This window comes from Alginatibacterium sediminis, from assembly GCF_003610775.1.
GTDB classification, from domain to species: domain Bacteria; phylum Pseudomonadota; class Gammaproteobacteria; order Enterobacterales; family Celerinatantimonadaceae; genus Alginatibacterium; species Alginatibacterium sediminis.
In genome coordinates, this window is record NZ_RAQO01000003.1 from 1 (window position 1) to 57,671 (window position 57,671).

At 43.9% G+C, this 57,671-nt stretch carries 51 protein-coding genes; 33 read left to right on the forward strand and 18 right to left on the reverse strand.

Annotated features, from left to right (window positions below):
- The first annotated feature begins 996 nt into the window (after positions 1 to 996).
- The 9 genes from DBZ36_RS02615 to mutT all read left to right on the forward strand — a co-directional run bounded on the left by DBZ36_RS02615 (position 997) and on the right by mutT (position 7,486).
- Positions 997 to 1,380 carry a RidA family protein gene (locus tag DBZ36_RS02615; RefSeq protein ID WP_120353380.1) on the forward strand — a complete coding sequence of 128 codons (384 nt, stop codon included), beginning with the start codon at positions 997 to 999 and terminating at the stop codon, positions 1,378 to 1,380.
- Positions 1,381 to 1,391: 11 nt separating this feature from the next.
- Positions 1,392 to 1,784 (forward strand): sulfurtransferase complex subunit TusD, encoded by a 393-nt coding sequence (tusD, locus tag DBZ36_RS02620; RefSeq protein ID WP_120353381.1) that lies wholly within the window; start codon positions 1,392 to 1,394, stop codon positions 1,782 to 1,784.
- Positions 1,781 to 2,137 carry a sulfurtransferase complex subunit TusC gene (gene tusC, locus DBZ36_RS02625; RefSeq protein WP_120353382.1) on the forward strand — a complete coding sequence of 119 codons (357 nt, stop codon included), beginning with the start codon at positions 1,781 to 1,783 and terminating at the stop codon, positions 2,135 to 2,137. The genes tusD and tusC overlap by 4 nt, the downstream gene beginning before the upstream one ends.
- A 1-nt stretch (position 2,138) precedes the next feature.
- Positions 2,139 to 2,417 (forward strand): sulfurtransferase complex subunit TusB, encoded by a 279-nt coding sequence (gene tusB, locus DBZ36_RS02630; protein ID WP_120353383.1) that lies wholly within the window; start codon positions 2,139 to 2,141, stop codon positions 2,415 to 2,417.
- Positions 2,418 to 2,546: 129 nt separating this feature from the next.
- A complete protein-coding gene (rpsL, locus tag DBZ36_RS02635; protein ID WP_120353384.1) occupies positions 2,547 to 2,921 on the forward strand; it encodes a 30S ribosomal protein S12 in 375 nt (124 codons plus the stop codon).
- Between the two features lie 86 nt (positions 2,922 to 3,007).
- Complete coding sequence (rpsG, locus tag DBZ36_RS02640; protein WP_120353385.1) at positions 3,008 to 3,478, forward strand: 30S ribosomal protein S7; 471 nt, start codon at positions 3,008 to 3,010, stop codon at positions 3,476 to 3,478.
- Between the two features lie 86 nt (positions 3,479 to 3,564).
- Positions 3,565 to 5,661 carry an elongation factor G gene (gene fusA, locus DBZ36_RS02645; protein ID WP_120353386.1) on the forward strand — a complete coding sequence of 699 codons (2,097 nt, stop codon included), beginning with the start codon at positions 3,565 to 3,567 and terminating at the stop codon, positions 5,659 to 5,661.
- 51 nt (positions 5,662 to 5,712) lie between these two features.
- The gene (gene tuf, locus DBZ36_RS02650) at positions 5,713 to 6,897 is read left to right on the forward strand and encodes an elongation factor Tu (RefSeq protein WP_120353205.1); all 1,185 of its coding nucleotides are present in this window, start codon (positions 5,713 to 5,715) and stop codon (positions 6,895 to 6,897) included.
- 190 nt (positions 6,898 to 7,087) lie between these two features.
- On the forward strand, positions 7,088 to 7,486 hold the full coding sequence (gene mutT, locus DBZ36_RS02655) for an 8-oxo-dGTP diphosphatase MutT (protein ID WP_120353387.1): 399 nt from the start codon (positions 7,088 to 7,090) through the stop codon (positions 7,484 to 7,486).
- A 7-nt stretch (positions 7,487 to 7,493) separates the two neighbouring features.
- On the opposite strand, the gene yacG is transcribed toward mutT, so the two are convergent.
- The 8 genes from yacG to nadC form a co-directional block, all read right to left on the reverse strand.
- On the reverse strand, positions 7,494 to 7,679 hold the full coding sequence (gene yacG / locus DBZ36_RS02660; RefSeq protein WP_120353388.1) for a DNA gyrase inhibitor YacG: 186 nt from the start codon (positions 7,677 to 7,679) through the stop codon (positions 7,494 to 7,496).
- Between the two features lie 11 nt (positions 7,680 to 7,690).
- The gene (gene zapD / locus DBZ36_RS02665; protein ID WP_120353389.1) at positions 7,691 to 8,428 is read right to left on the reverse strand and encodes a cell division protein ZapD; all 738 of its coding nucleotides are present in this window, start codon (positions 8,426 to 8,428) and stop codon (positions 7,691 to 7,693) included.
- Positions 8,429 to 8,579: 151 nt separating this feature from the next.
- Positions 8,580 to 9,176, reverse strand: a complete 597-nt coding sequence (coaE, locus tag DBZ36_RS02670) for a dephospho-CoA kinase (protein ID WP_120353390.1) — start codon at positions 9,174 to 9,176, stop codon at positions 8,580 to 8,582.
- The gene (locus tag DBZ36_RS02675) at positions 9,177 to 10,070 is read right to left on the reverse strand and encodes a prepilin peptidase (RefSeq protein WP_120353391.1); all 894 of its coding nucleotides are present in this window, start codon (positions 10,068 to 10,070) and stop codon (positions 9,177 to 9,179) included.
- Positions 10,070 to 11,314 (reverse strand): type II secretion system F family protein, encoded by a 1,245-nt coding sequence (locus tag DBZ36_RS02680; RefSeq protein WP_120353392.1) that lies wholly within the window; start codon positions 11,312 to 11,314, stop codon positions 10,070 to 10,072. The genes DBZ36_RS02675 and DBZ36_RS02680 overlap by 1 nt, the downstream gene beginning before the upstream one ends.
- A 43-nt stretch (positions 11,315 to 11,357) precedes the next feature.
- Positions 11,358 to 13,058, reverse strand: a complete 1,701-nt coding sequence (pilB, locus tag DBZ36_RS02685) for a type IV-A pilus assembly ATPase PilB (protein WP_120353393.1) — start codon at positions 13,056 to 13,058, stop codon at positions 11,358 to 11,360.
- A gap of 6 nt (positions 13,059 to 13,064) precedes the next feature.
- Positions 13,065 to 13,508, reverse strand: a complete 444-nt coding sequence (locus DBZ36_RS02690; RefSeq protein WP_120353394.1) for a pilin — start codon at positions 13,506 to 13,508, stop codon at positions 13,065 to 13,067.
- A 403-nt stretch (positions 13,509 to 13,911) separates the two neighbouring features.
- On the reverse strand, positions 13,912 to 14,751 hold the full coding sequence (gene nadC / locus DBZ36_RS02695; protein ID WP_120353395.1) for a carboxylating nicotinate-nucleotide diphosphorylase: 840 nt from the start codon (positions 14,749 to 14,751) through the stop codon (positions 13,912 to 13,914).
- 178 nt (positions 14,752 to 14,929) lie between these two features.
- On the opposite strand from nadC, the gene ampD reads away from it, so the two are divergent.
- From ampD to DBZ36_RS02745, 10 genes are all read left to right on the forward strand, one after another.
- Positions 14,930 to 15,442, forward strand: a complete 513-nt coding sequence (gene ampD / locus DBZ36_RS02700) for a 1,6-anhydro-N-acetylmuramyl-L-alanine amidase AmpD (protein ID WP_120353468.1) — start codon at positions 14,930 to 14,932, stop codon at positions 15,440 to 15,442.
- A gap of 272 nt (positions 15,443 to 15,714) precedes the next feature.
- Complete coding sequence (pdhR, locus tag DBZ36_RS02705; RefSeq protein ID WP_120353396.1) at positions 15,715 to 16,479, forward strand: pyruvate dehydrogenase complex transcriptional repressor PdhR; 765 nt, start codon at positions 15,715 to 15,717, stop codon at positions 16,477 to 16,479.
- Between the two features lie 45 nt (positions 16,480 to 16,524).
- On the forward strand, positions 16,525 to 19,182 hold the full coding sequence (gene aceE / locus DBZ36_RS02710; RefSeq protein WP_120353397.1) for a pyruvate dehydrogenase (acetyl-transferring), homodimeric type: 2,658 nt from the start codon (positions 16,525 to 16,527) through the stop codon (positions 19,180 to 19,182).
- Between the two features lie 9 nt (positions 19,183 to 19,191).
- Positions 19,192 to 21,033, forward strand: a complete 1,842-nt coding sequence (aceF, locus tag DBZ36_RS02715) for a pyruvate dehydrogenase complex dihydrolipoyllysine-residue acetyltransferase (RefSeq protein WP_120353398.1) — start codon at positions 19,192 to 19,194, stop codon at positions 21,031 to 21,033.
- Between the two features lie 108 nt (positions 21,034 to 21,141).
- Positions 21,142 to 22,569: a dihydrolipoyl dehydrogenase gene (lpdA, locus tag DBZ36_RS02720; RefSeq protein ID WP_120353399.1), complete on the forward strand. Its 1,428-nt coding sequence runs from the start codon at positions 21,142 to 21,144 to the stop codon at positions 22,567 to 22,569.
- An 89-nt stretch (positions 22,570 to 22,658) separates the two neighbouring features.
- A complete protein-coding gene (locus tag DBZ36_RS02725) occupies positions 22,659 to 24,896 on the forward strand; it encodes a patatin-like phospholipase family protein (RefSeq protein WP_120353400.1) in 2,238 nt (745 codons plus the stop codon).
- A gap of 313 nt (positions 24,897 to 25,209) precedes the next feature.
- Positions 25,210 to 27,807, forward strand: a complete 2,598-nt coding sequence (gene acnB, locus DBZ36_RS02730; RefSeq protein WP_120353401.1) for a bifunctional aconitate hydratase 2/2-methylisocitrate dehydratase — start codon at positions 25,210 to 25,212, stop codon at positions 27,805 to 27,807.
- A gap of 252 nt (positions 27,808 to 28,059) precedes the next feature.
- A complete protein-coding gene (locus tag DBZ36_RS02735; protein WP_120353402.1) occupies positions 28,060 to 28,866 on the forward strand; it encodes a winged helix-turn-helix domain-containing protein in 807 nt (268 codons plus the stop codon).
- A 322-nt stretch (positions 28,867 to 29,188) separates the two neighbouring features.
- Complete coding sequence (locus DBZ36_RS02740; protein WP_120353403.1) at positions 29,189 to 29,527, forward strand: P-II family nitrogen regulator; 339 nt, start codon at positions 29,189 to 29,191, stop codon at positions 29,525 to 29,527.
- A 39-nt stretch (positions 29,528 to 29,566) separates the two neighbouring features.
- Positions 29,567 to 30,829 carry an ammonium transporter gene (locus tag DBZ36_RS02745; RefSeq protein WP_120353404.1) on the forward strand — a complete coding sequence of 421 codons (1,263 nt, stop codon included), beginning with the start codon at positions 29,567 to 29,569 and terminating at the stop codon, positions 30,827 to 30,829.
- 57 nt (positions 30,830 to 30,886) lie between these two features.
- On the opposite strand, the gene DBZ36_RS02750 is transcribed toward DBZ36_RS02745, so the two are convergent.
- Both DBZ36_RS02750 and DBZ36_RS02755 read right to left on the reverse strand, forming a co-directional pair.
- Positions 30,887 to 31,498 (reverse strand): SCO family protein, encoded by a 612-nt coding sequence (locus tag DBZ36_RS02750; protein ID WP_120353405.1) that lies wholly within the window; start codon positions 31,496 to 31,498, stop codon positions 30,887 to 30,889.
- Complete coding sequence (locus DBZ36_RS02755) at positions 31,495 to 31,923, reverse strand: hypothetical protein (protein ID WP_120353406.1); 429 nt, start codon at positions 31,921 to 31,923, stop codon at positions 31,495 to 31,497. The genes DBZ36_RS02750 and DBZ36_RS02755 overlap by 4 nt, the downstream gene beginning before the upstream one ends.
- 103 nt (positions 31,924 to 32,026) lie before the next feature.
- On the opposite strand from DBZ36_RS02755, the gene DBZ36_RS02760 reads away from it, so the two are divergent.
- Positions 32,027 to 33,244, forward strand: coding sequence for a M24 family metallopeptidase (locus DBZ36_RS02760; protein ID WP_120353407.1), 1,218 nt, complete (start codon positions 32,027 to 32,029; stop codon positions 33,242 to 33,244).
- 2 nt (positions 33,245 to 33,246) lie between these two features.
- The gene (locus DBZ36_RS02765; protein ID WP_120353408.1) at positions 33,247 to 33,591 is read left to right on the forward strand and encodes a 5-carboxymethyl-2-hydroxymuconate Delta-isomerase; all 345 of its coding nucleotides are present in this window, start codon (positions 33,247 to 33,249) and stop codon (positions 33,589 to 33,591) included.
- A gap of 30 nt (positions 33,592 to 33,621) precedes the next feature.
- On the opposite strand, the gene DBZ36_RS02770 is transcribed toward DBZ36_RS02765, so the two are convergent.
- The 4 genes from DBZ36_RS02770 to DBZ36_RS02785 form a co-directional block, all read right to left on the reverse strand.
- Positions 33,622 to 34,302: a MaoC family dehydratase gene (locus DBZ36_RS02770; RefSeq protein ID WP_120353409.1), complete on the reverse strand. Its 681-nt coding sequence runs from the start codon at positions 34,300 to 34,302 to the stop codon at positions 33,622 to 33,624.
- A gap of 141 nt (positions 34,303 to 34,443) precedes the next feature.
- Positions 34,444 to 35,661, reverse strand: a complete 1,218-nt coding sequence (locus tag DBZ36_RS02775; RefSeq protein WP_120353410.1) for a phosphoenolpyruvate carboxylase — start codon at positions 35,659 to 35,661, stop codon at positions 34,444 to 34,446.
- A complete protein-coding gene (locus DBZ36_RS02780; RefSeq protein ID WP_120353411.1) occupies positions 35,658 to 36,305 on the reverse strand; it encodes a hypothetical protein in 648 nt (215 codons plus the stop codon). The genes DBZ36_RS02775 and DBZ36_RS02780 overlap by 4 nt, the downstream gene beginning before the upstream one ends.
- The gene (locus tag DBZ36_RS02785) at positions 36,302 to 40,084 is read right to left on the reverse strand and encodes an ATP-binding protein (protein ID WP_120353412.1); all 3,783 of its coding nucleotides are present in this window, start codon (positions 40,082 to 40,084) and stop codon (positions 36,302 to 36,304) included. Before DBZ36_RS02785 ends, DBZ36_RS02780 begins: the two co-directional genes overlap by 4 nt.
- Positions 40,085 to 40,231: 147 nt before the next feature.
- Here DBZ36_RS02785 and DBZ36_RS02790 point away from each other — a divergent pair, with 147 nt between their 5' ends.
- Positions 40,232 to 40,864, forward strand: a complete 633-nt coding sequence (locus DBZ36_RS02790) for a super-infection exclusion protein B (protein ID WP_120353413.1) — start codon at positions 40,232 to 40,234, stop codon at positions 40,862 to 40,864.
- A gap of 25 nt (positions 40,865 to 40,889) precedes the next feature.
- Here DBZ36_RS02790 and DBZ36_RS02795 read toward each other — a convergent pair whose 3' ends face one another.
- A complete protein-coding gene (locus DBZ36_RS02795; RefSeq protein WP_120353414.1) occupies positions 40,890 to 41,351 on the reverse strand; it encodes a methylglyoxal synthase in 462 nt (153 codons plus the stop codon).
- A 162-nt stretch (positions 41,352 to 41,513) separates the two neighbouring features.
- On the opposite strand from DBZ36_RS02795, the gene DBZ36_RS02800 reads away from it, so the two are divergent.
- Complete coding sequence (locus DBZ36_RS02800; protein WP_120353415.1) at positions 41,514 to 42,143, forward strand: LysE family translocator; 630 nt, start codon at positions 41,514 to 41,516, stop codon at positions 42,141 to 42,143.
- A gap of 28 nt (positions 42,144 to 42,171) precedes the next feature.
- Positions 42,172 to 42,864 (forward strand): TIGR01621 family pseudouridine synthase, encoded by a 693-nt coding sequence (locus tag DBZ36_RS02805; RefSeq protein WP_120353416.1) that lies wholly within the window; start codon positions 42,172 to 42,174, stop codon positions 42,862 to 42,864.
- Between the two features lie 384 nt (positions 42,865 to 43,248).
- On the opposite strand, the gene DBZ36_RS02810 is transcribed toward DBZ36_RS02805, so the two are convergent.
- Positions 43,249 to 43,989 carry a sulfite exporter TauE/SafE family protein gene (locus DBZ36_RS02810; protein ID WP_120353417.1) on the reverse strand — a complete coding sequence of 247 codons (741 nt, stop codon included), beginning with the start codon at positions 43,987 to 43,989 and terminating at the stop codon, positions 43,249 to 43,251.
- A 288-nt stretch (positions 43,990 to 44,277) separates the two neighbouring features.
- On the opposite strand from DBZ36_RS02810, the gene hpfG reads away from it, so the two are divergent.
- Both hpfG and hpfH read left to right on the forward strand, forming a co-directional pair.
- Complete coding sequence (gene hpfG, locus DBZ36_RS02815) at positions 44,278 to 46,809, forward strand: (2S)-3-sulfopropanediol dehydratase (protein WP_120353418.1); 2,532 nt, start codon at positions 44,278 to 44,280, stop codon at positions 46,807 to 46,809.
- A 117-nt stretch (positions 46,810 to 46,926) separates the two neighbouring features.
- Positions 46,927 to 47,883, forward strand: a complete 957-nt coding sequence (gene hpfH, locus DBZ36_RS02820; RefSeq protein WP_120353419.1) for a (2S)-3-sulfopropanediol dehydratase activating enzyme — start codon at positions 46,927 to 46,929, stop codon at positions 47,881 to 47,883.
- A gap of 64 nt (positions 47,884 to 47,947) precedes the next feature.
- Here the strand turns inward: hpfH and DBZ36_RS02825 are convergent, their stop codons facing one another.
- Together DBZ36_RS02825 and DBZ36_RS02830 are read right to left on the reverse strand one after the other, a co-directional pair.
- Entirely contained in the window at positions 47,948 to 48,712 is a 765-nt protein-coding gene (locus DBZ36_RS02825) for a DeoR/GlpR family DNA-binding transcription regulator (protein WP_120353420.1), read from the reverse strand.
- A gap of 89 nt (positions 48,713 to 48,801) precedes the next feature.
- Positions 48,802 to 49,689: a sugar kinase gene (locus DBZ36_RS02830; RefSeq protein WP_120353421.1), complete on the reverse strand. Its 888-nt coding sequence runs from the start codon at positions 49,687 to 49,689 to the stop codon at positions 48,802 to 48,804.
- Positions 49,690 to 49,902: 213 nt separating this feature from the next.
- On the opposite strand from DBZ36_RS02830, the gene yihU reads away from it, so the two are divergent.
- The 7 genes from yihU to DBZ36_RS02865 all read left to right on the forward strand — a co-directional run bounded on the left by yihU (position 49,903) and on the right by DBZ36_RS02865 (position 57,608).
- Positions 49,903 to 50,865 (forward strand): sulfolactaldehyde 3-reductase, encoded by a 963-nt coding sequence (gene yihU / locus DBZ36_RS02835; RefSeq protein WP_120353422.1) that lies wholly within the window; start codon positions 49,903 to 49,905, stop codon positions 50,863 to 50,865.
- A gap of 72 nt (positions 50,866 to 50,937) precedes the next feature.
- Positions 50,938 to 51,978: an aldose epimerase family protein gene (locus DBZ36_RS02840; protein ID WP_120353423.1), complete on the forward strand. Its 1,041-nt coding sequence runs from the start codon at positions 50,938 to 50,940 to the stop codon at positions 51,976 to 51,978.
- Positions 51,979 to 52,141: 163 nt separating this feature from the next.
- On the forward strand, positions 52,142 to 53,392 hold the full coding sequence (locus tag DBZ36_RS02845) for an AGE family epimerase/isomerase (RefSeq protein ID WP_120353424.1): 1,251 nt from the start codon (positions 52,142 to 52,144) through the stop codon (positions 53,390 to 53,392).
- A gap of 248 nt (positions 53,393 to 53,640) precedes the next feature.
- Positions 53,641 to 54,501, forward strand: coding sequence for a class II fructose-bisphosphate aldolase (locus DBZ36_RS02850; protein WP_120353425.1), 861 nt, complete (start codon positions 53,641 to 53,643; stop codon positions 54,499 to 54,501).
- A 164-nt stretch (positions 54,502 to 54,665) separates the two neighbouring features.
- Positions 54,666 to 55,205 carry a TRAP transporter small permease gene (locus DBZ36_RS02855; protein WP_120353426.1) on the forward strand — a complete coding sequence of 180 codons (540 nt, stop codon included), beginning with the start codon at positions 54,666 to 54,668 and terminating at the stop codon, positions 55,203 to 55,205.
- Positions 55,206 to 55,215: 10 nt separating this feature from the next.
- The gene (locus DBZ36_RS02860) at positions 55,216 to 56,505 is read left to right on the forward strand and encodes a TRAP transporter large permease (protein WP_120353427.1); all 1,290 of its coding nucleotides are present in this window, start codon (positions 55,216 to 55,218) and stop codon (positions 56,503 to 56,505) included.
- Positions 56,506 to 56,558: 53 nt separating this feature from the next.
- The gene (locus DBZ36_RS02865) at positions 56,559 to 57,608 is read left to right on the forward strand and encodes a TRAP transporter substrate-binding protein (RefSeq protein WP_120353428.1); all 1,050 of its coding nucleotides are present in this window, start codon (positions 56,559 to 56,561) and stop codon (positions 57,606 to 57,608) included.
- The last annotated feature ends 63 nt before the right edge of the window (positions 57,609 to 57,671 follow it).

Sequence of the window (57,671 nt, forward strand, 5' to 3'; positions counted from 1 at the left end):
TGGTGAGATAGGAATATCAACCATAATTGAGGTTTTGTAAGCATCTGACATTAGGATAAAATATTGCTTGAGCGAGCTTAATCTTGAACCTAGGTGTCAGGGTTTAAATGAGAAGTTTGAGTAATACATTGTTAGGTGCTTACAGTAAATAATTACCGGCCAGATAGTTTCATGACCGGCTTTTTATGTGTATCCAGTGTTAGGTTATGATTCTCTACTTACCGCCAGTCTTTAATAGTTTTATTAAGCGAACTGCCTTTTCAACGAGGATTAAACCTAATATAAGTATCTCGGTATATTCACGCATTTAGTTTATCCGTTAGTGGTCTTAGTTCGATATTAGGAGTTCTCTGCACAACTGTCAATATGGCGTAACCATCTGTAAATAAAGGTTTTAATGGATTTTATGGCGTTCGCTGGCAATTCGCTGGACAGTCAGGAAACTTTGTTGGCATTTACTGGCGAAAAAATTTTGGAATATTTTCGTTAATAGGAAATGTACATTTCAAGGTGATTTTGGACGTAAGTTGCAAAACACACCTAACAAACAATTTAGGTAGATTCGCAACGCGTAGCATTTTCGGATTGATTCGACTTCAGTATTTGCGTCACAATAGTTTCAGTTCGTGGCAGTGTGCTACTACTTAATTGGGCGTTTAAATCAATTCGTTGCTACGTTGCCAAATTAGAAACACTTTTACCTCAGTGCCTGCAAAAACGTGCTTCTGGGTTATTGAGTGTTAGTTACCCAACAATTAACAAGCCGAGCTTGGATTGTATCTAAGTGTATGGTGTTGGATTCGTCAATTTTGCCTTAATTGTCTTGACCTTCTTAGGGTGTGGTTTAAGCTTTACTTGAAGCAGCTTTGCTGCGCACTTTCCACTTTCCTTTTCCTTGCTCACAGCAGTGGAATTTGTAACTATGTCTGCATTGATAAATGATGTGTTTTGGCAGTATTGGCAAGACGATGTACATACTTTAATTTCAGGATAGTTATGAGCAAACAAATCGTAAATACAGAAGCGGCTCCTGCGGCGATCGGTCCTTATACTCAGGCGACTAAAGTTGATGAGTTGATCTTCACCTCGGGTCAAATCCCTCTTGATCCTGTTTCTATGGAAGTTGTTGAAGGTGGGATCGCTGAGCAAACTAAGCAGGTGATGGATAATCTTGTGGCTGTACTAGAAGCCGGTGGTGCTGGTGCAAATACGGTTATCAAAACCACATGCTTTTTGAGCGATATGAATCACTTTTCTGCGTTTAATGAAGTCTATGCGAGTTATTTCCCTGCCAACCCGCCAGCACGTTCTTGTGTTGAGGTGGCGCGCTTACCTAAAGACGTTTTGGTTGAAGTCGAAGCGATTGCTCAAATCCTTTAGTGGAAACAGGTATGTCTAACTTAACTTACCTACTTGTGGTGAACTCAGCTGTTTATGGGCAGCAAAGTGCAGCCCATGCGCTCAAGTTTGCTCAAGCTATAACCGAGTCGGAACATACCTTAAGCGCTGTTTTTTTCTATCAAGACGGTGTGAGTAATGCCTTATCTACGCTGTTACCTGCTAGCGATGAAGTTAATTTAGTTCATCGGTGGAAAGATCTTGGCCGTCAACATGGCGTTGATCTGCTCGTTTGTAGTGCAGCGGCGGCTCGGCGTGGCCTCATTGATGAGACGGAGGCAACTTCTGCTGACTTAGTTTGCACTCAAGATGACGCCTTTATTAGTGCCGGTTTAGCTGAGCTGGCGATGCTTAGTTTGAAGGCGGATCGGGTGATTCAGTTATGAGTCAATTACTGTATGAGTTTGTCAGTTCGCCTCATCAGAGCGCTAACTCACGCGAAGGCTTAGATGCGGTACTTGCGGCTAGCGCTGTAACTGATGACATCGTGGTTGTGTTTCATCAATTAGGGCCATTGCAGCTATTAACTAATCAGGTAACGGACCAAGCCCTAGTGCGTAGTATATTGCCGACATTCAAAATGTTGGATTTGTATGATGTCGAAGCGGTGTATGTCTTAGATACCTGCTTGCAGGACTTGGGTCTTCAACAAAGCGACTTAGCAATTGAGCTTAAGGTCCTTAGTTTGAAAGATTTGACTAAGCTTCGGCGCAATGCCCATGCAATATTAAGGTTTTAGTATGCTACATATTGTAAAATCATTAGCGGCGCTACCTACATGCTTGAAACAGTGTGAGAAACAAGACCAAGTCTTGCTTATAGAAGAGGCCTGCTTCGCCTTATTGGTCGGTGAAGATGATCAAGACTCTAAAATTCTAGACTTCAATTTCTCTATTCTTCGCAGTGACCTCGAAGCGCGTGGATTAGTTGAGAAATATCAATTATATCAAAGTCATATCGTTGACTATAACGGCATGCTTGATTTAACTGCGAAGCATCACCCTTGTTTGACTTGGTAAGGCATTAATTTTTTGCTTTTCAGGTAATAACAAGGCTTGACTATCCCCCCCTCAACGCATAAAATTTCGCCTCCCCGATATTCGGGGTGATTTTTCACCTACTTACTTGTATTTCAGGAGCTATTTTAAATGGCAACTATTAATCAGTTGGTACGCAAACCTCGTGCAAACAAAGCTTCAAAAAGCAATGTTCCAGCACTAGAAGCGTGTCCACAACGTCGTGGCGTATGTACTCGTGTATATACTACCACTCCTAAGAAACCTAACTCAGCACTACGTAAAGTTGCTCGTGTTCGTTTAACTAACGGCTTCGAAGTAACATCTTACATCGGTGGTGAGGGTCATAACTTACAAGAGCACTCGGTCATTTTGATCCGTGGTGGTCGTGTTAAAGATTTACCTGGTGTTCGCTATCACACTGTTCGTGGAGCGCTTGATTGCGCGGGTGTAACTACTCGTCGTCAAGGTCGTTCTAAGTACGGCGCTAAGCGACCTAAGTCTTAACGGCACTCCGTCAGTAAGGCCAAACAGTAACTAACGAAACATAAATTTCGTTTTGGGGAAACCTGAAGCAAACCGGAGATATTAAGATGCCAAGACGTCGCGTAATCGGTCAACGTAAAATCCTGCCAGATCCTAAGTTCGGATCGGAACTTCTGGCAAAGTTCGTCAACGTAGTAATGGTTGACGGCAAAAAATCAACTTCTGAAAAGATCGTATATGGTGCACTTGACGTAGCTGCTGAAAAGTCAACTAAGTCACACCAAGAGATTTTCGAAATTGCCCTTGAAAACGTACGCCCTTCAGTCGAAGTTAAATCTCGACGTGTAGGTGGTTCTACTTACCAAGTACCTGTTGAAGTGCGTCCAGTACGCCGCAACGCTCTAGGTATGCGTTGGTTAGTAGATGCTGCGCGTAAACGTGGTGAAAAATCAATGGCTCTGCGCCTAGCTGGAGAAATCCTCGACGCGTCAGAAAACAAAGGCACTGCAGTGAAGAAACGTGAAGACGTTCACCGCATGGCTGATGCAAACAAAGCGTTTGCACATTACCGCTGGTAGAATACCCGGTAATACTGTTGCGCAATTGCTAAGGCAATTGCGCATCTTTTTCAAATCTAAGGCTTACGCTTTAGTAAGAGGATAGAATGGCCCGTACAACTCCGATTGAGCGCTACCGTAATATTGGTATCGTTGCGCATGTTGATGCTGGTAAAACAACAACGACCGAACGTGTGCTTTTTTATACCGGTCTATCTCATAAAATTGGCGAAGTTCACGACGGCGCTGCTACCATGGATTGGATGGAGCAGGAGCAAGAGCGTGGGATCACAATTACCTCAGCTGCGACGACTACATTTTGGCGCGGTATGGATGCTCAATTTGAAGAGCATCGAATCAATATTATTGACACCCCAGGACACGTCGACTTTACTATTGAAGTAGAGCGCTCTTTGCGCGTGCTTGACGGTGCGGTTGTAGTATTTTGTGCCGCGTCGGGTGTTGAACCTCAATCTGAAACTGTCTGGCGTCAAGCAGATAAATACCATGTCCCTCGTTTGGTCTTCATTAATAAAATGGATCGACAAGGCGCCGATTTTGAACGCGTGGTGGCTCAGATTGAAGATCGTTTAGGTGCGACCTGCGTACCGGTCCAATTGAATATTGGCAGCGAAGAAGAATTTTCTGGTGTGATTGACCTGATTAAAATGAAGGCCATCAACTGGAGCGAAGCAGATCAAGGTACTAGCTTCAATTATGAAGACGTTCCAGCGTCATTGCTCGAGCGAGCTAACGAGTTGCATGAACAACTTGTCGAAGCCGCTGCAGAAGCGAATGAAGAGCTTATGGACATCTATTTGGAAGAAGGTGAGCTTAGCGAAGCGCAAATCAAACTTGGGCTACGCACGCGCACTCTGGCTAATGAAATTGTACTCGCTACCTGTGGTAGTGCGTTTAAAAACAAAGGTGTGCAAGCGGTGCTTGATGCAGTTGTTGATTTCTTGCCGGCGCCAACCGATGTTTTGGCGATAACTGGTCATGATTTAGATGACAATATCGTTGAGTGTCCTGCGGACGATAGCAAGCCGTTTGCAGCATTAGCATTTAAAATTGCTACTGACCCATTTGTGGGTACGCTCACGTTTATGCGTGTCTACTCTGGTACCGTCGAAACCGGTAAAACGGTTTTTAATTCGGTAAAAGAAAAACGAGAGCGCTTAGGTCGAATGGTGCAAATGCATTCTAATGACCGAAAAGAAATTAAGGAAGTTCGTGCCGGCGATATCGCTGCTGCAATTGGTTTAAAAGATGTCACAACAGGCGATACGCTATGTGACCTAGACCATAAAGTAGTGCTAGAGCGCATGGAGTTCCCAGAACCAGTGATTCAAATCGCGGTTGAGCCACGCACCAAGGCTGACCAAGAAAGGATGGGAATCGCATTAGGTAAATTAACTGCTGAAGATCCCTCGTTCCAGGTTGAAACTGATGAAGAGTCAGGGCAAACCTTAATCTCAGGAATGGGGGAGTTGCATCTCGACATTATCGTGGATCGAATGAAACGCGAATTTAAAGTTGATTGCAACGTGGGTAAACCACAAGTAGCGTATCGAGAATCGATCCGCAAAGCAGTTGAGGTTGAAGGTAAATTCATTCGTCAGTCTGGCGGTCGCGGTCAATATGGTCATGTATGGCTCAAATTGGAACCACGAGAAGCTGGCTCGGGCTATGAGTTTGTCAATGAAATTGTGGGCGGAACTGTTCCTCGTGAATTTATTCCGGCAGTCGATAAAGGCTGTAAAGAACAAATGGATCAAGGTGTACTTGCAGGCTATCCTATGCTTGATGTTAAAGTCACATTGTTCGACGGTTCTTTCCATGATGTTGACTCCAATGAAATGGCGTTTAAAATTGCCGGTTCAATGGGCTTTAGAAAAGGTGCACTGGAGGCGGATCCGGCACTACTTGAACCAATGATGAAAGTTGAGGTGACAACACCTGATGACTTCATGGGTGATGTAGTTGGCGATCTTAACCGTCGCCGAGGGATGATTGAAGGCATGGACGATGGTCCTGGTGGTCTGAAAATTATTCGCTCCAAGGTGCCATTAGCTGAAATGTTCGGCTATGCTACTGATCTACGGTCTGCATCTCAGGGACGTGCTTCTTACTCGATGGAATTCCAAGAGTACAATGAAGCACCTAAAAATGTCGCTGGCGCAGTAATCGAAGCGAAGTATTAATTTAGTTTTAATGTCTGCTAAAAGCAGGTTTACGCAAAGAAGGTACACATTGTGTCTAAAGAAAAATTTGAACGTCTAAAACCGCATGTAAACGTAGGTACTATTGGCCACGTTGACCACGGTAAAACTACTCTTACAGCAGCAATCACTAACGTACTTGCTAAAGTTTACGGCGGTGAAGCTAAAGATTTCGCAGCAATCGATAACGCTCCAGAAGAGCGCGAGCGTGGTATTACTATTTCAACGTCTCACGTTGAATACGATACTCCTACGCGTCACTATGCACACGTTGACTGCCCAGGACACGCCGATTATGTTAAAAACATGATTACCGGTGCTGCTCAAATGGATGGCGCAATCTTGGTTGTTGCATCTACAGATGGCCCAATGCCACAAACGCGTGAGCACATCTTGCTTTCACGTCAAGTTGGTGTTCCTTACATCATCGTGTTCATGAACAAATGTGACATGGTTGATGACGAAGAACTACTTGAGCTAGTAGAAATGGAAGTTCGTGAACTTCTTTCTGAATATGAGTTCCCAGGCGATGATATCCCTGTGATCCAAGGTTCAGCACTTAAAGCGCTTGAAGGCGAAGAAGAGTGGGAAGCTAAAATCATCGAGCTTGCAGAAGCTCTTGATTCATATATCCCAGAGCCAGAGCGTGACATTGATAAGCCGTTCCTACTACCAATTGAAGATGTATTCTCAATTTCAGGTCGTGGTACTGTTGTAACTGGTCGTGTTGAGCGTGGTATTGTTAAAGTTGGTGAGTCTGTAGAAATCGTTGGTATTAAAGAAACGACTACAACGACTTGTACTGGCGTTGAAATGTTCCGCAAGCTTCTAGACGAAGGTCGTGCTGGTGAGAACTGTGGTATTCTTCTACGTGGTACTAAGCGTGAAGATGTACAACGTGGTCAAGTATTGTCAGCTCCAGGGTCAATCAACCCACATACTAAATTCGAAGCTGAAGTATACGTACTAAGCAAAGATGAAGGCGGACGTCACACGCCATTCTTCAAAGGTTACCGTCCACAGTTTTACTTCCGTACAACTGACGTAACAGGTGCTGTAGAGCTTCCTGAAGGCGTAGAAATGGTAATGCCAGGCGACAACTTGAAATTTGTTGTAGAGCTAATCTGCCCAATCGCAATGGACGAAGGTCTACGTTTCGCGATTCGTGAAGGTGGTCGTACTGTTGGTGCTGGTGTTGTAGCTAAGATTTTCGCCTAGTCGAAATGTAGTACACCCAGTCTAAAAAAAGCTCGCTAACGCGGGCTTTTTTCGTTTTAAGATCTAGGTACAAGGTACAAGGTACAAGGTACAAGGTACAAGGTACAAGGTACAAGGTACAAGGTACAAGGTACAAGGTACAAGGTACAAGGTACAAGGTACAAGGTACTAGGTACAAGGAGAGCTGGCTTTGAGTAAAATAGTTCGAGTAGCGGTAGGTGTTATTCTACGCGCTGAGGAAGTGTTGGTTGCAAAACGCCATGAAGACCAGCATCAAGGGGGCCTATGGGAGTTTCCAGGCGGGAAGATAGAGCCTCAGGAGTCAGCGAGCAAAGCTCTAGCGCGCGAACTTTTAGAGGAGGTTAACCTTGAAGTTATATCTCTAGCACAAGAGCCTTGGCTTTCGCTTAGCCATGACTATGGGGACAAACGCGTTGAGTTGATTGTTTTTATAGTCAGAGACTTTAAAGGGGAAGCTAAAGGTTTAGAGGGGCAGCCACTACGCTGGCTTAAGGTTCAAGAGTTAGAAACTTCGGATTTCCCAAAAGCAAACGCAGTGATAATTAGTGAGCTTAAAAAACTACTGTAATTAACTGCTATTCCCAGTTATCAGACTTTCCTTCATCTTCTTGGACTGGGCGGCCTTTAATCACTTTTTCTTCGTTGGCCCATTCCCCCAGGTCGATGAGACGACAACGCTCACAACAAAAAGGTCGAAATGGACTTTGTTCGCCCCAAACTACAGTTTTGCTGCAAGTAGGGCATTTCACTTCAACAGTCATAATAATTCCAGCTAAGCAATTTTACAGCAGGCTATGCTACAAGCGATATCTTCTTGCTGCAAGGGTTCTGTGGCAACAAATTTTATCGCATAGCGATGCTTGTGCCCACTTACGGTTGGGTAAGCGCAGAGGTTAGAATCGATACTAATTTGTAACAGCTCTGCATCGTCAACACTGCCTTGATAAAAACCCTTTAGAGCCAAAATTTGTACTGGATGTTTTTGCTGACGAGCCAAGCCTAGCAATAACTCAATGGCATGTTCAACCTCGTACAGAGGCTCAAGCCATTGTGAGATTTGGTAATCGCGATAAGCCCGCTCTTGATGCAACCAGTGGTGCAGCTGGGGTACATCGAAAGCAAAGCAACCGCCAGGTAAGCTAATGCGCTGCTTTACACTTGAGAGCAGTCTGTCTTCTTTAAGCATGTCAAAACGATGGGGTTTCGCTAAGTAAGCTAAGTGCCGGTTAATTTGGGCAAGCAATTGGTCTATGGTTTGGGTGTCTACTTGCGCATGCGCTTTCCATGAGTGTAACTGCTTCTTTTGCCTCTCCAAATCTTTGACTAAATCGCCTCGCCAATCACTACGTTCAAGTAGTTCAATAAGTTCGAAGTAGCTTCTAAAAAAAACATGTTGCTGAGAATGAGAGTCGAGTAACTTGGTATCGCGAATCAATCGGAAATGTGATTCTAAGCGCAGGTAGTTTCTAACTTTTTCGTTGAGAGGGTGTTCGAATACGGTCACTGACATTGTGGCGTCCTGCTGAGTCTAACATTTCTAAAGCCTTGTTATGGAGTGTAACCACCACCAAGGGATCTGTCATGACTTATACAGCATTTAGATAAATTTTACCTAATTTTCCGGGACTGACTTGTGATTGATTTGATCCTGTAAGCTAATTCTAAGATAGCGCCAAATAACGTAAATGGAGCTGTTCAATTTGGGTTTCCAAATGGGAATGGGTTTGACTGTTGTCGACAACATCATCGGCTAGTCTTAATCGTTGTTCTCTAGGCATTTGGGAGTCGATAATAGCTTTGGCTTGTTGTTCTGAACACCTATCTCGAGCCATAGTACGCTTAAGTTGAATGCTTGGATTCGTATCTATAACTAATGAGCGGCTGACATATTGTTGAAGATTGTTTTCGAACAGCAGTGGAGCAACCAGTAAGCCATAACTAGAGTTGATACCTAGAAGTTGGCTTAGCATATGTTCTCGGATTAAGGGGTGGGTAAGTTGCTCAAGCCAAGTTTTCTGTTGCGCTGAATTGAAAACAATATTGCGAAGTTTAGTACGATTTAGCGAGCCATCAATATTAAGAATACTGTCGCCAAAGTGTGTGCAAATTTGTTTCAAAGCATCACTACCTGGAGCTACAATTTGACGAGCCACAATGTCTGCATCTACGGATTGGATACCGAGCCGATTAAAAATTGCTTCGGCTTCGGACTTTCCGCTAGCAATGCCACCAGTTAATCCTACAATGAAGCTAGCCAATTAGACCAATCCTGAGACTGAAAGATACCAATCAACTATTAATCCGCCCCAAAATAAATTGATTAAAGCGGCTATAGCTAAGTATGGCCCGAATGGAATGGCTTGTTGTCCTGAAATGGATTTACGCAGCAACAGTGAAATGCCAACGATCGCACCTACGGCGGATGCTAAAAGTATAGTCAACGGTAGTGCTTGCCAACCAAACCAAGCGCCTATAACGGCGAACAACTTAAAGTCCCCGTAGCCCATGCCTTCTTTTCCAGTCAACAGTTTAAAAACCCAAAAAAGACACCATAAGCTCATATAGCCTACGGCTGCGCCCAGAACGGCATCGGTTAGCGCGACGAACTGTTGGTCAAGGTTTAGAAGTAAGCCAAGCCATAATAGTGGGAGGGTTATTTGGTCGGGAAGGTACATTGTATCGAAATCAATCAAGGCTAAGCTTAGCATAAGCCAACAGAAAAGACTGGCCCAGATCAGCTGCGAACTAAAGCCAAAATGAATATAACAGGCAAAGGCCAATATCGCGCAACCTAGTTCAACTAGAGGATATCGGATTGATATTGCAGCTTTACAAGTTCGGCATTTGCCCCGAAGTATTAACCAGCTGATAAGGGGAATATTGCACCAGGCTGGTATCAAACTTTTACATGAAGAACAACGCGAGCGCGGCACCATTAAGTTGAAGCGTTCTGGTGATTTTTGCGCTAGCTCAGGTTCAATTTCTAGAAAACTCTGGCACTCTGTGCGCCACTGGTTCTGCAGCATAATTGGAAGTCGATAAATCACAACATTCAGGAAAGAACCGATGCAAAGTGCTAAAGCAATCCAAAAAGCGAGTATGACTGTTGGGAACAGCTCCGCAAGCGTTAATAAATTAGTAGTAAAAGACATTACTTAACAATACTACCAAGTTGGAAGATTGGTAAGTACATGGCAACAACCATTCCGCCTACAAGCACTCCGAGTACCACCATTATTAAAGGTTCAATGAGTGAGGTAAGGCCATCAATGGCATCGTCCACTTCGCCCTCATAAATGGTTGCTACTTTATCTAGCATACTATCCAAGGAACCTGCTTCTTCGCCGATCATCACCATTTGAGTGACCATATCTGGGAAAATATTAACAGTTTTCATCGCCACATTCATCTGCATACCGGTGGTGACTTCGTCGCGGATTTGAATAATCGCATTGCGATACACTACGTTCCCAGAAGCCCCCGCAGCTGATCCTAGCGCTTCAATTAGTGGGATACCTGCGGCAAAAGTGGTCGATAAGGTTCTCGCAAAGCGAGCCATTGCTGCTTTATGAAGGATAGGACTTACCACGGGTAGTCTTAATACAAATCGGTCAGTTGCATCCTGTACTTTTTGGTATTTCCGATGCGCTTTGGTGAAGATAATTATAAAGGCAAGTATCCCTCCAAAAACCCAATGGTAGCTCTGTTGTAGTAGCTGGGAAATTCCAATAACAAACTGAGTGAATGCTGGCAGTTCTGCGCCAAAATCTGCGAAGATTTTCTCAAACTGCGGAATAACAAAAAGTAATAAAATGGCAGTTACAGTTAGCGCTACAATCAAAACTGTCGCTGGATAAAACATGGCTTTTTTGATCTTGGACTTTAGCGCTTCGGCCTTTTCCTTATAAGTAGCTACCCGGTCGTAAATAGTCTCTAAAGCACCACTTTGCTCGCCAGCTTCGACTAAGTCGCAATATAAATCATCAAATTGAACAGGGTACTTTCTTAAGGCCTCGGATAGCGGATTTCCTGTTTGTACATCGTCGCTGATGCTGCCAATCAACTCTCGTAGCGGCGGTTTTTCAGCGCTGCGGCTTATAATACCAAGAGTCTGAACCAGTGGTACGCCAGCTGCCAGCATGGTAGCAATCTGGCGAGATACAATGGCGATATCCATTGCCTTAATACGCTGGCTAAACTTAGCAAACATGCTTTCGCTGCGACGCTTGGCTTTTGTTACACTAATGCCTTGGCGGCGCAGTTCTGCTTTTAGCTGAGTAATACTCTCGCTTTGAAACTCACCTTTGACCTTACCGCCCTTACGGTTAATTCCGGACCACTCGTAGGTATATACTTTTTTACTGATTTTTTTAGCAGTTTTACTCGCCGTGGCCATGACTGTGGGGCTTCCTTGTCGCTGTTAAGTTTGGTAAAAGGAATTAAACGTTGGTGACGCGCTGTACTTCTGCCATCGAAATTAAACCTTCAGCGGCTTTTTGCAGTGCTGAACGACGTAGCGAACTCATACCCTCTGCAACTGCTATTTTGGCGATCTCAATAGAGTTACCATCGGCCATGATAGCTTCGGCGACTGCTTCGCTCATTGGCAGCACTTCGTAAATACCAGTACGTCCTTTGTAGCCATCAGTACACTTATTACAACCAACCGGGTCGTAAATGGTTATAGTTTTACCAAGTTGTTCTTGGTCAAAGCCTAAAGCTGGAAGATGACTATTACTAATAGTCGAGGGTTTTTTACAATGTGGACATAAGCGTCGCGCTAAGCGCTGGGCGATAATTAAGGTTACGGAAGACGCTATGTTGAATGCTGGCACACCCATGTTAAGCAAACGTGTCAGTGTTTCAGCTGCCGAATTAGTATGCAGGGTTGATAAGACTAAATGTCCGGTTTGTGCCGCTTTAATTGAAATCTCGGCTGTTTCTAAGTCGCGAATCTCACCAACCATTACCACATCGGGATCTTGTCGCAAAAAGGCGCGCAGTGCGCTGGCGAAATTAAGACCGGCCCGAGTGTTTATTTGTACTTGGTTGACACCGGGCAAGTTAATTTCAACTGGGTCTTCGGCAGTAGAAATATTAATTTCAGTCGTATTAAGAATATTCAAACCAGTATACAGCGATACTGTTTTACCAGAACCGGTAGGTCCGGTGACTAAAATCATACCTTGCGGACGAGATAGCGCGTCATTGTAAAGCTGCTTTTGCTTCTCATCGTATCCAAGAATATCGATGTTTAATGCAGCAGCTGAGCTATCCAATATACGGATAACAACTTTCTCTCCCCACATGGTCGGAAGCGTGTTAACCCGCATGTCAACGGCTTTATTGGGCCCCAGTTTTAGCTTGATACGCCCATCTTGCGGCAGACGTCGCTCGGCAATATCTAAGCGTGACATCACTTTAAGCCGCGCAGAAAAGCGGTTGGCTAAATTAACCGGAGGGCTTGCGATTTCGTGTAAGATCCCGTCAATACGAAAGCGCACACGGTAGCGATGTTCATAAGGTTCAAAATGCAGGTCAGAAGCACCGCGGCGAATCGCATCCATTAACAGTTTATTGATATAAACAACAATCGGGGCGTCGTCATCTTTTTTCTGGGTTTCGTCTAAGCGACTATCTTCTTTACCAACCTCGATGTCGGAAATATCAGTATCACTAATATCTCCGAGCTCAAGGCTGCCTTCGGCGTTTAGTAGGCTACCAATTGCCTGAGTTAGCTTACTTTCTTCAACCAGCAAGGCTTCCACATGCAAACCAAAGCTAAACCCAAAATCTTCAAGTGCTGGCGCGTTGGTTGGGTCGGCCATGGCCACGTAAAGGGTTTTAGACTGGGTGTAAACTGGCAAGCAGTGATGCTTAAGAATAAGTTTTTCGTTGAGGTATTCTTGCGGGATGGTTTGGGTGTCAACTGCATCTAAATCAAGCAGCGGGATGCCAAACTGCATTTCACAAAACTCGGCAAGCGCCAAGCTGTCTAAAATACTGTTTTCAACAATGAGAGTGGTCAGTGGAACATTTTCTTGGTGTGAGCGCTTACTGAGCTCTGTCAGTTTTTGAAGTTGCTCCGGAAAAGAAACGGCCAAGCTTTGAGCTAGACCGTTTAATATACTAGTTTGCATTATTGATTAGCAAAGGCCGTTTGTCACACAACTTCCAGAAACTGTCCATTGAACTTGAAGCTTAGAAGTTGTTAATCCAACAAGCTGGTAGGTTTCACTAGCAAGAGCATTTTTACCGGTAGCGGTGATAATGGCACCGGAGCCAGTTGCTGCAGTTACAGAAACTGAAGCGATTAGCGAGTCAGCGGTGGTATCGAAGGCACCACTAACAGAGTTTTGTGCAGTAGTGCGACACTCTGCTTCAGTACGTGTTGCTGCTTGAGTACAAACTTCAAAAGCTGTTTTAGCTGGTCCAACAGCAGCAATTACTTCAGAGAACTTTGCGCGGTTGGTATAGGTTTGATATGCAGGTAGTGCGACAGCCGCCAAAATAGCAACAATTGCAACTACGATCATGAGTTCGATTAGCGTAAAACCGCCTTGTTTGGCAGTCGAAATCTGTTTGTTCATTTGCGTTTTCCTTTCCACAGATAGTGTTTAATTAGTTTGATTGTTTACCGTCGGTAAAACTAAAATAGCAGCGTTTATAATTTGTATTCGTATAGAGTCTTAGCTCTAAATACCTGCGCTTGCCTTTTTAACCGAGATTTATTATATCTAACTTTGCTTGACTGTATACGTCAAAATAACGTAAAAACTGCTAGCTGAGCCAATCTTCTAACAAAAGTGTGCTTAAAATCAACTCTTACTTATAATAATCATTAAAAAAACAAGTGCTTAAAAAATAATACCTACAAGTCAAAATGCGTTTATTCTAGTTGAATGACTGATTTTGTAGGCAAATGTCGTACTAAAACCTATCCGCAACCCAATTTGGAGCCTAAATATAACAATAAGCTCATGCGCTTTACATCTAGTTAACAAAACGCATGGATAGATCCAAGGCTTTAAGGTTTTTGGTTAAGGCACCAACGGAGACATAGTCGACACCGGTATCCGCATATTGGCGAATGGTATCTAGGCTTACATTACCGCTAACTTCTAGTTGAGTATCACCGCGTTCAAATTCAACAGCTTGGCGCATCATAGAAATACCGAAATTATCTAGCATCACAACATCAGCCTTAGCGTCTATGGCTTGTTGTAATTCATCCAAGTTTTCAACTTCTACTTCGACCTTAACGCCGGGTTGATTTATACGAGCTTGCTCAATTGCCCCTTTAATGCCGCCACAGGCCAGAATATGATTTTCTTTGATTAGATAGGCATCATAAAGCCCAAAACGATGGTTCGCTCCTCCGCCGCAATTTACCGCATACTTGGATGCGTGGCGCAGTCCTGGAATGGTTTTACGCGTATCGAGTAATACGCATTGGGTACCCTTAAGTTTTTCTACATATTGCGCTGTTTGAGTCGCAATACCACTAAGCGTTTGTACAAAGTTAAGCGCTGTACGTTCCCCTGTTAGCAGGATTTGTGCAGGCCCACTTAACTCGCACAAGGTTTGATTGACAGCTACGCTGTCGCCATCATCGACTAACCAAGAAATAGATACGCTTTGTCCCAATTGTTTAAAGACTTCTTCAACATAAGCTTTACCACAAAAAACGGCTGATTCACGACTAATTATACGGGCTAAACTTTGGTGATCACTTGGAATAAGTTGAGCGGTAATGTCATTAGTTTGTTGGTTGCCATTGAGATCTTCAGCTAAAGCTTGGCGAACGTTGAGTTCAAGTTGAGTTGGATTCATTGGGGGCTCCTGATAATTATTGCTTGCAGTTTAACGCAACAAGGGGGCTGAAGGCTAAAAACACTTGAAAAACTTTGAGGCTAACGCACACTTAAACGATACAACATAGCGAGGTTTGGTTTTGAATCCATTTTCGATAGATGAGCAGCACCGACTAAGTTTAGATTTAGATGATGCTATCCCAGCATTATTGAGTTTTCGAGACAGCCCTCATTTTGACTTAAGACCTAATAAAATTGACATCAGTGTGGTGGTTGTCCATTGCATCAGCTTACCCGAGTCTTGTTTTAATCTTCCTTATATTGAACAGCTATTTATGGGGCAATTAGATTGCAATGCTGATCCTAGCTTTTCAGAACTGCAAGGGCTGAGAGTTTCTGCGCATCTTGTTATTAAACGAGACGGTTCTATTACTCAATATGTGCCCTTTGATAAAAGGGCTTGGCATGCGGGAGTCTCTAGCTATGAATTGCGGGACAACTGTAATGACTTTGCTATAGGCATTGAGCTTGAAGGTGACATTCATAGCAGCTTTGAAGCTGCACAATATCAAAGTTTAAATTGGGTTTGTGCGGCACTCTACGCAAAATACCCGTTGATCAGCCGTGAGAGGCTTGTTGCTCATAGCGATATTGCACCAGGTCGAAAACTTGATCCGGGACCGTTCTTTGATTGGACGAAAGTTGTCTGATTAAGGTAACAATTCCAATTGTTAAATATTTCAACTCAAACTCAAATTTAAATGGTCATACCAGTTTGCAGCTAGCGATTGATTAAGCTGTAGTCGCTACCTTATACGGCATAAAATTGATATAGGTCAATTTCCCTAGACAGCAGAAAGCAGTTTTGTTAAATTGCGTCCTGTTAAATGGTAATACCAATTTAACAGGCGTTAATTAAATAAAGCCCATTTTCGGTCTGTGTTATCAATTTCGCAGTCGAGTTTCTAAGGATTACTATTACATGAGCTATCAACCGGTTCGGCAAGCGAAATTAGCTGACGTGATAATGGTGGAGCTAGAGCGCATGATCCTAGAAGGTAGTTTGGGGCCTGGAGAACGTTTGCCAGCAGAACGCGAATTAGCTAAACAATTTGACGTGTCTAGGCCGTCTCTGCGCGAAGCAATTCAAAAGCTTGAAGCCAAAGGCCTTGTTTCTCGCCGCCAAGGTGGTGGAACATTTGTCGAGGCTGGATTGCGTGCCGGGTTAACCGACCCTCTATTTAACTTGCTTGCCAATCATGACGAAGCACAGCTAGATTTACTAGAATTTAGATTCGCTGTTGAAGGCATATCAGCCTATTACGCTGCGATTCGAGGTACCGATGCGGACATTGAAAAAGTTCAATCTTGTTATCAAGAAATTGAGTTAGCTCAAACGGACGCAAATACTGAAGCTGAAGCGCAGGCTGTACTGAAGTTTTATGAAGCGATAACCGAAGCTTCGCATAATTTAATTTTATTGCATTTGGTTCGCGGTTTAAGTGCTTTACTTAAACTTAATATTCAAAGCAATTTAGAGCTTTTATATCGCCGTAGTGGCATGGCTGAAGAACTAGCCAGTCATCGACAAGCGGTATTACAAGCCATTATCGATGGTAAAGCAGATGATGCTAGGCAATCGTCTCAGCAGCATTTAGCTTACATCGAAGCAACATTGTTAGAGATTGACCGCGAAGAGAGTCGTATTGAACGCTCGCATCGTCGTTTAAATCAACTGAGAAACTAAGGCCACAACCTTAGATTTACCCAACATTGAGATAAGGAAACAGTCATGTCAGAGACCCTCAAGCATGATTTGGACACACTAGAAACCCAAGAATGGTTAGACGCTCTTGAGTCTGTGATTCGTGAAGATGGTGTTGAGCGCGCTCAATTTCTATTGGAACAAATGCTAAAAAATGCAAAGTTTGATGGCCTAGCTCTGCCAGGTGGTTCAATCGTCAGTGATTACATCAATACTATTCCTGTTGCTGCGCAGCCTGAATACCCGGGTGATCTTAGTATTGAACGACGCATTCGGTCTATCATTCGTTGGAATGCCATCATGATCGTTTTGCGAGCCTCGAAGAAAGATCTCGAACTCGGTGGCCACATGGCTTCTTACCAAAGTTCAGCAGCATTCTACGAAGTTTGTTTTAACCATTTCTTCCGTGCTCGTAACGAAAAAGATGGTGGTGACTTGGTCTACTACCAGGGTCATATATCTCCGGGTATCTATGCTCGCGCCTTTGTTGAAGGCCGCTTGAGCGCAGACCAACTTGATGGTTTTCGTCAGGAAGTTGATGGTAAGGGGATTAGTTCATACCCGCACCCTAAATTAATGCCTGAATTCTGGCAGTTCCCAACTGTTTCTATGGGTCTGGGACCTATTTCGGCCATCTATCAAGCTCGCTTCTTAAAATATTTAACGGGTCGTGGCCTTAAAGATTGCTCTAACCAACGCGTATATGCCTTTTTAGGTGATGGCGAGATGGACGAGCCTGAATCACGTGGCGCGATTTCATTTGCCGCGCGTGAGCGCCTAGACAACCTTTGCTTCCTTATCAACTGTAATTTACAGCGCCTTGATGGTCCGGTAATGGGTAATGGCAAAATCATTCAGGAACTTGAAGGCCTATTTAAAGGCGCAGGTTGGAATGTGATTAAAGTTATTTGGGGAAGTGAGTGGGATAGCCTGCTTGATAAAGACAGCTCTGGTCGACTTCTTCAACTAATGAACGAAACAGTCGATGGTGATTACCAAACATTTAAGTCTAAGTATGGCGCCTATGTTCGCGAACACTTCTTTGGTAAATACAGCGAAACCGCTGCTTTAGTTAAAGATATGAACGACGACGAAATTTTTGCTTTGCGACGTGGTGGTCACGATCCTCAAAAAATGTACGCTGCATTTGATGCCGCACGTAAAAACACCGGTGCACCGACTGTTATTCTGGCTAAAACTGTTAAAGGTTATGGCATGGGTGAAGCGGCGCAGGGTAAAAACATTGCTCACCAAGTGAAAAAAATGGATATGACCCATGTGGCTCAATTCCGTGACCGTTTAGGTGTTGATGTGTCAGATGAAGCCTTGGCTGATCTACCCTATGTAAGCATCAAAGAAGGTACGCCAGAATATGACTACCTGCATGCTCACCGTAAAGCGCTTAAAGGCTACACGCCTCAGCGTCTACCAAACTTCACCCAAGATCTGCTTATCCCAGAATTAAGTGAATTTTCAGCGTTACTTGATGAACAAAAACGCGAAATTTCAACCACGATGGCCTATGTTCGTGCTCTAAACGTGTTGTTGAAAAATAAAAATGTAGGCAAAAATATTGTTCCGATTATTGCCGATGAAGCGCGTACCTTTGGTATGGAAGGTTTGTTCCGCCAAATTGGGATTTATAATCCACAAGGACAAACCTATACGCCACAAGACAGAGAACAGGTTTCTTACTATAAAGAAGATACCAGTGGTCAGGTATTGCAAGAAGGCATCAACGAATTAGGTGCTATGAGCTCTTGGGTTGCAGCTGCTACTAGTTATAGCACCAACGATATTCCAATGATCCCATTCTATATTTACTACTCTATGTTTGGTTTCCAGCGTGTTGGTGACATGGCATGGATGGCTGGCGATCAACAAGCGCGCGGTTTCTTACTCGGTGCAACTGCTGGGCGAACCACCTTAAACGGTGAAGGTCTACAACACGAAGATGGCCATAGTTTGGTGTTGGCAAATACAGTTCCTAACTGTATTTCTTATGACCCAAGCTTTGCTTATGAAGTGGCGGTTGTTCTGCAAGATGGTCTGCGTCGCATGTATGGCGATCAAGAGAACGTCTATTATTACATCACCTTGATGAATGAGAATTACCATCAACCAGCGATGCCTGAAGGCGTAGAAGAGGGCATTCGCAAAGGTATTTATAAATTTGCTAGCCAAGACGGCGCGAAAGGCAAAGTTCAGCTTCTAGGCTCAGGAACCATCATGCAGCAAGTGATTAAAGCTGCTGATATCCTTTGCAAAGACTTTGGCATAGGCTCTGATATCTTCAGTGTAACTTCGTTTAACGAACTTACACGTGAAGGCCAAGCCGTTGAGCGTTTGAACATGCTTAACCCTGGCAAAGAAGCGCAACAAGCTTACATTACTCAAGTATTGGGTAGTGAGCCTGTTATTGCTGCAACCGACTACATGAAAGTCTATGCAGACCAAGTGCGTGCATATATTCCAGCATCTTATAAAGTTCTAGGTACTGATGGCTTCGGTCGAAGTGATAGCCGTGAGAATTTACGTCGTCACTTTGAAGTGAATGCTCACTACATTGTTATTGCAGCTCTAACTCAGTTAGTGGAACAAGGTAGCATTGAAGTCGACGTGGTTAAGCAGGCTATCGAAACCTATGGTATTGATGCTAACAAAATCAACCCTCTTTACGCGTAAGGTAAGCTCATGACGATTCAAATTTTAGTCCCAGATATCGGCGCGGATGAGGTCGAAGTTACAGAAATTCTTGTCAATGTCGGCGATCACGTTGACGTTGAGCAGTCTTTGATTTCAGTTGAAGGCGATAAAGCGGCCATGGAAGTTCCTGCATCGCAAGCGGGCGTGGTTAAAGAAATTAAAATTCAGGTCGGCGATAAAGTTGCGACAGACTCATTAATAATGATCTTTGAAGATGCTGCTGGAGCCACTGAAACAAGCGAAGCAGCGCCCGTTGATACGCCAAGTGCGCCAGCTAAAGAAGCTGTGCGCAAAGATGTCCAAGTGCCCGACATCGGCGATGATGAAGTTGAAGTTACTGAGGTCTCTGTTTCCATTGGCGACGTGGTTGAAGAAGAACAAACCTTAATCTCTGTTGAAGGCGATAAAGCTGCAATGGAAGTTCCAGCGCCATTTGCTGGTAAAGTTGTCGATATTAAGATAGGTGTGGGCGATAAAGTTTCGACCAATACGTTAATTATGGTTTTTGAGTCAATAGAAGCTGTAGAGGCTGCGCCAGAAGCTTCAGCCAGCACTGTTGTCGAAATCAAAGAAGTTAATATTCCTGATATTGGCGATGATGAGGTTGAAGTTACCGAGGTTACGGTTTCGGTTGGCGATAGTGTCGAGCTTGAGCAAACGCTAATTTCCGTTGAAGGCGACAAGGCAGCAATGGAAGTTCCAGCTCCTTTTGCCGGCGTGGTTAAAGAACTAAAAGTGAATGCTGGTGACAAAGTTAAAACTGGCTCTCTAATCATGGTCTTTGAAGTCAGTGGTGCTCCAAGCGTTGCTGTAGCAAAACCTGCTGCAAAAGCCGAAGTAGTAACGCCAGCTAAAACTGCGAGCAAAGCTGCGCCAACCAGCGTTAGTAGCACATCTGGTTTTGTGGAAAGCAACGCTTATGTACATGCATCGCCAGTGATTCGCCGTTTAGCGCGTGAATTTGGTGTTGACCTGTCTAAAGTGAAGGGTAGCGGCCGCAAAGGACGTATCGTTAAAGAAGACGTGCAAAACTTTGTGAAACAAGCCCTGGTGCAAGTTGCTAGTGGTGCTGTTTCAGGTTCAGGCATGGATGTGGCCAAATGGCCGTCTGTTGATTTCTCCAAGTTTGGTGAAATCGAAGAAATTCCGCTATCGCGCATTCAGAAAATATCTGGACCTGCCCTGCATCGCAATTGGGTCAAGATCCCGCACGTGACTCAGTTTGACGAAGCTGATATCAGTGAACTAGAAGCGTTCCGTAAAGAACAAAATGTTATCTGCGATAAGCAAAAGCTTGGATTCAAAATTACACCTTTGGTGTTTATGATGAAAGCTGTCGCTAAAACACTACAGCAGTTGCCAAAATTCAACTCAGCTTTATCTGATGACGGTAACAGCCTGATTATGAAGAAATACATTCATATTGGTATTGCTGTTGATACGCCGAACGGTTTGGTTGTTCCAGTGGTTCGTAATGTTGACCAAAAAGGCATTTACGATTTGAGCAAAGAGCTGATGGCAATCTCAGTTAAAGCGCGTGACGGTAAGCTTACGGCTTCAGATATGCAAGGTGGCTGCTTTACCATATCAAGTTTGGGTGGTATTGGTGGTACGCAGTTCACACCAATTGTTAACGCACCTGAAGTTGCTATCCTGGGTGTTTCTCGTAGTGAGATGAAACCCAAATGGAATGGCAGTGAGTTTGTTCCGAAATTGATGTTGCCTTTGGCTATGTCATATGACCATCGTGTCATTGATGGCGCTGACGGAGCACGCTTTATCACCGTCTTAAGCGGCTTACTTGGCGATATTCGCCGATTAGTTCTTTAGTCCAATAAAGCCGCAACTTTGATTGCGGCTCTTTTTTTTTCAATCTTGAGTCAGTACACTCAAGTTGCGAAGCCTTTAGGCTTAAAATAAAAACACTAAGAGGTCATCATGAGTAAGGAAATCAAGACCCAAGTCGTGGTACTCGGCGCCGGCCCTGCAGGATATTCAGCGGCGTTTCGAGCAGCAGATTTAGGTTTGGAAACAGTGATTGTTGAACGTTATGCTAGTCTCGGTGGCGTTTGTTTAAACGTTGGTTGTATCCCGTCAAAAGCGTTACTGCATGTAGCCAAAGTTATTGAAGAAGCAAAATCACTGGCTGATCACGGCATCGTTTTTGGTGAACCACAAACCGATATCAACAAAATTCGTACTTGGAAAGAGAAGGTGGTAAGTCAACTTACCGGTGGACTCGATGGTATGGCGAAAATGCGCAAAGTAAAAGTTGTGCAAGGTTTGGCTAAGTTTAGTGGTTCGAATACCCTTACCGTTGAAGGTGATGACGGTGCGACCACAATTAATTTTGATAACGCAATTATTGCTGCGGGTTCGCGCCCAGTAAAATTGCCATTTATTCCTCACAATGATCCGCGTGTTTGGGATTCAACTGACGCGCTAGAACTTAAAGAAGTTCCGGGGAAGTTGTTAGTTCTTGGTGGTGGTATTATCGGCCTAGAAATGGGAACGGTATATAGCTCTCTTGGTAGTGAAATCGACGTTGTCGAGTTTGCCGACCAATTGGTACCAGCTGCCGATAAAGATATCGTTCGTATGTACACAAAGCATGTGAAGAAAAAATTCAACATCATGCTAGAGACCAAAGTGATTGCTGTTGAAGCCAAAAAAGATGGGCTTTATGTCAGCTACGAAGGCAAACAGGCTCCACATGAGCCGGTTCGCTATGATGCGGTCTTAGTTGCTGTTGGTCGTGTACCAAATGGTCTAAATCTTGACGCTGAAAAAGCAGGCGTGACGGTTACTGAACGTGGGTTTATCGAAGTTGATAAGCAAATGCGTACTAATGTGCCGCATATCCATGCGATTGGCGATATCGTCGGTCAACCGATGTTAGCTCACAAAGGTGTGCATGAAGGTCATGTTGCCGCTGAAGTCATTTCTGGCATGAAGCACTTCTTTGATCCGAAAGTCATTCCTTCAATTGCGTATACTGAGCCAGAGATGGCTTGGGTTGGTTTAACCGAGAAAGAAGCCAAAGCACAAGGTATTAACTACGAAGCTTCAGTATTTCCGTGGGCTGCATCAGGGCGTGCTATCGCCTCTGATTGTCCAAACGGCATGACCAAAATGATCTTTGATAAAGATACCAACCGTATCATTGGTGGTGCTATTGTGGGCACTAATGGTGGCGAACTGCTTGGTGAAATTGGCCTAGCAATCGAAATGGGTTGTGATGCAGAAGACATCGCACTCACGATTCATGCCCACCCAACTTTGCATGAATCGGTCGGCTTAGCGGCTGAGGTATACGAAGGTAGTATTACTGACCTTCCAAATGCAAAAGCTCGCAAAAAGAAGTAGCTTGAGCGAAGACTATAAAACGGATGGCGATTGCCATCCGTTTTTGTTTAAATACCAGCAACGCAAAGCAACACAAATGGAATTTTTGAATGTGGAAATTTAGGGCGTGGCTTACCACGTTGTTATTGGTTCATTCAAGCTTTGCTAGTGCTGAGCAACGACCGACTATCGGTTTGGCTCTTAGTGGTGGTGGGGCTAAAGGTGGCGCTCATATCGCGCTATTCGAATTACTAGAAGCAAACCATATTCCTGTAGATTATATTGCTGGTACCAGTATCGGTGCCTACTTTGGCGGCCTATACGCTATGGGGTATAACGCTGAAGAAGTTCGCACGATAACCGAAAACTTAGACTGGGATTCAGGCTATAGCGATTCCGTTGCTCGCGGTGAGCTGTCGTTGCACAAAAAAGCTGAAAAAGATGAATATCAGTTATCGGCAGTGCTTGGCTATGATGGTGAGGGCCTGCGCTTACCGCAAGGTGCCGTACAAGGCCAGACCATGGCTAAACTACTTCGCGAATCGACAAGTAATCTAGAAACGCTTAAAAGCTTCGATGATTTACCCATACCCTTTCGAGCTGTTGCAACGAATATGGAAACCATGCAAGCAGTGATTTTAGAGCAAGGCAACTTGGCTCGCGCAATGCAGGCTAGCATGTCAGTACCGGGTGTTCTGCGTCCAATTGCTATTGACGGCAATGTTCTGTCCGATGGCGGCGTGGTAAACAATATGCCAGTGGACGTGCTCATTGAAATGGGAGCTGACATCATCATCGCGGTTGATATCGGTGGACAATTAGCCAGCCGAGAAGAGCTCGATTCTGCATTGGGCATGATTAATCAGCTAAGTACGCAATTAACCCGTTCCGGCACCAATCGCCAAATCGCACTAATGCGCGAGCAAGACCTGCTTATCGTCCCGGATATTAGCGGGATCGGAACCACTAATTTCTCGCAAATGGGTCTTGCCGAAGAACGAGGGCTAGAAGCCGCCAAACCAGCAATTGAAGCGCTAGCTAAACGTCTAGATTCAAACTCTGAAGCAGGGCATGGAGACTTTGATGATTACCTGATTGAGAAAGGGCATCGTCAATCGCAATTACGCAAAGTTGATAGTTTTCAAGTAAAGCAAATCAACCTCGTCAATCAAACACGGCTTAGTAATTCTGTCATTTACGCAAAACTCGGAGTTAAAGAAGGCGATATGACAAGCCGGAAGCAGCTTGAGGATGGCATTCGACGGCTGTATGCGCTGGGGACCATAGAAAAAGCAGTCTATCAAATAGAGCAGACCGACGAAGGTGAATTGCTTTACATTGATGTGATAGAGAAACGTTGGGGACCTGGCTATTTTGATGCAAAAATAGGCTTACAAGAGAACTTTAAAGACTCGACGGATATCCAACTGGGGCTAGCTTTTACCCAAACTAACTTGAACGCGCTTGGTGCGCAGTGGCGTACCGAACTTGAAATTGGTTCTCGAAAGCAGTTTTTTACAGAGTACTATAGTCCGATAGACGCCAGTGCCAATCTAGCATGGAGTACTTCGATACGTTATTTGGATACTGAAAAAAACTACTTTATTGGCGATAAAGATGGCGACTACGGCAATAGTTTTATTCCAGTAAAAATGGACGAATGGACTGCCAGAGCGCAACTTCAATGGAACTTTCAACCGTGGGCAAATATCGAAGCTGGCGGCTTATACAAATACGGCGGTTTGAAGCCGGTAGGCTTTGAAGAAGACGCAAAGTATGTGCGCTTTGGCCCCTATCTTAATTACACTTATGACACTTTAGATCGCTTGATGTTCCCCCGAAAAGGCCGACGCTTTAATCTTGGGTTTTTCTATGAGAACGAACGCATTGACGGCGAAGAGCTTGATTGGATTAGCAGCGTACAGGGCTCCTGGAGTTTACCCTACAGTTTTGATCGCCACACCTTAGCTTGGAACGGAGAATTCGGAGGTGGTGATAGTGAGTTTGTGTTCGCCACCTTTGCTCAAGATCTCGGTGGTTTTTTAAATCTTTCAGGCTATCGCAAACAAGAAGTCAGCGGACGTTACAAGGCACTGACAACTCTTGTATACCGCTATCAATTATTTGGTGATGCAGCCAATCCTATTAGTTCACGTACCTACCTTGGTGCCTCAATTGAGCGCGGTGGGGTTTGGGATGAAGTGAATCAGATGAACTGGGATAGCTCCATTCTTGCTGGCAGTATATTTGTCAGCTACGACTCAACTTGGCTAGGTCCAATATCGCTTGCTTATGGTCACAACGAAGACGCGCAAAGTCTCTATTTATTTGTCGGAAATGAGCTTTAAGTCCTGAGTTAAAGCACTATAAACGTGCAAAAACTGAGCTTTTTGCGCGTTTATTTGTAATTGAATTGTTAACTTGCAAATAACGCGCTTCGTATTTAAGGAAAATGTTAATTAATATCAGTAGCTTAATCGCATTCTAGCCTAAGGTATAAAGTAACTATATTTTAATTCGAGGTTAAATTTGCTACAGTAAACGCCCCTATAAGGACCTATTGGTTAAGCGCTTGTAAACGCTTAGTCATTTCCAAATGTTGGGCCGCAAAAAAGTCTCAGATTAAATCGCGGCCTAGCACTCTATATTAAGGAGCGAGTCGTGCTAGAGAGCTACCGTAAACACGTCGAAGAGCGTGCAGCCCAAGGGATTGTTCCCACCCCCCTAAATGCTGAACAAACTGCAGCGTTGGTTGATTTAGTTAAAACGCCACCGACCGGTGAAGAAGATTTCATTCTAGATTTGTTGGTAAACCGAATCCCACCAGGCGTCGATGAAGCCGCTTATGTGAAAGCTGGTTTTTTATCTGCAATCGCGAAAGGCGAAGGAAGTTCACCCATTTTAAGCCCAGCTTATGCAACTGAACTCCTTGGCACTATGCAAGGTGGTTACAACATTACAACCTTAGTTGAGTTGCTCGAAAACGCAGAGCTTGCACCAATAGCTGTTAAAGCGTTGTCGCATACTCTACTTATGTTTGATGCTTTCTTCGATGTTGAATCTAAAGCCAAAGCCGGTAATGATTTTGCACAACAAGTGATGCAAAGTTGGGCCGATGCACAATGGTTCTTAGATAAGCCGGAAATCGCAGCTAAAACAAAACTAACCGTATTTAAAGTGACCGGTGAAACCAATACTGATGACTTAAGCCCTGCACCGGATGCTTGGTCTCGTCCTGACATCCCATTGCACGCGCTTGCGATGCTTAAAAATGCTCGCGATGGTATTGAACCCGATGAAGCCGGCGTTGTTGGCCCAATGAAGTTAGTTGAAAGTCTCAAAGAAAAAGGCAATCCATTAGTTTATGTTGGTGACGTGGTCGGTACCGGTTCATCACGAAAATCAGCAACCAACTCAGTATTGTGGCTAATGGGCGACGATATTCCGTTTGTACCAAACAAACGTGCTGGTGGTTTCTGTTTAGGTAACAACATTGCTCCGATCTTTTTTAACACTATGGAAGATGCTGGAGCTTTGCCTATTGAGCTTGATGTATCGAAGCTGCACATGGGCGATGAGATTGAGATTTATCCGCTTGAAGGTGTGGTAAGAAAAGCTGGAACTGACGAAGTCATTTCTAGCTTTGAACTAAAAACCAATGTTCTGTTAGATGAAGTTCGTGCTGGTGGCCGTATTCCTTTGATAATCGGCCGTGGTTTAACCGACCGCGCACGCGAGTCGCTAGGTTTAAGCCCATCTACTGTATTCGAGCGTCCAATTGCAGTTGAATCTAGCAACAAAGGCTTTACTCTAGCTCAAAAAATGGTTGGTAAGGCGTGTAGCGTTGAGGGCATCCGACCTGGTCAGTACTGTGAACCGAAAATGACAACTGTGGGTTCGCAAGATACAACTGGGCCTATGACTCGTGACGAGCTAAAAGACTTAGCTTGCCTAGGTTTCTCTGCTGATTTAACCATGCAGTCATTTTGTCACACGGCGGCTTATCCTAAGCCGGTGGATGTAACAACACACCATACTTTGCCAGATTTTATTATGAATCGCGGTGGTATTTCACTGCGCCCAGGTGATGGTGTCATCCATTCTTGGTTAAACCGTATGTTATTGCCCGATACCGTTGGTACTGGCGGTGATTCTCATACGCGTTTCCCTATTGGTATTTCTTTCCCTGCTGGTTCTGGTTTGGTTGCGTTTGCAGCAGCCACAGGTGTTATGCCTTTAGATATGCCAGAGTCGGTATTGGTTCGCTTTAAAGGCGAAATGAATCCGGGTATCACCTTGCGTGATTTAGTACACGCCATTCCATATACAGCTATTAAGCAAGGCTTGTTGACGGTAGAGAAAGCTGGCAAGAAAAACATCTTCTCTGGCCGCATTTTGGAGATCGAAGGTCTTGAGCAACTTAAAGTTGAGCAGGCGTTTGAACTATCAGATGCTTCTGCTGAGCGAAGTGCTGCTGGTTGTACAATTAAGCTGGATAAAGATCCAATCATCGAATACTTAAACTCCAACATTGTGATGTTGAAGTGGATGATTGCAGAAGGTTACGGTGATAAACGTACTATTGAGCGTCGAATTCAAGGCATGCAAGCTTGGATCGCGCAGCCTGATCTTATGGAAGCCGATAAAGATGCTGAGTATGCGGCAGTTATCGAAATTGATTTAGCCGACATTGTTGAGCCTATTCTATGTGCACCGAACGACCCAGATGATGCTCGCTTGTTGTCTGAAGTTGCTGGTAAAGAAATAGATGAGGTCTTTATTGGTTCGTGCATGACTAACATCGGTCACTTCCGTGCTGCAGGTAAGCTACTTGATAAACACAAAGGCGCTTTACCAACGCGCTTATGGGTAGCTCCGCCAACGCGTATGGACCAAAAGCAACTGACAGAAGAAGGTTACTACGGTATATATGGCCGCGTTGGTGCGCGCACTGAGATCCCGGGTTGTTCATTGTGTATGGGTAACCAAGCGCGGGTAGCTGATGGCGCAACGGTGGTTTCTACCTCAACACGTAATTTCCCAAATCGCTTAGGGACTGGGGCAAACGTATTCTTGGCTTCAGCGGAATTAGCAGCGGTTGCTTCAATTACAGGCAAACTTCCGAGTCCAGCCGAGTATTTTGAAATAGCCAAGCAAATTGATGCCACTGCAGCGGATACTTATCGTTACTTGAATTTCGATGAAATTAAAGATTACACCGACGTAGCTGATGAAGTAATCATACAAATGACAGTTTAGCTCTCTCGGGTCAAACAATTGTTTTAAAGCGCAACTTTAGTTGCGCTTTTTTTTGTTTATCGTGCAGAAGTGTTCTTCAAAGAACAGACATTACTGTCAATTTGACTAAAATGTGCTTTATCGGCTGAATAAATTGATCATTAAGGTGATTTATTCGGCACAAATATCGTTTTATTAATGTAATATCACAGTTGTTTATGCGTTGGGCAGGATACCCGCTAAGACTAACCTGTTTATGTGGGAGATAAATGTATGACTTATAACGAAGTAATAAATGTCGGGCCGTTTGCTGTTGATCTTGGACAAAATAGCTTAATCCATAACGGAGAAAGTACTTATTTGGGGCCTTTAAGGGCATCACTTTTGGCTTACCTATGTAAGCATATCAATAAAGTTGTGGCTCGTGACGATTTAGCCGATAGTGTTTGGGGGCGAAGTGTGTCAGACCATACTATCAACCAACATATCTCACAGTTGCGTAAGTCTTTGCAACAATTAAGCCGCGAAGATCTAACTATCTCTACGATTCCGAAAAAAGGCTATATTGCTCGATGTGAAAGCGCTGCTATTGCTGCCAGTGAAGCCATGAAGAGTTTATTTAACACTCGGGTATTGGTGATCGAAAGTAGTGCCAGCATTGCTGAAGATTTCTCGGGTTATTGCTTAGAGAACTCTTTACATAACGTTGATGTCGTCACTAACATCAACGATGCTTGCAGAATGATGGCCAGTCGAGAATTTGATCTGTTGGTTGTTGATGCCAGTATCGCTAATTATCAAGGTCTGCAGCTGATAAGAAATATCCGTACTGGCGGAACAGTACTGCGTCCGGATGTCAAGATTGTGACCACTTTCCGCGAAGCTAACCCTTCGTTGATGGGCTTTAATATATTGATGGATATTCAAGCACTGATGCTAAAACCGGTATCTTCGGATCAGTTTCGTCGTCAATTAGAAGCTGCAGTCAACGAAACCGTTGAACTGAAGCCTACAGCTGCTTATCAATTAGTACCTTTTCAAATTGAGCTACGAACAAGTTCTGTTTTGAACTTCGCATAGTGTCCAATGCCCTAGTGAAAGCTAGGGCATTTATCGAGTAATGCCTTTATAGATTTCTCTGCAAGTATCTGAGTTTAAATAACTTTCTTTTATCCCCCTTCTTTAACTATTCTAGCCTTGCACCAAAACAGTAAATAAATTTAACATTGTTTCATATTGGTGCGCCCAATCGAAAAGTTTGCCCCAAAAAGGTGCGTACGTGTTTGCTGGAACTTAAAGCGACACAGCTAAACCCTTGTTATATATATACTTATAATCTTTGGCACAAGCCTTGTAATGTAATTGCTGAATCTAATTTATCGTTGGTATAAGAGGGGATGGGATGAAACTCATAAGCGCAATTATTAAACCATTTAAACTCGATGATGTGCGTGAAGCCATCGCCGAAGCAGGTGTTGACGGACTTACAGTCTCAGAAGTTAAAGGCTTTGGTCGCCAGAAAGGTCACACAGAACTATATCGTGGAGCTGAATATCAAGTCGATTTCTTACCAAAAGTAAAACTTGAAATCGCCAGCAACGCCGAGAACGTTGAACGTATTATTGAAGCTATTTCTAGTGCAGCCTATACGGGCAAAATTGGCGACGGTAAAATTTTCGTTTATGACCTTACCAATGTAGTTCGTATTCGTACGGGTGAAGTTGACGCTGAAGCGATTTAATTCAACACGGATTGTTTAGAGTTAAAAAGGATAGTTACTATGCAAGAACAAATTTTTCAAATTCAATATGCGATGGATACCTTTTATTTCTTGGTATGCGGCGCGCTCGTTATGTGGATGGCAGCAGGATTTTCTATGCTTGAAGCCGGTCTTGTCCGCGCTAAAAACACCACAGAAATTCTAACTAAGAACATCGCACTATATGCAATCTCTTGCATCATGTATTTAGTTATCGGTTACTCAATTATGTACGGCGGCGGTGTTTTCTTAAGCGGTATAGAAAGCTTTGATTTGGCTACAGTGTTAGCTGATAAAGCCGAAGCAGGTTTTGATGGCGGTAGTGTTTACTCCGGCGCATCTGACTTCTTCTTCCAAGTTGTATTTGTTGCAACAGCAATGTCAATTGTCTCTGGCGCGGTCGCTGAGCGTATGAAGTTGTGGGCTTTCTTGGCATTCGCAGTAGTTATGACAGGCATCATTTATCCAATGGAAGGCGCTTGGACTTGGGGCGGCAAGGATGTATTTGGTTTATATAATCTTGGTGACCTTGGATTCTCTGACTTCGCAGGTTCAGGTATTGTTCACTTAGCTGGCGCAGCAGCAGCGTTATCAGGTGTACTATTGCTTGGTGCTCGTAAAGGTAAGTATGGTAAAAACGGTGAGATCTATCCTATTCCTGGTTCAAACATGCCGCTAGCTACTATCGGTACATTCATTTTGTGGATGGGTTGGTTTGGTTTTAACGGTGGTTCAGTACTTAAACTTGCTGATGCGGCTAACTCCCACTCTGTTGCGATGGTATTTTTAAACACTAACGCAGCAGCGGCTGCTGGTGCGATTGCAGCGCTACTTGTTTGTAAGCTCACTTGGGGCAAAGCCGATTTAACCATGTGTTTGAACGGTGCTCTTGCTGGTCTAGTTGCTATTACAGCTGAACCTTCAACTCCAACGGCATTACAAGCAACATTGTTTGGAGCTGTGGCAGGTGTGTTGGTTGTTGCTGCGATTATTAGCTTAGACAAACTGAAAATTGATGATCCAGTTGGTGCCATTTCTGTACACGGCGTGGTTGGTCTGTTTGGTCTGTTGATTGTTCCACTAACTAATGATGGCTCAAGTTTCTCTGGCCAAATCATTGGCGCACTAACTATCTTTGGTTGGGTATTTGGAACTAGCTTTGTAGTTTGGAGTATTCTAAAAGCAGTGATGGGTATTCGAGTTACAGAAGAAGAAGAAATGTCAGGTATGGATGTTTCGGATTGTGGTATTGATGCTTACCCTGAGTTTGTTTCAGTTAAATAGCGCTTAATGCTCAATCTCAAAAAGCCGGCTTTTAGCCGGCTTTTTTTATGAGGAAATCTAGTCTTTGGGTAGGTGACGAACAATCGCTTCGAGTAGAGGAGTAGGGCTTAAGGTGTGCGGAACTTTCTCTAACAAATCTCCATCTTGATTAAGTAGATAAAAGAAAGAGTTGTGGTCAACACTGTAATTAATCTCTGAACCTTCAATTTCCACGTACTTGTAGTAGACCCCCAGTAGTTGTGCCAAGCCTTTTAATTGGCCAGGGTGAGGGCTAAGACCGACAATTTGAGCATCAAAAAATGCTGCATAATCGTTGGTTTTTTTTGCGTCATCGCGTTCCGGATCGAGACTGATAAATAGCGGGGTAAGCTGAGCGCGTTGCTCGTCGTTCAACTGTTGAAGTGCGCCAGCTAACATGGCTAATGAAGTCGGGCATACATCGGGACAATGGGTGAATCCAAAATAGCTAACGTACAATTGCGGTTTGCTAACAAAACCTTGGAAGCGGCCGTCAGCGCTCTCCATATTAAATAGCTCAGTAGGAATACGAGTTGCTGCAGGGCTTGCGATCGGTGCTGTTTGTTCGGCTTGGTTGCTATTGAAAAACCATAAACCAGCGGCAAAACTGGATGCCAGCACTACTATGCTTAGCAAATTTGATTTGTTCATCGACTTTGTACCTCAAAAGTAAAGTTGGGCCATTGTGCTACTGCGGAGTTTTCAATGCTTGCCTTCCAAGTCATAAGGTCCTCACTACAAGCAGGGATTAATACTTGTGCTTGGTAAAGCTGGTTTGATTTTGATTCAAACGAAAAGCGCATTTCGCCCATATACATGTTGATGCCCTCAAGTTTAATACTGAGCTCGGCGTCGGGCGCTGTTGTTACTATTTCAATCACTTGTGATTGCATGCTGTAGAGTTGCTCGGGTAGCTGTAAGCGATATTCATGATTGGCGAAAGACCATTCGCATACCTGATTGGCGTCACAGGTAATGGGTTGTTGGTCTCTTGGGTTTGATTCATTGAGCTTGGAAAAGATTGCCGAAGCTGCAAATCCAATCAGCACCAACATCAATAGGTATTTTTTTTGCATTGCTACTATCATCCTGATTTATTGCGGCTTATCTTAACTCATGAATGTACAGTTGCAGTGTTTTTAGTAAAAAACTGTTAGCTAATCTACAAAAGGAGTTTTTGTGACAATAGGTGTCGGCGGTTCTACAGTACAGCAAGAAATGCAGCGTTTATCTAAATTAAGTTTTCCAGTCATCCCCATTCAAGAAGGTGAGTATCGCCGTCGTTGCGACATGGCTTGTAAGCTAATGCAGCTGCAAGGAATATCAGCTGTCTACCTTAATGCTGGTACCAACTTATACTATTTTACCGGCCTTCGTTGGAACCCCAGCGAGCGTATGGTTGGCGCAGTCTTACTTGCAACGGGTGAATTGTGGTATATCGCTCCTCATTTCGAGCTCGATACTTTACGTCAATTTATGCTTATCGATGCACCTATAATCGCTTGGCAGGAACATGAGTCACCCTATTTACTTTTAGCACAATTACTCCAACAACAGGTAGTGGTAAACAGTAAAATTGGGGTAGATGAATCGACACCTTTCTTTATTGTTGATGGATTAATGAAAGCCGCGCCACAATTGCAATGGTGCGACTCCAAATCGATTGTAGCAGCTTGCCGCATGCGTAAAAGTGCCCAAGAAATAGCGCTTATGCAAAGTGCGAAATCCTTAACCTTAGAAGTACAACGCTCCGCTGCTGCAATTTTGCATGTGGGGATTTCTCGGGCTGAAGTTGCAGTGTTTATCGATCAAGCGCACCGACTTTTAGGTGCTGCAAGTGGCTCTTACTTTTGTATCGTACTTTTTGCTAAAGCGACTAGTTTTCCGCATGGTGTGAACTACGAGCAAGCTTTGCAAGTCGATGATTGGGTACTGATTGATACCGGATGTCAGCTCGAAGGTTATAATTCCGATATAACCCGTAGTTATTGCTTCGGCACCGCTAGCCCAAAACAACGACAAATGTGGCAGCTTGAGAAACAGGCTCAAATTGCTGCTTTTGATGCAGCTCAGCTCGGCAGTCAGTGTGAACTTGTAGATTTAGCCGCTCGACGTGTGCTCGAATCAGCAGGATTGGGACCTGATTATCAATTACCTGGCTTACCCCATCGCACCGGCCATGGTTGCGGACTGGATATTCACGAATGGCCTTACTTAGTCAAAGGTGACCAAACACCGCTCGATGTTGGTATGGTGTTTAGTAATGAGCCTATGATTGTCATTCCTGATGAGTTTGGGGTACGTTTAGAAGACCACTTTTATATGAGCTCGCAAGGACCGCGTTGGTTTACTCAGCCGTCCTATAGCGTTGATGACCCCTTTGGATTGGAGAGCTAAGTATGCCGCATTGTATTATTGAGTATGACCAAAGCTTGGATACAAGTATTGATATAGAAAATGTTGTTCAAGGCGTACAGCAATGTGCTCTTGAGAGTGGGCTTTTCGAACCAAGCGCAATTAAAACGAGAGCAATTGCTTGTTCTCATTGTGCAAGCGGGCAGGGAGACTCACAAATGTTGCATGTGCGTATTCATTTATTTGCGGGTCGCAGCGCGAGTCAAAAACTAGCTTTAAGTGAATCGATGCTAGCAGCTTTAGATGCGATGATCCCACAAGTTCCTAGTTTAAGCGTTGAACTTGTGGATATGGACAGCGAAAGCTATCAAAAGCGGATTTTGGTTTGAGCTTTGCTCCCTGATCTTGGGAGCTATAGGTTAAAAATATAAGCGGGTGATGGACTCTGTGACACACCCGGGTCTGCGGCAGCCTTCAATCTCAACTTTTATTTCTTTAACGAGTTCGAGACCTCGTTTTATCGGGGTTACTTTGACCAAGGTTGTCCGCGCACGTATCTTATTATTAACCTTAACCGGGTAAGGAAACCGCACTTTATCTAAGCCATAATTCACCACCATTTTTGCATCGGGGTAAGCTTGTTCTTCATCGCTTACACTTTGAGTTAAAAATGGCAACAAAGACAAAGTTAAAAAGCCATGGGCAATGGTGGTTTTAAAGGGGGACTCTTGCTGAGCACGCTCGGGGTCAGTATGTAGCCATTGATGGTCATGGGTAACTTGGGCAAAGGCGTTGATGCGCTCTTGATCGACGCACAGCCATTGGCCAATATGCACCTCTAATCCCAACTGATGTTGTAGCTGCTCAAAGACCACCGCTGCCTTGGGGCTCAGCTCAATTGGTTTTTCGGCCACTTGCTCGGATGTAGGATCTCCGACAACTTGTTGATCTCGAACCCAGTTTCCAAGTTGACTATGATTAGCCTTGTTTAGAAATTCAATCCAATAATCACGGATCGTAGGGGAAAGCCAGTCTTTGAGTTCGAAGGGGTTCTGAGCTAGAAACTCTTTACGCTCCTTTAAAAAATCAACTACTTTCATTTTACCTCGAATCTAACGTAGCCAATAAAGGCAAAGAACGACCAAACTGTAATGGCCACACCTTCATTATAGCAGAAGCGTTTGGCATCGAAAAACACTTGATTTAAAGCAAACTTTTATAGGCTTTAAAGCGGCAACGCACTAGCGCAGCCAAAGTCGTAAATCACGAATATACTTATTACCACTAAACTCAGGGTGGGCTTCTTCGATGGCTTCAAGCGCAAAGAATTGTTTGCCTTCATCGCTTAGTGCATTGTAACCTCCAATCACTTGGTAGAGCCAATCTTCAGCTCGCCACTTTAGTTGTTCACGTTCAAAGAAGTCGAGCGCACTTAGGTCTTGAGCACTATCAATAATCTCGTTTAAGTAACGCTCCACATCGGCTGATATACCAGAGTCATGGATTTCGTATAGCTCAGCTTGTTCTAAGCTTGTGAAGTTTTCTTCCTGCTCTTGTATTTGAGTGCCGTTTACACGCTGAACATGAATTTTTGCAACAATACCAAGCAGTTGCTGCTCATGTTCTGGGTTATACAGGTTTACAGAGGCTGATTTTAATAGCGGTGCAGCTTGTTTGAATAATGAAGGAACCTGTAGTTGCCCTGAAGGGTCGCTAGGATGAAAGTCAGGATGTTGCTCACAATATAAGGTAAAGCCTTTTAACAAACGAGAGCGACCGCGTAATTGTCTAAAACGACCCAACAAGCTAATCAGTTTAGTTTGTACGACAGCTAATTCTTGGCTTACGTCTACAACTACCTGATGTAGGTTGCTGCACAGCAATCGACGTAACTCTCGTAAGTCACCCGCAATTTTCGAAAGCGTCTCAAAATTGAGTAGCTCTAAACTTTGCAATAGTTCGTTGAGTTGTTGTTGAGCGAGTTCGTTTTCACGGATTTTAGCTTTTAGGCTTGCTACGTAGCCAAACTCGTTATTGATTCGACTCCAAAGTACTCGGACACTTTGTTTCAGGCTTTGGTTTAAGTCATAGGTAACGAGACTTAAGTCTTGAAGATAGGCATCTGCGCTTGCTAAATCGCCTTCATGAACGGCTTCTCGATAATGTTCCGCCTTGGTTCTGAGACTCGCCAAACGCGAACCGATATTCGCGTCAACTTGTTGGTTATGTTCGTCGCTCAAGGCTTCTTCAAGCAACTTACGTAGTGCCAGACCAAGTTGTAGATCTTCATCAACTGCTGGACGCCAAATGGCGTGGCTTGCAAGCAAGTCCTTGACCTGTTTGTTATCCTTGTTGTCCTCATCGACGCTGCCGCTTAAATAGGCATTCATCAATAGATCCGAGTTGCGCGCTAGCAAGTTTAAGAAGCGTTTGCCAGAGCGATGAAGATTAGGATTCACAGCAAGTTCTCCTGCCCAAAACTATCGCTGGCGCGTTGTTCTAATGATAAGTCTTCGGTCTCGTCGATAAAGCGAATAATTTCAAATAAGTAGTCAATTTTTGCGCAGGCAATGTAAATCTGTTTTTCACTATTTGGGCGAATCAGATAGCCTTGCTCTACTAAGCGTTTAAACACTTGCTTGAGTTGGCCGTCAACTTGAGAACTATTGGAACCAAACAAGCGATATTGGCTAATCTTGGTCAACTGCTCGCGAAATGCTGGTGTGTCTTCAATGGCTGTTTGAAGTTCGTTAAGGCGTATATGATTGCCAGCGCTCAAAGGCGTATCTCCGCCGATTGACTCCTGAACCAATACCAGCCATTCGACCAGTGGCAACAGAGAGCTAGCGATATCGCCAAATTGCTCACTTAGAACTTTGTGTTCAGCCCCACCTAAATCTTGGTAGGAGCAATAATAAATTTCACCATCGCAACCACTGGTTAAACAGCGATTTAGTACCCGAAGCTGATAGTCAATTTTGTCTCGATTCTCTGGCGTTTGTAAAAACTCGAAGGCTTGTTCATTGCTGATGCGACAGATGAATTTTCCTTCTAAGAGCTGACTTAAAACATTCCCAGTTTCGCTTAGAATAAAATCACTCATATTGCTTGCTCCTGAGATTGTTGTTTCGCCTTCAATTTTGCTTCTATGCTATTCACTTTGGGTTGGACCGTTTGCAGTTGTCGTTTTTCGCGGTCAATAATGTAGCGATGGGTAAATAGCTGTAACACTTCTGACTCTGGGTTTGGAAACGCGCCAAGAATACGGATTTTGTTAGTATCGCAAGCATCAAATATTTTCTTCACGTTACTTTGGTGCAGCGTACCTAGTTCATCAATTGGCCAATGAATGTAAACGTCCGCATTGCCGCGTAGTAAACGGGTAAAGGCAAGTAAGAACTTACACAAGATGAGATAAGCCATCCCGTGACTGCTAGACTCGTTAAGCTGACGATCGGTGCGAATGACCAAATCACTATTGCCCTCCCGAAGACGTAGTTCAATTTGTAGCAATTTGGAAATACCATCTTTGAGTGCGCTACGACCGATAATTTCTAGCGCTCGCTTCATCAATATCGCGTAGTCTTCTTCGGGTAATTGGTTAAAGCCTTGTTCCCGCCATTGCTCATACGCAGCTACAAAAGCTTTCAATTCGTCCCAAAACTCCAATTCGCTAATTTTGGAGCGAATTTGAACCGCACTACCACTGACACCGTCAAGGCTTAGATCTTCGCCAATTTCTTGAGTAATGCGCCGGCTTTGACTCACAATGCGCTTATCTATATCCAACAAGTTGTGGTAGAAGTCGTTGATATTCATACCTAAGGTATGCCCATAGTCAACTAAGGCTGCAATGTTTTGTGGCACGAGATCGTTAAGAATATAAGCCAGTTCAGGTACCAGGTCTCGGTAACGAACCATTGTGGTTCCAAGCTCAGTGGTATAGCTGGCTTTAGCGCGCGATAGTTCCCAAGTTTCACCAAACTGACTTCCAGCTCGCTGAGCAATCAGTTGATCATAGTTCTTAACTTCATCTTCTATTTGTTTAAGTAAGCGCTCGCGCTGCGTTAACAACTGTTCTGTTTCGCGTAGTCGTTCTGCAACGCTGCGTTCGGTTTCGTCAAGTTCTGCAATGAGTTTGGCAAATTCCTCGCCCGAAAGTCGCTTCAGAAGCTGTTGGCAACGCGACAGCTCAAGGTTGTTATTTTGCTGCGATAATTCTAATTCACTGGCCTGCTGTCCCAGTTCATTGCGCTGTTTGGTCACGATTTGGGTTTGGCTTTGTAGCTGGTTTTTGGCTTGGCTGAGGGCCGATTTAGCAATACTGAGCTCTTCAGCGACTTCCAATTTTTGTTGCTGCCAAACACGCTTGAACCAGTCATTGTACTCAAGCACTTCATCACGACGTTGTTCTGTTGCTTGGATAAGCTCTATAAGTTGCTTACGGCGCTGAGCCAATTTAATAATATTTCCGTCGTCGAGGCCTTGATCCTTAAGTTCACTGCGATACCAAGCTTCGGCTTGTTTTAAGTCAGCTTTTGCAGAACGTTGAAGATTTTGTATTTGCTCATCATTTTGTTGCTTTTGGTCTTCCAAAACCCCAATTTTGTCTTGCCACCAAGCCATGCGTTCTAGTTTGTTTTCTTGGTGCTGTTGTTCGAGCTCGGCGAGGTTCTGCTCGTAGTTTTGTTGGATCTGCTGCTGCGATATTTTTAGCGATTCTAGTGAATCGCGCTCTTTAGCTCGACGTTGATGCAGTGCTTGTTCGGCTTGTTCGTTAAGGATTTGACGCTCTGCCGCAATGCGGGTTAGCTCTTCATCTATTCGTTGGCTGGTGGCGCGCGTTTCAGCAAAACTTTGTTCGTGTTGGCGCACCAAACTATGAGCTTGGGCCAAACTTTTCTCGGCCAGGTTCCGCTTGTTTTTTGCCAGTTCAAGAGCTGTTTGCGCTTCAGACAAACGCTGCTGCAATGTGGCTTCATGAACGGCAAAGCTAGGTAAGTCGATTGACTTATAGTCAAGAACCAAACCAAAGGCACTGTCGTCAAGTTGCGGCGCTAGTTCAGGTTTTAGATCTTTTCTCGAAAGCAATTCTGGATTGATAACCCGAGCTAAATGTTGCTCCCAGCCAGGCAGCTCGTCACGAAGAAACGCTAAAACGGTGTCTGATTCTGGGTTTAGCTGGTGTTGTATTTGCTGCAATTGTTGTTCTGCTTGGCTCTGAACTTGACTGCATTGCTTGAGTTGTTTGTCGGCAATTAGACGTTCACTTTTGGCCGCTTGAAGCTCAGCTGAGATTGAATCTGCTTGAGCGCGATGCTGGTCTTGCTGTTTACGCACTTCATCTAAGCGATTTTGGATACTACGAATGGCAATGGTTTCTTGGTCGGTAAACCCCATTTGCGCCATTTGAGTTTCAAGACTAGCTTGCTCAAGCTGTAGTTTATGCTGCTGCTCAAGCAAGGCCTGCTTTAGCTTTTCAATTTGTGTGTGGTATTGCCCTTCTAGCTGGTGCATTTGTTCGAGCTCTGAACGTCGCTCTTGACTTAGTTGAGTGGCAATCTGGTCTTTGTTTTGATTTAAGCGGCTTAAGGTCGATAACAGCGCTTCATTGATATCGTTTTTACGTGCATTATATGCAGCCTCAATATCACTATGTTGTTCAGTCAATAATTGGTGTTGGGCACTGACACTTTGTAACTCTTCACGGCGACTTGGCAGCTTATCAAGATTGGTTTTAGCTTTTTCAATATCAGATTGTTGCCACTTATCATACTCGTCTTCAATAGCGTTTAAGCGTTGGTCATAGTTTTGACTATCGGCTTTAGCTTTAGACAAAGCTTGATTGAGTTCGTCACGTTGGCTTGTCCATTTGGAGTCCAATGACTTTCGTTCTGCTCGGTTGGTATTTAAACTAAGCTCCAAATGGTCTCGCGCGGCATCTAAGCTTTCTTCATCTTTGGCTAAGTGCTGTTTTAAACCTAATAGTCGGGTTTCGTGTTGCTGTAGTTGTTGATGGGCCTGTTCTAATTTCTGAAATTGCGGTCTAATCGCCTCAAATTGTTGGATCAAACGACTATCTTCAAGCCAAGCTTGTGCTTTGTTCGCATCAACCCAAGTTGTACGAAGCTCCACGCCATCTTCCTCCAAAATGGCTGCAATCATGGATTTAATGGTTTCCATTTTGCCTTCTTTGGAGTGCACTGCTTTGGCTAGCTTTTCCATATGCCGCAAACTATGCCGCGGGTCACTTAGGGTATATTGACGGGCAAGCGCACGCAGTTGGCTCTGATTAGAACCACTGTTTTGTAAGCTGCGATCGTTTTGAATGATGGCCCGATATTCGCGAGTATTGAGATAGCGACTCGAACTCAGGCCTAACTTTCTAAACTCACTTTGCAGCTCTTTAGGTGTATGAAACAACACTTCTTGTTGCTGACGTTCTTTAATGAAATCTTCGAGTTCAAAAGCTTTGTTAACCAAACGGTATTTCAGACCTTGCTCTTCACGTGATGAGCTTAGAATAACTTGGCAAATATCGCCGTTATACCGCTGATATTCATAGCTGATATAACTGGCTTCTTGGGGCAGGTACCAGTTCTCAAAACTATCGCGAGTGCTAGGTACTACTCGGCTAGGGTATTCACCATAAAACACCGGGATTAAGCGCTGCAATGTAGTTTTACCGCTGGCATTGGTGCCGCAAATGTTGCTGTGTTGGTCGAGTTTGAGTTCGACTACGCCTTTTAAATGCGTATTGATAAGAATAATGCGAAGTAAGCCGGCCACTAAAAGTCCTTGTTCTTGGTTCTTGCCGCCTAGTTTAACCGAATCTAAGGGCAACTGCAGCGTTGTGACTTGAGTCTCGAACTCTTGGCGCATTTATTGCTGTTTTTGTATGTAAATAGTACGCCAGCAGGCATCTATCTATTTTAATTTACTCATAGAGTAAAAATGATCACTTTGGCACGCACTATGCTTTATTAGGTTTAGTTAGCATCGACATTTTTTTGTCAGTTAAGGATTATTATGCACACACTCTATCGATTATTGTCTCGTTTTGGAGCCTTGGATGTGTTTTTCGCTTGGATGGGAATCGCCTCAGGTTTATTGTTAATCTTACCTAAGTCAGTGTTGGATCTAGGTGAGGTCCATAGTTCTATGCATAGTGCAATGGCAGTGAGTCTTAGTTTGTCGTTAGCCTATGTCCTAAGCCGTTTGTTAAGCTTTGGCTTACATGCGGTCTACCAGAACCACATACTTAAAGACAAACAACGACGGATTAACGATTGCGTTGCTGTTCTGGACCATAGCGAGCGCGCCATATTACGTGAATTTGTACTTACGCGACGCTCAGTGCTTGAATTACCTTTAACCGAATCCAGCGTCAAAAATTTGATACGCCACGGAGTATTAGAGGCTGAAAACCCAAGCGATAACCTTGAAACTAGAGGTCATGCTAAGTTGGTGATCGCTGTGATGGCGCGTCCGGTACTAAGTTTTAAAGCTTTAGGCCTACCGGTAGGTAAGCTTAACGAAAGTCAGCTTGATCACTTGCGTGCACTTCGCCCAATGTTTTTACGCCCTGAATACAAAGCCAATCGTACGCATAATGGCAAGGTGTTTCGTATTCGTTTTAACGAGTCACAAAACGCTGCGTAGCAGCGTTTTTCTTGATTATATTCGCCTATTGTTCGTCAGTGCGTTGTTTTAAATAACCAAGGTAGTCGGGCACTGATGAGTCGTACTCGCTCTCAAGTAAAGTACTGTTAAGAATAAAATCAGCCGTAGCTTGATTGGTCGCTACTGGAATATTCCATACCGCAGCTAAGCGCAGTAAAGCTTTGACGTCTGGGTCATGGGGTACCGCATTAAGTGGGTCCCAAAAGAATATCAACAAATCTACTTCGCCTTCAGCGATCAAAGCTCCCAACTGTTGGTCGCCTCCCATCGGTCCGCTTAGCAGTGATTTAATTTTAAATCCCTTTTTTGCCAGCAAGCTACCGGTTGTTCCGGTTGCAAAAAGTTGGTGTTTTTCTAACTTTTCTTTATGTTGATTAGACCAATCGAGCAAATCTTGTTTTCGATGATCATGGGCGACTAAGGCTATCCGTTTGAATGCTTTCATGGTTCTTTGAGTGGTTTGCATGGTTAGTGTACTTATTATTGAGAAATCTGTTAACGATAATAAAGGCATCTGGCTCGCACTGCCACATAAGCAGGTAAGCGGGGTCAATAAAACATGAACTTATTCAAATTTTGCCTACTTTTTAGTATATTGTTTGTTCTTTTGTAAGGCTCAAGGACGAACATGTTGGATCTATATTGGCAAGAGTTTTTAACCGTTGCTTTGGTGCATTTACTAGCAGTGGCGTCTCCAGGGCCTGATTTCGCGGTGGTGGTTAAAGTCAGTGTTAGTAATGGTAGACGCTCGGCTATTTTTGCTTCTCTCGGGATTGGTTGCGCCATACTTATCCACGTGCTTTATTCATTACTAGGGATTGGGCTACTTGTTTCTCAATCAGTCATGCTGTTTAACATTGTTAAATACTTGGGAGCGGCTTACCTTATTTATATAGGCATACAAGGGCTGCGTCAGAAAGCTACTTCAACTGACATGGATCTTAAATCAGGTGAAGGCTTGGGCGCTAAACAAGCTTTCGTCGTTGGTTTTATGACTAACGGCTTAAACCCCAAAGCCACCTTATTCTTTTTATCGCTATTTACTGTCATCATCAGTCCTACAACCCCGCTTATGGTGCAATTTTCCTATGGCCTATACATGATGTTGGCTACCAGTATCTGGTTTATCTTACTGTCTTCTATATTGAGCACCGAGCGGGTACGACAGCAGTTTTTACGTTTAGGCCATTGGTTTGATCGAGGAATGGGAACTGTCTTGATTGCCCTCGGGCTTCGCCTTATGTTGAGCTCACGGTGAGCGCTTACGCTCAACAGGGCGAAAGATAATGCTTGTTGTTGTGTGCGATCATGTCGATTTTGTGGTTGTGGAAAAACCTGCAGGCATAGAGTTCCATTCGTTTAAGAACGAGCAGCTGGAATTACAAGCCGGTTTTGCGCAACAGTTAAGTCAAGAATTGGGCTATCGGATCTGGCCTGTGCATCGCCTTGACAAAGTTACTTCTGGTTGTTTGATTTTCGCCAAAAGTGCCGAAGCAGCAGCGCGTTTTCAAGAGCTGTTTAGCAGGCGCAAAATAGATAAATACTATTTGGCTTTAGCTGCTGGTAAGCCCAAGAAAAAGCAAGGTTTAATCAAAGGCGACATGCTGCGTACCCGTAATGGATCATGGAAGTTAAGCCATACTTTAGAAAACCCTGCAATTACTCAGTTTTTAAGTTTTTCAGTTGAACCTGGTCAACGATGCTATTTGTTAAAACCTTATAGCGGTAAAACCCACCAACTTAGGGTTGCGATGAAAAGCCTAGGTACACCTATTCTAGGCGATTCACGTTACGGTGGTGTACCCGCTAGTAGAACCTATTTACATTGCTTTGCTATGCGATTTGAATGGGACGGCGAAGTTGTTGAGCTATTGGCTAAAAAGCAGCTTAATGAACTGTGGTTGCGCGAGGACTACCAGCATATAATTCATAAACTTAGCCCACCTTGGTTACGCCAATTTCCCAAACTTAATAAATAGCGAATCAAGGCTTGCTAGTTTTTAGGTATTCTAGTCATCACTAACAAAGCTTCGGTCATATTGTTTTGTTAGGCAACCTTTGTGCATGCGATTAATCCAAGAACACTGTAAGCGCCGATCTTGCTTGGTGTGCAGCAACAAAGCGCTTAAGTCGATTGTAATCTATGGCGTTTATCGTTGTTAAACGTGAATGTAATATACCAATCACAGTAATTTATTGATCACTATTGTTTGACTAAAACACTAATCTCGTCGTCATAAGCCTTGTCATTAGAGGGCTAATAACAGCGACTTCTTCCTCAAGCTAAGCGTTCTATTACAACAAGTAAAAACCAAAAATCTAATGTGATTGGTATAACTTGAAACTCTTTGATGAACCATAGTCTAGAAAGACAGGTTTTTAATCACCAAAGTACAACCAATAAATAGTAAAAATACATGCACGATGTGGTGGTAATTAATTTTGTATTTTTGTAAGTAATGATAGCCAACCATCCCGCCAGCAAGACCAACAATAAATGCTGGCATGGCGGACATTACGTGCGAAAGAACATCTTGTGTAATCAGGCCTTCATTCCAAAAGCTAATGTTGGCACCGATCATCTGGAGCATAAAAAAGAATGCTAGTGTTGATTTGGTTTGGTCAGCACTCCAAGGTTGCATGGAGGTATAAGCAATAACTGGCGGGCCTGATTCGCCAACACTTGCACCGAGCACCCCAGAGGTAAATCCGGCTCCAAGGGTGATGGGAACGGAAGTTTCTTGAAACAAAGACTTGCTTGAACGCATTGAGTGAATACTAGATACAATGAGCACAACACCCATCGTTAGAAGAATATATTGCGAGGGTAAGCTGGCGAGCAACTTTGCACCAATAAAGGAAGCCGGTACAGATCCAGCAAATAAGATAAGAGCTGCTTTGGTTTGAATTGAATGTCGCATTTTCCAAACGATTGGAAAGGTGACTATCCAGCCAAATATTCCGGCGATTGGAACCGCGGTCTGCGCTCCAACCACGAGCGAGAGTAGTGGCACCGATACCATGGCTGAACCAAAGCCAGTTAAGCCTTGAGTAAATCCAGCTAAGGCTATGATTAAAGAAATTAGAATTAGAGTGGTGTCCATTTTTCGTCCTAAGAGATGGGTAGCGAGACCCTGTCGCGCTCGTTTGAGATTAAGAAATCCACGCACACTATAAGCGGAATAGATTTAATAACCATTACACATGTCACATTATGTTCATTTTTGTTGTTTTAGGTTCGCTTTGTGACATTTGTCCCAGATGTTGATCCCTGTGCTCGTATAATGCATTACATTAATTAGGGCCTTTAGCATTGAGCTAGTTTCTGCTGTTAGACAATCAACATGGCTACCATATTTACCCGGTAATTTTTTGAGTTTGAGGGCTTAACAATGGACAACTTTTCGCTAGACGCAGAGCATCTGCAAGTGCAAGGCACGCAACACCATACGCTAGCAAAGGGGCTTGATGACTTTGATAAGGTATACGGACTAGGTTATGAAGTTGGCCATGAAGATTGGTCGCCGTATCCAAGGGTTAATTATTTACGCCAAACCTTTTTGGATCGCCCTTATGACATTGATGTCGAAAGATTGCGTTTGGTGACGCAATCCTATCAAGCGAATGAAGCTTGTCCTCGCATTATTCAATGTGCACGCGCCTTTGAAAACATCTTGCTCAATTCCACCCTGCATATCTACGATCAAGACCTAATCTTGGGCGAAATTGCTGCCCCAGCCAAGGCTTCGCCTATTTATCCAGAGTTTTCTGTAGATTGGATTTTGGATGAGATTCGCAATTCACCGTTTGAAGAACGTAGCAACGATCAGTTCTATATACGAAACGCCCAAGATCGCAATGAAATACTAGCGCTGTGCGAGTATTGGAAGGGCAAAAGCGCCAATGAAATTATTACAGCGCATTTGGATGAAGATCAGAAGAAAGGCTCCCATATGGGGGAGAAAGTTTTCCAAACCAATAATTATCACTTTGCTGGTATTGGCCACTTTGCGATGGATTTTACCAAGTTGATGACCCTAGGCTACGATGGTGTATTACAGCAAGCACGCGAGGCTTTTGCGAAACTATCGAAGCAAGACCCAGATTACAGTGAAAAACGTGACTACTACAAAGCTACCCTGATTAGCTTAGAAGCGGCCAAGACATATATTCAACGCTACGCCACACTTGCAAGGGAAATGGCGAAAGTCGAAAGCAATATAAAGCGCCAGCATGAACTGCAACAGATGGCTCAAAACTGCGAGCAAATCGCTGGTGGGGCTGCGCAAAGCTTTTGGCAGGCGCTGCAGCTGTTTAACTTTGCTGTGACACTAACCCAGATTGAGGGCAATGGTCACTCCATCTCTTACGGGAGAATGGATCAGTGGTTATTTCCTTTTTACGAAAAAGACCTTGAACAAAATGCAGTGGACAAATCTTTCACACTCGAGCTGCTTGAAGTTTTATATGTGAAAATGAACAACCCGACCAAGTTAAAAGATAAGGGCACGGTGAAGGTTCGCAATGGGCGCGGTTTTGGGGGCGAAAGCCTTACCATTGGTGGTGTGAATAGCCTTGGGGATGATGCAACCAACGACCTATCGATGCTGATGTTAGAAGCGTCGGTGCATACCCGCATGATGAACCCTTGGGTATGTCTGCGCTTGCATGAAAACACGCCATATGAGCTAAAAGTTAAAGCGATTGAATGTGTTCGTGCCGGTTACGGTCACCCAAAATCATTCAATGATGGGCCGGCGATTAAGGCCATGATTAGTAAAGGGCTTAGTCTTGAAGAAGCGCGAAACTACGCTGTTGTTGGCTGCGTTGAACCAACCTTACCAGGTAAGGAGTTTGGCTGGTTAGACGCCGGTTACGTCAATACAGCAAAAATGCTAGAGATGGTGATCAACGGTGGCAGGATCCTAGCGGGTCCAAATGCCGGTAAACAACTGGGTCCAGATACCGGTAGTTTAGAGAGCTATAAAAACTTTGATGAAGTTTTGGAAAGTGTGGATAAACAGTTTGCTTACTGGTGTGATCAACTGTGTAGTTGCTTGAATGTGACCGATAAAATCCATCGACAAGTTAAACCAACCCCCTATATCTCGGCCTTCTTTGAAGGATGTATTGAATCGGGAAAAGATATGACTTATGGCGGGGTTAAATACAATGGTACAGCTCCGCAAGCTGCTGGTATCGCGACTTGTGCTGATTCGCTCTCTAGTATCAAAGAGCTAGTCTTTGAGCAGAAAAAATACAGTGGTAAAGAACTGTTAGATGCGGTCAAAGATAACTGGCAAGGTCATGAAAAGCTTTACGCGCTCGTCAACAGCAGCAAAATCCCACATTACGGCAATGACAACGATGAAGCCGACCAGCTGTTTAACTTTATGTTTGAATGCTATTGCCGACACATCAAAGGACGTCGCAATGCTCGAGGTGGAGAGTTCAGTCCAGGCGTATATACGGTTAATGCCAATGTGGGAATGGGGCTGTATACCAATGCGTCTTTGGATGGACGCAAAAATGAAGAACCGATTTCCGATAATATGGGACCGGTGCATACAGCGGGTGGTTCACATGATATCAGCGGTCCGACCGCTATTGTTAACTCAGTAACTAAAGTGGATCATAGCCTTGCAACCAATGGTACTTTACTTAATCTGCGCTTTCCGGAAGATGCCGTATCAGGAATAGAGGGACGGGATATCTTGCTGAGCTTTGTCGATGAATATATTGCTAAACAAGGTATGCACGTGCAGTTCAACATTATGAGTTCAGAAAAGATGAGAGCTGCGCAAAAGGCCCCAGAAAAATATGCTGACATGCTGGTTCGGGTCGCTGGTTATAGCGCTTACTTTGTAGAGCTAGGTAAACCATTACAAGACGATCTAATACATCGAACTGAGCTAAGATTTTAATCCTTAAAGGCCGAATTTCAGGAGAATTAAGTTAGCCAACTGATGCAATCACAAGTCGCGCTAGTGTAGTCAATACACTAGCGCATTAAGCTACCCCAACATCAATCTGAGGTTCTTTTGGCACAGCAAGCTACTATCTTAAATGTACAGCGCTTTACCTTACATGATGGCCCTGGTATTCGTACTGAGTTCTTTCTAAAGGGATGTCCACTTCGCTGTGATTGGTGTGGAAACCCAGAGAGTTTTACTCGCCAGCCAGAAGTGGGGGTGTTTGCTAATCGTTGTATCTCTAGTGAGCTCTGTGATGATTGCAAACTAGTTTGTCACGATCTTCAGATGTTGATTTTTACTGATTCAAAATTGGATTCTATCGATAGAAAGCAATGCAGCTCATGTCTTGAATGCGCACAAGTGTGTCCATCAGAAGCGATAAGACCTTGGGGACACTCGATGACAGTTGATGAGTGTATGAAGGTGATTATACAAGACCGAGGGTTTTATGAGCGCTCGGGTGGAGGAGTAACCGTCTCTGGTGGTGAGCCACTGCTGCAAAGCGATTTTGTGGGTCAGTTGTTCAAGGCCTGCAAACAACAAGGTATCCATACTTGTTTAGAGTCTAGTTTATATGCCAATTGGAATAAGATTGAGTCTCTACTGCCAGTTACCGATTTGTTTATCTCAGATTTAAAGCTAATGGATAGCCAACGCCACAAACAATATACCGGAGTAGATAATCACAAGATATTAGAAAACCTTATTACGCTTTCAGCTACCAATAAACCTTTGATACTGCGGATCCCCGTTATCCCTAACATAAACGATGATGAGGATAATATTAAGGCCAGCGCAGATTTCATTTTGCAACAGATGCAGGGCAAGGTAAGGACCTTACAACTACTTAGTTTCATGCGCCTTGGGGAAGAGAAGTATCAGTCTTTGGGATTACCCTACAAAATGCAGGATCTGAAATTTGATAGGGCTGCATTCCAGAAAAAAGTCGAAAAGATTGCTGTCTATTTTAATCAGCGCGGCATCCATTGCATGATTGGTGCGAAAGAAAAAGCCGAACTGTAATCGTTGGCTTTAAGCCTAACTGCTCTATGTACTTGTGTAAGCGGCTAGGCCTTGAAACATGGACTTACTCACCCTCACAAATAACGAGTTTAGTGTCTGTTTTCATCATCGCTTCGGCTAACTCTTCGGGCAAGCTGGTATCGGTAAATAAGTAGTCGGTCTCGCCAATGTGGCCCATTTCTATCGATCCTTTTGGGACAAATTTACTCGAATCCATAGCAATCATGACATGACGTGCCGATTTCATCACGGTTTGTGTGATGAGGCTTTCGTTAAGATCGTACTCCAAGAGTGTTCCGTCAACATCTATTGAGGCAGTACTGGTTATCAAATAGTCAAATCTAAACTTATCAATAAACTCGAGGGCTTGCGTGCCAACGATGCCACCATTTGAAGCTTTGACTTTTCCACCAGGTATCAAGACATCAAAATTTGGGTTGCGGTGTAATATATTAGCTACTCGTAAAGAGTTGGTAATGATCTGTAAGTTTTTCTTCTCTAAGAGCTGAGAGGCGATGACTTCAATGGTTGTGCCTATGGTCAAGAAGATGGTTGAGTTATCCGGGATCATCGAAGCGATCTTTGAGGCAATAGCATTTTTTTGTTCGGTATCGGTGACTTTCCGTACTTCATAGTCGAGATTGGTGGTGGTGTCTGGAGAACTTGCACCACCGTGATGACGAACGAGTAACTTTTCTTCATTAAGCTTTTTAATGTCGCGACGTATGGTTTGCGTCGAGACATCTAAGCTTTCAGCTAGCTCTTCAACACTGCAGTAACCTTTATCATTAATCAATTTGAGTAGTTGTTTTTGTCTAGGGTTTGTCACCGTTGAATCTTCCTTTGTTCGCTTGTTTTTGGCTCAACTCTTGGATTCACTAGTCTTATTGATGATGAATTCAGCGTGCCGTGCAATGCTTATTTGTCCAACGCGGAATCAACCTCCTTACGGCTTGGGATCCCTTCACGGCCACCCAGTTTGGTACATTTTACTGCAGCCACAGTGTTGGAAAAAATGATAGCATCGCGGGTCGACATTTGTTCGGCAATCGCGACAGCGAGCGCACCATGGAATACATCTCCGGCACCTGTCGTATCAACAACATCCACTTTTAGACCTGCTTGATGACAAAGTTCATCGTTTTCAAGCCAATAGCATCCTTTCGAACCTACCGTAACATAGACTTTATTATTTGTCCTTTTTTGAGCAATTTTGAGCCCTTCGATCGGATCGCTGCTTCCGCTGTATTTTTCAAGCCCGGGCTCACTAAAGGCAACGTGGTCTGCAAGTTCAACCAATTCGTCAATATTGTCAGGTGCAATATCGGCATCTAACACCGATGGGATACTAAACTTGCGCGCTTGCTCCAATGCATACTTTGCCCCAGCAACCCAACGCACATCGGCCAATATCGTTGCATATTTTGAGAAATCAATTTCGGTTAGCGCGCTTGGATCTTTGGACAATGATTCATCTTGATAGTTAATGATCATACGCTCACCTTCTTCATCGACAATAACCGCAGAAAAAGCAGAGGACGCGCCTTTTATGCATACTGCTTTTTCAACGCCAACACCATAGCTAGCAAGTTCACTAAGCATAGTGTCGGCAACTGAGTCGTCTCCAACACGGCCGATAAAATCTACGTGATGTCCCAGTTTCGCCACAGCCACTGATGCGGTAGCTGCAGGACCGCCGCCGACTTCAAAATAGTTGTTAGCCACATATTTACCACCGGTTATGGGCAGTTGCTTGACGAGCTGGACTCGGTCTAAAACGGTGATTCCAATACATGCAATCGACATGATTAATCTCTTCTATATTATCTAGAGCGGGTATGCTTTGCGTCTCAAATTGCAGTAGAACAAACAAAACTCTAGTTCGATGAATTATATATTCGCACAAACATGAGGGGCGAATAACAAAGATAATGGATTCATTATAGGAAAAAAAGTGATCTTGACTGCGATAGTTGTCACGTAACGACGATAAAACGACAAAAAACAACAAAATGTGACATTGGTAAAAGTTCTGTCGCCAATAATGCCTATAGTAATGCCATATCTTATTCAGTAAGGACAAACATAATGTCAACTATCGGTTTCATCGGCTTAGGCCAAATGGGTAGCCCAATGGCTGCAAATCTAATCAAAGGTGGGCACTCGCTACAAGTTTTTGATGTAAACGCAGACGCTGTTGCTCAAATGGTCACGCTTGGTGCCGTAGCAGCTCAAACACCTGGTCAAGCCGCTAGCCAAGCAGATTTTGTTGTCACAATGCTGCCTAATGGCGATTTAGTTCGCAAGGTAATCTTTGCTGATGATGGCGTGATATCCACGCTGTCAAAGCAAGCCTTAATCATTGATATGTCGACCATTCATCCCTTTGAAACTGATGCTTTGATCAGCGATTTGTCGCTGCAAGGTTTTGAGATGATGGAAGCGCCAGTAGGAAGAACCTCGGTTCATGCGATTAAAGGTGAGCTACTGATTCTCGCTGGTGGAACGAAGTCTCAAATTGAACGTGCTCAACCCCTATTTGATTGTATGGGCTCTGAAACCATTGATGCTGGTGGTCCTGGTAAAGGGATTAGAGTAAAGATCATTAATAACTACATGAGTATTGCGTTAAACGCACTATCTGCTGAAGCTGCGACACTATCTGAGGCTATCGGTTTAGAGTTTGAAGATGCAATGAAAGTCATGAGTGGTACACCTGCTGGCAACGGTCATTTCACGACCACTTGGCCGGGTAAAGTCTTAGCTGGTGATTTATCGCCTGCATTTATGGTCGATCATGCTCACAAAGACTTGGGTATTGCGCTCGATCTTGCCAATCAGGTCAATGTTCCAATGCCGTGTGGTGCGGCATCTCGTGAATTGTATAGCATCACCCGTGCTGCGGGCCGTGGTCGTCAAGATTGGACATCAGTTTTCGAACAGCTACGCGTAACTTCTGGGCTTGAGGCGAAAATAAAGTGAAGACATGCTGAGTCTATCAAGAATTGAATAGACTCAAACGATGTGACTTTAATTTAGGATAGAGACGAAAAAGTGAAACTGAGCATTGAAGATTGGGGATTGGTCGAAACACAATCTGTCCCTGTAAAACTGTTGACCTTACAAAATAGCCAAGGCATGAAAGTACTGGTGAGCAACTATGGGTGCATTGTAACGTCGATTGAAACGCCAGATCGCAATGGACACTACGCGGATGTTGTACTCGGCTACGATAGTTTAGACAAGTATCTTGCCGGACACCCATTCTTCGGTGCCATTGCTGGCCGCGTTGCCAATCGAGTCAAAAATGGTCGCTATCAAATTGATGGCCAATCCTTTGAGCTTGAAACCAATGAGTTGCCAACAGGGCAACACTTACACGGCGGAAGCAAAGGCTTTGATCGCTATGTTTGGGACTACGCTATTGAAGAGCAAGATGAAGCAACTTTTGTGCATTTTAGTCGTGTATCTCCCGATGGAGAGTCGGGCTACGGCGGTACGATGCAGGTCACGTGTAGTATTGGTTTAGATGAAATGAATCAAGTCCATTACAATTTTAAAGCAAGCACGGACAAACCAAGCGTAGTCAATCTTGTTAATCATAGCTATTACAATCTAGCTGGGCATGATTCGGGACCCGTTGATCAACATGAACTAGTTCTTTTCGCTGATTACTATACGCCTGTTAGCGAAGACATGATCCCTAGTGGTGAGATTCTTTCGCTTCAGGGAACTCAATTAGATTTTAGCTCTCCACGGGAAATTGGCGCCAACGAATACGACCATAATTTTGTCTTAAACAATGACAAACGCATGGGTGAATATCGCTATGCTGCCCAGCTCTACGAGCCAAAAAGTGGTCGCGAAATGACGGTGTTAACCACGCAACCAGGCCTGCAGTTCTATAACGGTTATAAGTTGTCGAATAAACCTTGGTTTGGTCGTAACGGTCATAAGTATGAAGCGCGAGAAGGGATGTGTTTAGAAACGCAGCATTTTCCGGACAGTCCAAATCAACCTCATTTCCCCTCGGTGCGTCTCAACCCGGGCGAGGTCTATGAAGAGAAGACGATTCACCGTTTTCGTATCAAATAAATGAATCAAATCTACAGCAAGCCAAATTTGAAGGTTTGAAGTGAATACAAAGGTCATTTATTGATTCTTGGTGAGTGCTTTTGTACTAAACATTATCTAATTAACATAATTATACGCGATGGACTGATAACGTCGGTCGCAATGAAAATATAAGGACTAATCTATGAAGTGGATCAACACTCGTTCTCATAATTCTTGGCTTGAAGCTGAAACCGATAGAATCTTTGAGTTTGGCAAAAATGCGCTTGTTCCCAACGGTTTTGGATGGATAGGTAATAACGGTAATGTGCGCGACGAAATGGGCACACGCCTGTGGATTACTGCTCGTATGCTGCACTGCTATTCACTCGCAACGCTGATGGGACGTCCCGGTGCTTTTGACTTAGTTGAGCATGGCATCGCTGCCCTAGAGGGTCCACTAAAAGACAGGACTCATGGAGGTTGGTATGCAACTGTCGATAACCAAGGCGAGGGTGTTATGGATGCATCGAAGCAAGGTTATCAGCATGCCTTTGTTCTGCTTGGTGCTGCAAGCGCCGCGACCACTGGTCATCCTCGCGCAAAGGCCCTATTAGATGAAGCTATTAATGTCTATGAAAAACACTTTTGGTGTGAAGAAAATCAAATGTGTTTTGAGTCATGGGATGAAGCATTTACTGAAACAGAAGATTATCGTGGCGGCAATGCAGCCATGCACTCCGTTGAAGCTTTTTTGATTGTGTATGATGTTACTAAAGATAAAAAGTGGCTTGAGCGAGCGTTGCACATTACTGAGTTTATGATCCATAAAACAGCCAAGGGCCTTAGCTATCGTGTTAATGAGCACTTTGATTCTGATTGGAACCCGCTACCAGACTACAATAAAGACACGCCAGCTAGTCATTTCCGAGCATACGGTGGTACCCCTGGCCACTGGATTGAGTGGGGCCGTTTAATTTGTCACCTGCATGCAAGCATGCAAACCATAGGCATGAATACTCCTGATTGGATGCTTGAAGATGCCATTGGTTTATTTGATGCTACGGTACGTGATGCATGGCATGTTGATGGAGCTCCGGGCTTTGTTTATTCGGTTGACTGGGATGGTAAGCCTGTCGTTCGCGAACGTATTCGTTGGGCACCGGTTGAAGCAATTGGTACCGCATATGCACTATTTGCGGTGACCGGAGAGAAAAAATACGAAGATTGGTATCGAACTTGGTGGGATTATTGCCGTACTTACCTCATCGACTATGAAGGGTGTTCGTGGTGGCAAGAGCTGGACGTCAATAACCAAGCTGGAACTAGTGTGGTATGGGATGGAAAGCAAGACATCTATCATTTGATGCACTGTTTAGTGATCCCTCGGCTACCGTTAACGCCTGGTTTGGCACCTGCTTTAGAAGCAGGTTTGCTTGACAGCGCCATGAAGTAATCGTTAACCCAGATTAAAAACCTCTAAAAAGAAATGGCAGCCTCAGGCTGTCATTTTTTTAGATCGCAAATAGCCATGAACAATTGCACTGCAAGAGAAATTAAAACTAAAATGTGTCAGAGCGCTCATTTTTGTCTATTTGTGTCCGTTTTTGTTGAAAATGGCGAGCATCTAACAGAAATGAAAGCGTAGGGCTGATAATTTAGCGTCATTCAAAACAAACAAGTTTATTTAAAGGAACACCTACTATGCCTTATATGTCTGGTAAAACAATGATTCAGCAAGCGTGGAGCGAGGGTTATGCCATTGGTGCTTTCACCGCTCATAATCTAGAAACTATCAAAGCTGTACTGCTGGCGGCTGAAAAAGAACAATCACCGATTATGATTCAGATTGGTCAGAAAGCAATTAACGAAATGGGCATGAAACCACTACGTGATGCTGTCGACTCCTTGATCGAACACCATCAAATTAGCGTGCCGATCTGTATTCATCTAGACCATAGCCGCAAATTCGAACAGTGCATGGAAGCCGCAACCCGTAACTTTCAATCGTTGATGTTTGATGGTTCTGCGTTGCCGTTTGAAGACAATGTACGAATCACAAAAACTGTCGTTGAAGTCGCAGAGGCATTAGGTTTAGGGGCTGAAGGCGAAATTGGCAAAATCGGTGGTACAGAAGATGACATTACCGTTGATGAAAAAGACGCGATGATCACCACTGTAGAAGAGGCGCTAGACTTCTCTGAGCGTACCGGAGTTCACTACTTAGCGGTATCTATCGGAACAGCACACGGCGTTTACAAAACAACGCCAGAGCTTAAGTTTGATCGCTTAAGCGAAATTAAAGAAGCGGTTAAGAAGCCTATCGTATTGCATGGTGGTTCAGGTGTGCCTGATGACCAAGTTATCGAAGCTGTTAAGCGCGGTGTTGCAAAAATCAATGTTGATACTGAACTACGCCAAGGCTTTATTAAGGGCGTGCAATCGCATTGGAGCAAGAACCAAGACGACTTCATTTTGGCTGATGTAATGAATACCGGTATTGCCGCAATGATGGAAGTTGTTCAACACAAAATTCGTCTATTTGGTTCAAACGGCAAAGCCTAAGTCAACAAAATGTCCACTATGTGACATAAACCCTACAAAAAAATACACATTGTTGCTTGCTGTGAAAACAATCACGGATTGAAGACTCAAGCTGAGTTATCAATACGCCAAGCAAACGATGTGTCGTTTTAACAATAACAAATACTACTATTAACGGTGGTTTTATGCTTAAAGCAATGGAAAGAGCTTTACATACTATCAATGCCCCGATCTCGCGTTGGACAGCTAACCTTGCCGGTTTTATGCTGCTAGTGATGACGGTAATCGTATTGATTCAGGTAGCGTTTCGCTACGTTTTAAATACTCCTTTGAGCTGGACAGATGAATCGTCTCGCTTCCTGATGATCTACATGACTTACCTGTGCTTGCCACTTATCTATCTTAATGACCGCAATATTGCCATGAGCTTTGTGACGGACAAACTCAAAGGCACTCGCGTTTATGAATTACTCATGATTATCGCTCATGTTGCTGCGCTCGTGCTATTTGCTGTTTGGATTTACTTTGGCTACACCTTCTTCAAGACCGGTTCGGTGATGGCTGACAGCCTGCCGATCCCTATGTATATGGTATATGCCATTCCGCCAGTAATGCTGTTTATTTCTTGTTTCTCTGCTTTAGAGAAACTGTGTGGCTCTCTGCATAAACTGATTCATTTTAATGCGGTTAAGCAAGAACTGAAAGCCGCTCAAGCGGCTGAGTAGAGGTAATATCATGGTTTCTCCAATCTTTTTAGTGTACTTCATGGCCTTTCTTATGCTCGGAGTACCTGTACTGTTTGCATTGGGCCTATCTCCAATCATTACGTTTGTACAAAATGACCAAATTTTGTTTATCAACATGCTTTATCAACGCCTTTACTCGGGCTTAGATAACTTCTTGTTGTTGGCGCTGCCCTTCTTTATGTTGGCTGGAGAGTGCATGTCCAGTGGCGGTATAACACCGCGTATCATCTCATTTGCCCAAGCTCGTGTTCAGCACTTGCGTGGGGGCTTAGGCCATGTGGTTATTCTTACTTCAACTTTGTTTGGTGCATTAACCGGCTCGGCTGTTGCGGCCACTTCTGCGATTGGCAACATGTTAATCCCAGAAATGACAAAGTATAAGTATGACCGAAGTTATTCAGCCGCTCTTACAGCTGCTGCAACTATTTTAGGTAACATTATTCCGCCATCGGGCCTAATGCTGTTGTACGCATTTGTTATGAATACATCGGTTGCAGCAATGTTCATCGCAGGTATTGTTCCAGGGATTATTTTTTGTGCTGGTCTGATGTTAGTTAACCGGGTACAGATAAAAAAATACCCGCAAGTGGAAACGTTACCACGAGCAACTAAGTTAGATCGCAGAAAGAGTCTACAACTCGCAATTTTGCCACTACTAACACCTGTGATTATCTTGGGTGGTATATACGGCGGTATTTTTACCCCGACTGAAGCTGCGGCAGTTGCTGTTGCCTATGCGATTTTCTTATCAGTATATGTAATCAAAGTTACTAATTTAAAAGCGACTTACGCCTTGTTCACCAAGGTTGCGGTGAATGCTGCGACAGTACTGATTATTGTAGCGGCGGCCAGTGGTTTTGCCTCAGCCATCAGTTTCTCGGGTATTTCACAAACCGTTACTGACTTTTTCCTGAGTATCACTAGTGACCCTCTGATGCTGTTCTTCATCATCAACATATTTTTATTCATTGTCGGTATGTTCTTGGATGCGGGTCCAGCCATTTTAATCTTTGGACCTATCATTGCGCCCATCATGATCAATGCCGGCGTCGACCCTGTGCACTTCGGTGTTGTGATGTGCGTCAATTTATCTATTGGTTTAGCAACACCGCCTATGGGACTGGTGTTGTTTGTGGCCTCCGGGGTTTCTGGAGAACCGCTGCAAAAAATTTCGAAGGCGATCATTCCATTCTTAATAATAGAGTTTTTGATCATCTTCCTCATCTCATTCTTACCTGACTTGGTTATTGGTCTACCCAAACTTCTTGGCGTGATGTGAACCAAATCTAAGAATACGTAAACGAGAATTACTAAAAAAATAAGGAACATTCAATGAAAAAACTACTTTTGGCCTTAACCACTACAGCACTGCTAGCCTCTGGTGCAGCGAACGCGGCAGATTACAAACTTACCGTGCCGCATGTATCTAACTTAGATAGCTATAACCACCAATCTCTTTTGGTGTTTAAGAACTACGTTGAGTCACGCTCTAACGGTTCTATCGAGGTTGATATCTATCCATCTGGTCAGCTATGTGGTACGGCAAAAGAGTGTATTGCTGGGGTACAAGCAGGGATGTTTGATTACTTCCAAACAACAATTCCTGAGTTAGGTAATTTCTGGCAGCCGGTTAGCGCGTTTGACTTACCATACATGCTTCCGAATGACCGTGTTGCCGAGTGTGTTTATGACAACGAAGCCTTTGTTGGTGACGTGCGAAGCGAAATTCTTGCGCGAGCTCCAAATGTTCGTCTAATGATGGTCTCTAACTCTGGTGGCTGGCGTAACATTGCAACCACTAAGAAGCAGGTTAAAACGCCAGCTGATGTGAAAGGTCTTAAATTGCGTACAGTACCGGCAAGAATTCAGCAAGAGCTAGTAAAAAGTCTAGATGGTTCTCCTACGCCTATCTCATGGCCTGAAGTATATACTGCACTTTCAACCGGTGTTGTTGATGGAACGAAGAATGGTATTGTTGATATCGTGCAAAACAAATTCCACGAAAGCCTAGATTACTTGATCCTTGATGGACACGCTTACATGGGTGGTGCTTGGGTATTCAACGATACTAAGTTTAAGTCAATGTCTGGTGAGCTTAAGCAAGTCATCGTTGACGGAATTGATGCACAAAACCAGTACTTACGTGCGTATCCTAAGCACAAAGAGTTCACCGCTTACGAAGAATTCCGCAAAGCAAACGGTACAATTTATAACCCAAGTGTTGCTGAAAAAGCTGAGTTTCAAAAGAAAACTGCACCTGTTAAAGAGTACTTCCTAGAGACTTCTGGTGAAGAAGGTGCGATGTGGCTAGCTCGTTTTGAAAATGAAATCAAAACTTGTGAAACTAAGATTCAGGCTGACTACGACATTCAGTTCAATTAATTCATATCGTTAAACCTAGCCTCCTTCTATGGGGGCTAGTAAGTAAGTCCTAATTATCGAGCT

Excerpts from the sequence above, each read along its gene's own strand:
- DBZ36_RS02615 (WP_120353380.1), top strand. The coding sequence starts at position 997 with ATGAGCAAACAAATCGTAAATACAGAAGCGGCTCCTGCGGCGATCGGT.
- tusD (WP_120353381.1), top strand. The coding sequence starts at position 1,392 with ATGTCTAACTTAACTTACCTACTTGTGGTGAACTCAGCTGTTTATGGG.
- tusC (WP_120353382.1), top strand. The coding sequence starts at position 1,781 with ATGAGTCAATTACTGTATGAGTTTGTCAGTTCGCCTCATCAGAGCGCT.
- tusB (WP_120353383.1), top strand. The coding sequence starts at position 2,139 with ATGCTACATATTGTAAAATCATTAGCGGCGCTACCTACATGCTTGAAA.
- rpsL (WP_120353384.1), top strand. The coding sequence starts at position 2,547 with ATGGCAACTATTAATCAGTTGGTACGCAAACCTCGTGCAAACAAAGCT.
- rpsG (WP_120353385.1), top strand. The coding sequence starts at position 3,008 with ATGCCAAGACGTCGCGTAATCGGTCAACGTAAAATCCTGCCAGATCCT.
- fusA (WP_120353386.1), top strand. The coding sequence starts at position 3,565 with ATGGCCCGTACAACTCCGATTGAGCGCTACCGTAATATTGGTATCGTT.
- yacG (WP_120353388.1), bottom strand. The coding sequence starts at position 7,679 with ATGACTGTTGAAGTGAAATGCCCTACTTGCAGCAAAACTGTAGTTTGG.
- zapD (WP_120353389.1), bottom strand. The coding sequence starts at position 8,428 with ATGTCAGTGACCGTATTCGAACACCCTCTCAACGAAAAAGTTAGAAAC.
- DBZ36_RS02675 (WP_120353391.1), bottom strand. The coding sequence starts at position 10,070 with ATGTCTTTTACTACTAATTTATTAACGCTTGCGGAGCTGTTCCCAACA.
- DBZ36_RS02680 (WP_120353392.1), bottom strand. The coding sequence starts at position 11,314 with ATGGCCACGGCGAGTAAAACTGCTAAAAAAATCAGTAAAAAAGTATAT.
- pilB (WP_120353393.1), bottom strand. The coding sequence starts at position 13,058 with ATGCAAACTAGTATATTAAACGGTCTAGCTCAAAGCTTGGCCGTTTCT.
- DBZ36_RS02690 (WP_120353394.1), bottom strand. The coding sequence starts at position 13,508 with ATGAACAAACAGATTTCGACTGCCAAACAAGGCGGTTTTACGCTAATC.
- nadC (WP_120353395.1), bottom strand. The coding sequence starts at position 14,751 with ATGAATCCAACTCAACTTGAACTCAACGTTCGCCAAGCTTTAGCTGAA.
- pdhR (WP_120353396.1), top strand. The coding sequence starts at position 15,715 with ATGAGCTATCAACCGGTTCGGCAAGCGAAATTAGCTGACGTGATAATG.
- aceE (WP_120353397.1), top strand. The coding sequence starts at position 16,525 with ATGTCAGAGACCCTCAAGCATGATTTGGACACACTAGAAACCCAAGAA.
- aceF (WP_120353398.1), top strand. The coding sequence starts at position 19,192 with ATGACGATTCAAATTTTAGTCCCAGATATCGGCGCGGATGAGGTCGAA.
- lpdA (WP_120353399.1), top strand. The coding sequence starts at position 21,142 with ATGAGTAAGGAAATCAAGACCCAAGTCGTGGTACTCGGCGCCGGCCCT.
- DBZ36_RS02725 (WP_120353400.1), top strand. The coding sequence starts at position 22,659 with ATGTGGAAATTTAGGGCGTGGCTTACCACGTTGTTATTGGTTCATTCA.
- DBZ36_RS02735 (WP_120353402.1), top strand. The coding sequence starts at position 28,060 with ATGACTTATAACGAAGTAATAAATGTCGGGCCGTTTGCTGTTGATCTT.
- DBZ36_RS02740 (WP_120353403.1), top strand. The coding sequence starts at position 29,189 with ATGAAACTCATAAGCGCAATTATTAAACCATTTAAACTCGATGATGTG.
- DBZ36_RS02745 (WP_120353404.1), top strand. The coding sequence starts at position 29,567 with ATGCAAGAACAAATTTTTCAAATTCAATATGCGATGGATACCTTTTAT.
- DBZ36_RS02750 (WP_120353405.1), bottom strand. The coding sequence starts at position 31,498 with ATGAACAAATCAAATTTGCTAAGCATAGTAGTGCTGGCATCCAGTTTT.
- DBZ36_RS02755 (WP_120353406.1), bottom strand. The coding sequence starts at position 31,923 with ATGCAAAAAAAATACCTATTGATGTTGGTGCTGATTGGATTTGCAGCT.
- DBZ36_RS02765 (WP_120353408.1), top strand. The coding sequence starts at position 33,247 with ATGCCGCATTGTATTATTGAGTATGACCAAAGCTTGGATACAAGTATT.
- DBZ36_RS02770 (WP_120353409.1), bottom strand. The coding sequence starts at position 34,302 with ATGAAAGTAGTTGATTTTTTAAAGGAGCGTAAAGAGTTTCTAGCTCAG.
- DBZ36_RS02780 (WP_120353411.1), bottom strand. The coding sequence starts at position 36,305 with ATGAGTGATTTTATTCTAAGCGAAACTGGGAATGTTTTAAGTCAGCTC.
- DBZ36_RS02785 (WP_120353412.1), bottom strand. The coding sequence starts at position 40,084 with ATGCGCCAAGAGTTCGAGACTCAAGTCACAACGCTGCAGTTGCCCTTA.
- DBZ36_RS02790 (WP_120353413.1), top strand. The coding sequence starts at position 40,232 with ATGCACACACTCTATCGATTATTGTCTCGTTTTGGAGCCTTGGATGTG.
- DBZ36_RS02795 (WP_120353414.1), bottom strand. The coding sequence starts at position 41,351 with ATGCAAACCACTCAAAGAACCATGAAAGCATTCAAACGGATAGCCTTA.
- DBZ36_RS02800 (WP_120353415.1), top strand. The coding sequence starts at position 41,514 with ATGTTGGATCTATATTGGCAAGAGTTTTTAACCGTTGCTTTGGTGCAT.
- DBZ36_RS02805 (WP_120353416.1), top strand. The coding sequence starts at position 42,172 with ATGCTTGTTGTTGTGTGCGATCATGTCGATTTTGTGGTTGTGGAAAAA.
- DBZ36_RS02810 (WP_120353417.1), bottom strand. The coding sequence starts at position 43,989 with ATGGACACCACTCTAATTCTAATTTCTTTAATCATAGCCTTAGCTGGA.
- hpfG (WP_120353418.1), top strand. The coding sequence starts at position 44,278 with ATGGACAACTTTTCGCTAGACGCAGAGCATCTGCAAGTGCAAGGCACG.
- DBZ36_RS02830 (WP_120353421.1), bottom strand. The coding sequence starts at position 49,689 with ATGTCGATTGCATGTATTGGAATCACCGTTTTAGACCGAGTCCAGCTC.
- DBZ36_RS02845 (WP_120353424.1), top strand. The coding sequence starts at position 52,142 with ATGAAGTGGATCAACACTCGTTCTCATAATTCTTGGCTTGAAGCTGAA.
- DBZ36_RS02850 (WP_120353425.1), top strand. The coding sequence starts at position 53,641 with ATGCCTTATATGTCTGGTAAAACAATGATTCAGCAAGCGTGGAGCGAG.
- DBZ36_RS02855 (WP_120353426.1), top strand. The coding sequence starts at position 54,666 with ATGCTTAAAGCAATGGAAAGAGCTTTACATACTATCAATGCCCCGATC.
- DBZ36_RS02860 (WP_120353427.1), top strand. The coding sequence starts at position 55,216 with ATGGTTTCTCCAATCTTTTTAGTGTACTTCATGGCCTTTCTTATGCTC.
- DBZ36_RS02865 (WP_120353428.1), top strand. The coding sequence starts at position 56,559 with ATGAAAAAACTACTTTTGGCCTTAACCACTACAGCACTGCTAGCCTCT.